The organism is Thermoactinomyces sp. DSM 45892 (assembly GCF_900107305.1).
GTDB lineage: Bacteria > Bacillota > Bacilli > Thermoactinomycetales > Thermoactinomycetaceae > Baia.
Genome location: NZ_FNPL01000001.1, coordinates 1 through 57,671 on the forward strand (window position 1 = coordinate 1; position 57,671 = coordinate 57,671).

53 protein-coding genes (1 of these 53 running past the window's edge) are annotated in these 57,671 nt (G+C 40.1%); 13 read left to right on the forward strand and 40 right to left on the reverse strand.

Features of this window, described 5'->3' with window-relative positions:
• The 8 genes from BLU58_RS17090 to BLU58_RS00040 all read right to left on the reverse strand — a co-directional run.
• On the reverse strand, window positions 1-1,619 hold a 1,619-nt coding region (locus BLU58_RS17090; protein ID WP_093290183.1), incomplete at its 3' end, for an alpha-helical endospore appendage domain-containing protein.
• 354 nt (window positions 1,620-1,973) lie between these two features.
• Window positions 1,974-2,294, reverse strand: a complete 321-nt coding sequence (locus tag BLU58_RS00010) for a class I SAM-dependent methyltransferase (protein ID WP_093290184.1) — start codon at window positions 2,292-2,294, stop codon at window positions 1,974-1,976.
• Window positions 2,295-2,416: 122 nt separating this feature from the next.
• Window positions 2,417-2,632: an NINE protein gene (locus tag BLU58_RS00015; protein ID WP_093290185.1), complete on the reverse strand. Its 216-nt coding sequence runs from the start codon at window positions 2,630-2,632 to the stop codon at window positions 2,417-2,419.
• A 28-nt stretch (window positions 2,633-2,660) separates the two neighbouring features.
• Entirely contained in the window at window positions 2,661-4,592 is a 1,932-nt protein-coding gene (locus BLU58_RS00020; RefSeq protein WP_093290186.1) for an FtsX-like permease family protein, read from the reverse strand.
• 211 nt (window positions 4,593-4,803) lie between these two features.
• Window positions 4,804-6,348: an acyl-CoA carboxylase subunit beta gene (locus BLU58_RS00025; protein WP_093290493.1), complete on the reverse strand. Its 1,545-nt coding sequence runs from the start codon at window positions 6,346-6,348 to the stop codon at window positions 4,804-4,806.
• 11 nt (window positions 6,349-6,359) lie between these two features.
• A complete protein-coding gene (gene mce / locus BLU58_RS00030; RefSeq protein WP_093290187.1) occupies window positions 6,360-6,779 on the reverse strand; it encodes a methylmalonyl-CoA epimerase in 420 nt (139 codons plus the stop codon).
• Window positions 6,776-7,219, reverse strand: a complete 444-nt coding sequence (locus tag BLU58_RS00035; protein WP_093290188.1) for a cobalamin B12-binding domain-containing protein — start codon at window positions 7,217-7,219, stop codon at window positions 6,776-6,778. Before BLU58_RS00035 ends, mce begins: the two co-directional genes overlap by 4 nt.
• A gap of 25 nt (window positions 7,220-7,244) precedes the next feature.
• On the reverse strand, window positions 7,245-8,882 hold the full coding sequence (locus tag BLU58_RS00040) for an acyl-CoA mutase large subunit family protein (protein WP_093290189.1): 1,638 nt from the start codon (window positions 8,880-8,882) through the stop codon (window positions 7,245-7,247).
• A 355-nt stretch (window positions 8,883-9,237) separates the two neighbouring features.
• Here BLU58_RS00040 and BLU58_RS00045 point away from each other — a divergent pair, with 355 nt between their 5' ends.
• Complete coding sequence (locus BLU58_RS00045) at window positions 9,238-9,423, forward strand: hypothetical protein (protein ID WP_093290190.1); 186 nt, start codon at window positions 9,238-9,240, stop codon at window positions 9,421-9,423.
• 46 nt (window positions 9,424-9,469) lie between these two features.
• Here the strand turns inward: BLU58_RS00045 and lipB are convergent, their stop codons facing one another.
• From lipB to BLU58_RS00090, 10 genes are all read right to left on the reverse strand, one after another.
• Window positions 9,470-10,201 carry a lipoyl(octanoyl) transferase LipB gene (lipB, locus tag BLU58_RS00050; RefSeq protein ID WP_093290191.1) on the reverse strand — a complete coding sequence of 244 codons (732 nt, stop codon included), beginning with the start codon at window positions 10,199-10,201 and terminating at the stop codon, window positions 9,470-9,472.
• A 126-nt stretch (window positions 10,202-10,327) separates the two neighbouring features.
• Entirely contained in the window at window positions 10,328-10,474 is a 147-nt protein-coding gene (locus BLU58_RS16215) for a hypothetical protein (RefSeq protein WP_176786409.1), read from the reverse strand.
• Window positions 10,475-10,521: 47 nt separating this feature from the next.
• Window positions 10,522-11,844 carry a dihydrolipoamide acetyltransferase family protein gene (locus BLU58_RS00055; RefSeq protein ID WP_093290192.1) on the reverse strand — a complete coding sequence of 441 codons (1,323 nt, stop codon included), beginning with the start codon at window positions 11,842-11,844 and terminating at the stop codon, window positions 10,522-10,524.
• A 41-nt stretch (window positions 11,845-11,885) separates the two neighbouring features.
• On the reverse strand, window positions 11,886-12,869 hold the full coding sequence (locus BLU58_RS00060) for an alpha-ketoacid dehydrogenase subunit beta (RefSeq protein WP_093290193.1): 984 nt from the start codon (window positions 12,867-12,869) through the stop codon (window positions 11,886-11,888).
• A gap of 14 nt (window positions 12,870-12,883) precedes the next feature.
• Entirely contained in the window at window positions 12,884-13,822 is a 939-nt protein-coding gene (locus tag BLU58_RS00065; RefSeq protein WP_093290494.1) for a thiamine pyrophosphate-dependent dehydrogenase E1 component subunit alpha, read from the reverse strand.
• Between the two features lie 62 nt (window positions 13,823-13,884).
• Window positions 13,885-15,309 (reverse strand): dihydrolipoyl dehydrogenase, encoded by a 1,425-nt coding sequence (lpdA, locus tag BLU58_RS00070; protein ID WP_093290194.1) that lies wholly within the window; start codon window positions 15,307-15,309, stop codon window positions 13,885-13,887.
• Window positions 15,310-15,326: 17 nt separating this feature from the next.
• On the reverse strand, window positions 15,327-16,409 hold the full coding sequence (gene buk / locus BLU58_RS00075) for a butyrate kinase (RefSeq protein ID WP_093290195.1): 1,083 nt from the start codon (window positions 16,407-16,409) through the stop codon (window positions 15,327-15,329).
• 29 nt (window positions 16,410-16,438) lie between these two features.
• Entirely contained in the window at window positions 16,439-17,533 is a 1,095-nt protein-coding gene (locus tag BLU58_RS00080; protein WP_093290196.1) for a Leu/Phe/Val dehydrogenase, read from the reverse strand.
• A gap of 21 nt (window positions 17,534-17,554) precedes the next feature.
• Complete coding sequence (gene yqiS / locus BLU58_RS00085; RefSeq protein ID WP_093290197.1) at window positions 17,555-18,475, reverse strand: phosphate butyryltransferase; 921 nt, start codon at window positions 18,473-18,475, stop codon at window positions 17,555-17,557.
• 193 nt (window positions 18,476-18,668) lie between these two features.
• A complete protein-coding gene (locus BLU58_RS00090) occupies window positions 18,669-20,732 on the reverse strand; it encodes a sigma-54 interaction domain-containing protein (protein WP_093290198.1) in 2,064 nt (687 codons plus the stop codon).
• Between the two features lie 132 nt (window positions 20,733-20,864).
• Between BLU58_RS00090 and BLU58_RS00095 the strand changes: the two genes are divergently transcribed.
• The 4 genes from BLU58_RS00095 (at window position 20,865) to BLU58_RS00110 (ending at window position 23,649) form a co-directional block, all read left to right on the forward strand.
• A complete protein-coding gene (locus tag BLU58_RS00095; RefSeq protein ID WP_093290199.1) occupies window positions 20,865-21,182 on the forward strand; it encodes a DUF2627 family protein in 318 nt (105 codons plus the stop codon).
• A 143-nt stretch (window positions 21,183-21,325) separates the two neighbouring features.
• Entirely contained in the window at window positions 21,326-22,084 is a 759-nt protein-coding gene (locus BLU58_RS00100) for a TylF/MycF family methyltransferase (RefSeq protein WP_093290200.1), read from the forward strand.
• 146 nt (window positions 22,085-22,230) lie between these two features.
• The gene (locus tag BLU58_RS17230; protein ID WP_093290201.1) at window positions 22,231-23,199 is read left to right on the forward strand and encodes a superoxide dismutase; all 969 of its coding nucleotides are present in this window, start codon (window positions 22,231-22,233) and stop codon (window positions 23,197-23,199) included.
• A 189-nt stretch (window positions 23,200-23,388) separates the two neighbouring features.
• Window positions 23,389-23,649, forward strand: coding sequence for a hypothetical protein (locus tag BLU58_RS00110; RefSeq protein ID WP_093290202.1), 261 nt, complete (start codon window positions 23,389-23,391; stop codon window positions 23,647-23,649).
• Window position 23,650: 1 nt separating this feature from the next.
• Here BLU58_RS00110 and BLU58_RS00115 read toward each other — a convergent pair whose 3' ends face one another.
• From BLU58_RS00115 to BLU58_RS00125, 3 genes are all read right to left on the reverse strand, one after another.
• Window positions 23,651-24,556: a YifB family Mg chelatase-like AAA ATPase gene (locus BLU58_RS00115; protein ID WP_093290203.1), complete on the reverse strand. Its 906-nt coding sequence runs from the start codon at window positions 24,554-24,556 to the stop codon at window positions 23,651-23,653.
• 196 nt (window positions 24,557-24,752) lie between these two features.
• Window positions 24,753-26,423, reverse strand: a complete 1,671-nt coding sequence (locus tag BLU58_RS00120) for a recombinase family protein (protein ID WP_176786410.1) — start codon at window positions 26,421-26,423, stop codon at window positions 24,753-24,755.
• Between the two features lie 213 nt (window positions 26,424-26,636).
• Window positions 26,637-28,070: a tetratricopeptide repeat protein gene (locus BLU58_RS00125; RefSeq protein WP_093290205.1), complete on the reverse strand. Its 1,434-nt coding sequence runs from the start codon at window positions 28,068-28,070 to the stop codon at window positions 26,637-26,639.
• Window positions 28,071-28,323: 253 nt separating this feature from the next.
• Between BLU58_RS00125 and BLU58_RS00130 the strand changes: the two genes are divergently transcribed.
• The 3 genes from BLU58_RS00130 to BLU58_RS00140 are packed head-to-tail and all read left to right on the forward strand — an operon-like array spanning window position 28,324 to window position 30,622.
• Window positions 28,324-28,599 (forward strand): hypothetical protein, encoded by a 276-nt coding sequence (locus tag BLU58_RS00130; RefSeq protein WP_093290206.1) that lies wholly within the window; start codon window positions 28,324-28,326, stop codon window positions 28,597-28,599.
• A gap of 16 nt (window positions 28,600-28,615) precedes the next feature.
• Window positions 28,616-29,047 (forward strand): NUDIX hydrolase, encoded by a 432-nt coding sequence (locus BLU58_RS00135; RefSeq protein ID WP_093290207.1) that lies wholly within the window; start codon window positions 28,616-28,618, stop codon window positions 29,045-29,047.
• Between the two features lie 6 nt (window positions 29,048-29,053).
• A complete protein-coding gene (locus BLU58_RS00140) occupies window positions 29,054-30,622 on the forward strand; it encodes a radical SAM protein (RefSeq protein WP_143123646.1) in 1,569 nt (522 codons plus the stop codon).
• A 528-nt stretch (window positions 30,623-31,150) separates the two neighbouring features.
• Here the strand turns inward: BLU58_RS00140 and BLU58_RS00145 are convergent.
• Both BLU58_RS00145 and BLU58_RS00150 read right to left on the reverse strand, forming a co-directional pair.
• A complete protein-coding gene (locus BLU58_RS00145; protein WP_093290209.1) occupies window positions 31,151-31,363 on the reverse strand; it encodes a hypothetical protein in 213 nt (70 codons plus the stop codon).
• 162 nt (window positions 31,364-31,525) lie between these two features.
• Window positions 31,526-31,738 (reverse strand): small, acid-soluble spore protein, alpha/beta type, encoded by a 213-nt coding sequence (locus tag BLU58_RS00150; protein ID WP_093290210.1) that lies wholly within the window; start codon window positions 31,736-31,738, stop codon window positions 31,526-31,528.
• A gap of 166 nt (window positions 31,739-31,904) precedes the next feature.
• Here BLU58_RS00150 and BLU58_RS00155 point away from each other — a divergent pair, with 166 nt between their 5' ends.
• Entirely contained in the window at window positions 31,905-32,480 is a 576-nt protein-coding gene (locus BLU58_RS00155; protein WP_176786411.1) for a Uma2 family endonuclease, read from the forward strand.
• A gap of 69 nt (window positions 32,481-32,549) precedes the next feature.
• On the opposite strand, the gene BLU58_RS00160 is transcribed toward BLU58_RS00155, so the two are convergent.
• The 8 genes from BLU58_RS00160 to BLU58_RS00195 all read right to left on the reverse strand — a co-directional run bounded on the left by BLU58_RS00160 (window position 32,550) and on the right by BLU58_RS00195 (window position 43,635).
• The gene (locus BLU58_RS00160) at window positions 32,550-33,281 is read right to left on the reverse strand and encodes a plasmid pRiA4b ORF-3 family protein (protein ID WP_176786412.1); all 732 of its coding nucleotides are present in this window, start codon (window positions 33,279-33,281) and stop codon (window positions 32,550-32,552) included.
• A gap of 84 nt (window positions 33,282-33,365) precedes the next feature.
• Window positions 33,366-33,734, reverse strand: coding sequence for a hypothetical protein (locus tag BLU58_RS00165; RefSeq protein WP_093290213.1), 369 nt, complete (start codon window positions 33,732-33,734; stop codon window positions 33,366-33,368).
• A gap of 566 nt (window positions 33,735-34,300) precedes the next feature.
• A complete protein-coding gene (locus tag BLU58_RS00170; protein WP_093290214.1) occupies window positions 34,301-36,724 on the reverse strand; it encodes a pPIWI_RE module domain-containing protein in 2,424 nt (807 codons plus the stop codon).
• A gap of 6 nt (window positions 36,725-36,730) precedes the next feature.
• Window positions 36,731-40,087 (reverse strand): DEAD/DEAH box helicase family protein, encoded by a 3,357-nt coding sequence (locus BLU58_RS00175; protein WP_093290215.1) that lies wholly within the window; start codon window positions 40,085-40,087, stop codon window positions 36,731-36,733.
• Entirely contained in the window at window positions 40,050-41,189 is a 1,140-nt protein-coding gene (locus tag BLU58_RS00180) for a restriction endonuclease-related protein (RefSeq protein WP_093290216.1), read from the reverse strand. Before BLU58_RS00180 ends, BLU58_RS00175 begins: the two co-directional genes overlap by 38 nt.
• A gap of 65 nt (window positions 41,190-41,254) precedes the next feature.
• A complete protein-coding gene (locus BLU58_RS00185; RefSeq protein ID WP_093290217.1) occupies window positions 41,255-42,082 on the reverse strand; it encodes a S8 family peptidase in 828 nt (275 codons plus the stop codon).
• Between the two features lie 126 nt (window positions 42,083-42,208).
• Entirely contained in the window at window positions 42,209-42,679 is a 471-nt protein-coding gene (locus tag BLU58_RS00190; RefSeq protein ID WP_093290218.1) for an SRPBCC family protein, read from the reverse strand.
• 146 nt (window positions 42,680-42,825) lie between these two features.
• Entirely contained in the window at window positions 42,826-43,635 is an 810-nt protein-coding gene (locus tag BLU58_RS00195; protein ID WP_093290219.1) for a hypothetical protein, read from the reverse strand.
• Window positions 43,636-43,959: 324 nt separating this feature from the next.
• Between BLU58_RS00195 and BLU58_RS00200 the strand changes: the two genes are divergently transcribed.
• The 4 genes from BLU58_RS00200 (at window position 43,960) to BLU58_RS00210 (ending at window position 46,941) form a co-directional block, all read left to right on the forward strand.
• Window positions 43,960-44,721, forward strand: coding sequence for a YiiX/YebB-like N1pC/P60 family cysteine hydrolase (locus BLU58_RS00200; protein ID WP_176786413.1), 762 nt, complete (start codon window positions 43,960-43,962; stop codon window positions 44,719-44,721).
• A gap of 57 nt (window positions 44,722-44,778) precedes the next feature.
• The gene (locus tag BLU58_RS00205; RefSeq protein WP_093290221.1) at window positions 44,779-45,780 is read left to right on the forward strand and encodes a YncE family protein; all 1,002 of its coding nucleotides are present in this window, start codon (window positions 44,779-44,781) and stop codon (window positions 45,778-45,780) included.
• A gap of 73 nt (window positions 45,781-45,853) precedes the next feature.
• Window positions 45,854-46,339, forward strand: coding sequence for a hypothetical protein (locus BLU58_RS15980; protein WP_176786414.1), 486 nt, complete (start codon window positions 45,854-45,856; stop codon window positions 46,337-46,339).
• An 11-nt stretch (window positions 46,340-46,350) separates the two neighbouring features.
• On the forward strand, window positions 46,351-46,941 hold the full coding sequence (locus BLU58_RS00210) for a TetR/AcrR family transcriptional regulator (RefSeq protein ID WP_176786415.1): 591 nt from the start codon (window positions 46,351-46,353) through the stop codon (window positions 46,939-46,941).
• 213 nt (window positions 46,942-47,154) lie between these two features.
• Here the strand turns inward: BLU58_RS00210 and BLU58_RS00215 are convergent, their stop codons facing one another.
• The 9 genes from BLU58_RS00215 to BLU58_RS00255 form a co-directional block, all read right to left on the reverse strand.
• A complete protein-coding gene (locus tag BLU58_RS00215; RefSeq protein WP_093290223.1) occupies window positions 47,155-47,547 on the reverse strand; it encodes a hypothetical protein in 393 nt (130 codons plus the stop codon).
• A gap of 140 nt (window positions 47,548-47,687) precedes the next feature.
• On the reverse strand, window positions 47,688-48,422 hold the full coding sequence (locus BLU58_RS00220) for a hypothetical protein (RefSeq protein WP_093290224.1): 735 nt from the start codon (window positions 48,420-48,422) through the stop codon (window positions 47,688-47,690).
• Window positions 48,423-48,451: 29 nt separating this feature from the next.
• Entirely contained in the window at window positions 48,452-48,667 is a 216-nt protein-coding gene (locus BLU58_RS00225) for a hypothetical protein (protein ID WP_093290225.1), read from the reverse strand.
• A gap of 140 nt (window positions 48,668-48,807) precedes the next feature.
• A complete protein-coding gene (gene nrdF / locus BLU58_RS00230; protein ID WP_093290226.1) occupies window positions 48,808-49,797 on the reverse strand; it encodes a class 1b ribonucleoside-diphosphate reductase subunit beta in 990 nt (329 codons plus the stop codon).
• 20 nt (window positions 49,798-49,817) lie between these two features.
• Window positions 49,818-51,905 carry a class 1b ribonucleoside-diphosphate reductase subunit alpha gene (nrdE, locus tag BLU58_RS00235; RefSeq protein ID WP_093290227.1) on the reverse strand — a complete coding sequence of 696 codons (2,088 nt, stop codon included), beginning with the start codon at window positions 51,903-51,905 and terminating at the stop codon, window positions 49,818-49,820.
• A 10-nt stretch (window positions 51,906-51,915) separates the two neighbouring features.
• Entirely contained in the window at window positions 51,916-52,281 is a 366-nt protein-coding gene (gene nrdI / locus BLU58_RS00240) for a class Ib ribonucleoside-diphosphate reductase assembly flavoprotein NrdI (protein ID WP_093290228.1), read from the reverse strand.
• 90 nt (window positions 52,282-52,371) lie between these two features.
• Window positions 52,372-54,552: a DNA gyrase/topoisomerase IV subunit A gene (locus tag BLU58_RS00245; RefSeq protein ID WP_093290229.1), complete on the reverse strand. Its 2,181-nt coding sequence runs from the start codon at window positions 54,550-54,552 to the stop codon at window positions 52,372-52,374.
• Window positions 54,553-54,564: 12 nt separating this feature from the next.
• Window positions 54,565-56,535 (reverse strand): toprim domain-containing protein, encoded by a 1,971-nt coding sequence (locus BLU58_RS00250; RefSeq protein WP_218122163.1) that lies wholly within the window; start codon window positions 56,533-56,535, stop codon window positions 54,565-54,567.
• 111 nt (window positions 56,536-56,646) lie between these two features.
• Window positions 56,647-57,671: the 3' portion of a single-stranded-DNA-specific exonuclease RecJ gene (locus BLU58_RS00255; protein ID WP_093290231.1), read on the reverse strand. It continues 595 nt past the right edge of the window; the window shows 1,025 of its 1,620 coding nt (coding positions 596-1,620); its start codon lies off the right edge, out of view; the stop codon is at window positions 56,647-56,649.

Below are 57,671 nucleotides of genomic sequence, written 5' to 3' on the forward strand. Positions count from 1 at the left end.
TCTCCTTGCGGGCCAGTTACTCCCGTGGCTCCGGTATTGGCTGCCGATCCGGGGGCTCCGGTAGGGCCTTGCGGGCCCGTTTCTCCTTGCGGACCGGTTACTCCCGTGGCTCCGGTCTCCCCTACTCCGGTAGCCCCAGCAAATCCAGTGGGACCCGACGGACCTTGGGGGCCGGTTATTCCAGTGGGACCTGGCTCCCCTTGCGGGCCGGTTTCTCCGATGGCCCCAGCAAATCCCGTAGGGCCTGTCGGACCTTGGGAGCCCGTTTCTCCGGTAGCTCCAGCAAATCCAGTGGGACCCGGCAGACCTTGGGGGCCCGTTTCTCCTTGCGGGCCAGTTACTCCCGTGGCTCCGGTATTGGCCGCCGATCCAGGGGCTCCGGTAGGGCCTTGTGGGCCCGTTTCTCCTTGCGGACCGGTTACTCCCGTGGCTCCGGTCTCCCCTACTCCGGTAGCCCCAGCAAATCCAGTGGGACCCGACGGACCTTGGGGGCCGGTTATTCCAGTGGGACCCGGCCCCCCTTGCGGGCCGGTTTCTCCGATGGCCCCAGCAAATCCCGTAGGGCCTGTCGGACCTTGGGAGCCCGTTTCTCCGGTAGCTCCAGCAAATCCAGTGGGACCCGGCAGACCTTGGGGGCCCGTTTCTCCTTGCGGGCCAGTTACTCCCGTGGCTCCGGTATTGGCCGCCGATCCAGGGGCTCCGGTAGGGCCTTGTGGGCCCGTTTCTCCTTGCGGACCGGTTACTCCCGTGGCTCCGGTATTGGCCGCCGATCCGGGGGCTCCGGTAGGGCCTTGTGGGCCCGTTTCTCCTTGCGGACCGGTTACTCCCGTGGCTCCGGTATTGGCTGCCGATCCGGGGGCTCCGGTAGGGCCTTGTGGGCCCGTTTCTCCTTGCGGACCGGTTACTCCCGTGGCTCCGGTCTCCCCTACTCCGGTAGCCCCGGTGAAACCTGGTGGGCCCGTTTCTCCCGTGCCTCCAGCAAATCCGGTGGGACCCGGTGGGCCTTGGGGACCTGTAGGTCCCTGAGGTCCCGTTCCTCCAGTAAGACCGAGTTCTTCAATGACTGCTTGAATCGCTTCTGCAAGAGGACCACTCGCTCCAGTAGCCACTTCTAAATTCACATTTGCTGATCCTTGCGTTACATTGACATTTAGTGTACTAGATATAATGTTTAGATCTTCATCCACAGCCACCATAGCGATTCCATTTGCACCTGAATTACCTAGAACTCGGAATAAATTCGTCCCAGTTGGAATAGTACCTGTTGGCACTGTACCAGTGGCTCCTGCAGGACCTTGAGGTCCTTGTGGTCCTATGCTAGTAGTCGAATCTAAAACAGTCTCCAATTTCTGCTGCAAAACCCACTCTTTCTTCGTAATTTCACGGATTGTATCCCTGACACTACTATTTATTAAGAGTACATCACTAATCGTAGCAACTTGAGGAGCACTGATTCCTGGTAAGGTTCCTAAAATATACTGTAACTTTTCTCCTTCTGCGTTAATAATATGACTTAATCCTAACTCCTCGAGAGCAATAGAAGATAGTAAAAGGTTAACTGCATCATCCCGTGTAATCGAAATAGTGGGAGTAATATTAGGTATATTAGATTGGGACATCTTAACACCTCCCCAACACTTCTATCTGAATTGCCCACACCCTCTTCAAAGTACGAGGTAAATTGGGCGTTGTTCGGTATCCCCTTCTAAAGGATTCTAGGGACTCACCGAAGTTGCGAAAACCAAGCCAAAGTAGGAAGCACTTTGTTTCCACCTCAGGGACTGCATAGAGCCTGCTAAGATAACGAGTCTTTAGACAGGTGTTCGCAAGAATCTACCACCTCTACAGGAGGCAGTAGCTCCATTTTTCTAAAATGAAAGATAATTGTTACGCCTCTTTGTGTAACAATTATCTTTCCATGTATAAAAAGCCAAGAAATATTCTTTATATCTTGGCTTCCTTATCAAGTCGTACTACACGCCTTTGCACGTTTGTTCAAAGCGGTTTTTAGCCTCCAGTTCAGTAAGACCTTGTCGATTAAGGTTCTCCTTGAGAAATGGAGAGTGCAAGGATGCATAGAAAGTTGGTTTTTCTGCTTCTAAAAATTCCTTCAAACAAGGAATTAAGGCATATTCACCACCTTCGATATCCATTTTCACAAAGTTCACATCTCTAATATTATATTGGTTAATTAAGTCCGGATGCATGCCATGCCATAACCATGCATTCCGTCGACTGATTAATACATCAAAATGGGCATTTCGTTTCGAAATAGATAGTACACTCTGTTCCAAAAGGTACACTCCCTTAGATTTATTTGCACATACACCATTTCTATTCGGGAATATAACTCTAATGCATGCCTATATAAAAAACGATGTGATCGCTATGATCACACCATTTTTTAACTAATTCTCTATGCAATTCGATTTCGATATGCAAATCGAACATTATAATCATCCACTTGCCTTCCAAGGGTAAATAGGTCGTAAATCCAACCGATCCCAAGCAATCCACCCGTCAGCAGATAGAGAATCCCAGTTGCTACTTTTCCCAAATAAAAGCGATGCAATCCGAGGAACCCACCAAGGAAGATTAATAAAATATAAGCAATTGATTTATCTTTTTTCATCACGTAACCTCCACCTGGCCATGTTATATTATTTTCCAGATGTGATCATAACTTTGCTTAATTGTTTTAGATAAATTGCACGTACAACAAAGAAATAGATAATCTGGACCGCGAAGAAACCAGAAATCCCGACTAAGGTTGGGGTTATCATATTTAGTACAGATAAGCCACCCAAATGTCTATTTAAAATCTGTAAGCCAATTCCTGATTCCAGTCCAGCAACGACAAGCGGTATAAAGAACAACATGGCAATTTGAATGGTACTAGTTCGTCTCATATCCCTTGTACTTAATCCCACTTTTGAAAGCATATGATACATTCGTTGATCCTGATTTAGATCTGTATACAGCTTAAAGTAGAGGAAACTAGCCGAAGCAACGGAGAACACTGCTGCCATAAAGAGCCCAATAAAGGTAAAGATGCTACGCGCTTGTTGGAAGTCAATATACTGCCCTGCTCGGGTATCAATATAGCTATCTTCCTGCTCTTGACCCATATCTTGCAACTTGGTACTGAGCCTCGCTTGAACCGAATCGGAACGAGGATAGTCTGTATTCGACCACGCTGGAACATGATAATACACAGATGTTCTTTCCTGCGAACGAATGTCTTCTTTTGCTTCATCTGCTTTTTTTATTTCATCGGCTAGAACTTGTTTATAAGTTTCATCACTTACCACCATAATCGGAGGGTAACTGATCGATTTTTCAATGTTACCGACGATTTGAAGATTATATTTCGATATTTTTTGTCCGGTTTGTACTTTTTCAGGTTCCTCTACAAATTTACTGGCTAGGAAGATAGTCTCATTAGACTTCAACTTTTGTGGAGTCGTTCGCCCCAATACCTTAGCAATTTGAGCATACTCAGACTCTTTCATGACATGTACATACTTTTTATTCCCGAAATCAATACTCACCGTTTTACTAGTCACCTTATCAAATTTAAGCCCAGCACCTTGTAATTCTTGGTCAATCTTCTTCGCTTCACCTTCCCAGTTCTTATACTCTTTAAAAAGATTAAATTCAATAGCGAATGGTGTCTCTTTAAATCTTGTCTTCACATCTTGATCAAAGGAGTAAACCAGCCCGGTTCCGGCAGAAGCCATCCCGATTACAATCGTAACCATAAAAAACATCCGAGCATTATCTTTTATCTTGTAAGCCATCTCAGAAACCCATAACATTCTCGTACCCTTCCAGAAGAAGGAGCGACTTCTCTTCAATAATCTCATCAAATACACACTTAACTGAGTGAAAAAGAAGTAAGTTCCGATAATCCCAAGACCAAGAGCCCAGTAAATATTTTTAAAGTCATCATATAACAAATAGTATGCGGCTCCGATTGAAACAAGCGAAAACAGAACGAGTAAAATATGAGCTTTCGGCTCTGTTTTTGGCTTACTTGTCCCCATCAACAGCTCAAGTGCTCTTTTCTGACGAATGAAGAATAGAGTCATAAAAGAAATCACAATATATAAAGCGGCAAATGATACGGCTGTAAGCCCCATTGCTTTCAGTGGTAAATAAAGCGGAAGCTTCCTCTCTACCACGCTAGATCCGTACATAAGGAATATTTTTGAAAAAAGAAGACCTCCTACAATTCCGGTCACGATAGCCCCAAAGCCAATCAATATGTTTTCTAGGAAGACCAGTTTATTAATCTGATTTCTCTGTGCTCCTAAAATCGTTAAAACTCCAAACTCTTTATTTCTGATTTTCAAGAAAGCGCTAATCGAATAAAGGACAAATAAAAATGAGAATACAAATGTAACATAAGACGCGGCTTTCATCCCCATCTTGGTAGACTCACCGAGGTCTGATTTTGCTAATTCGGGATGATAGATAAATAAAGCGTAGGTAAAAAAGATCATGACAGCAAACGCGCTACTTAAAAAGTAAGCAGAGTATGCACGTGAGTTACGTTTGACATTATTAAATGCAAACTGGCGAAAGTTCATGCTTCGTTCCTCCTATAGTAACAATAAGTACAAATGCTACTGTTTTTCTGTTATTTAGTTGATGAAATTAGTGTAACAGTGCAGAAAAACAGGGAGAATGAAATTACCTTACATGAACCTTAAACATTTGTAAGGATTGACGAGACTAATCACGATATCGACGTAGAACTCAAAAAAGTAGGTACCTCTCAGGCACCTACTTTTTTGAGTTCTACAAAGGAATATTCCCATGCTTTTTATACGGTCTTGTATCTTTTTTATCACGTAATAGCTCTAGTGCACTCATTAACTTGATGCGCGTCTCCCGTGGATCGATCACATCATCAACCATACCATAAGCCGCGGCAACATAAGGATTAGCAAACTTCTCTTTGTATTCGGCAATCTTTGCTTGACGAACCGCTTCCGGATTCTCACTTTCCTTAATCTCTCTACTAAAGATGATATTAGCTGCTCCCTCTGGCCCCATAACCGCTATCTCAGCAGAGGGCCAAGCGTAAACGATGTCTGCGCCGATCCCTTTGCTATTTAATGCGACATACGCACCACCAAATGCTTTTCGCAATATTACTGAGATGCGTGGCACGGTAGCTTCAGAGTACGCATATAAAATCTTGGCTCCGTGGCGAATAATCCCACGATGCTCTTGATTCACACCTGGAAAAAAACCTGTCACATCAATCAATGTGATCACTGGGATGTTAAAGCAGTCGCAGAAACGAACAAAGCGACTTAGTTTATCAGAAGAGTCGATATCGAGCCCACCAGCCATCACTTTGGGTTGATTGGCTACGATCCCCACACTCTCTCCGCCGATTCTGGAAAAGCCAATGACGATGTTGCGAGCGAATTTCTCTTGCACTTCCATAAATGAATGATCATCTACCAACTGATCGATTACCTTACGGACATCGTAAACCTTCGTGCCTTCGACGGGCACAACCTCTGCTAATTCCTCGATCCATTCATCTGAAGTATTCTCAACCCCTTTCCTAGCAGGCTTTTCTTGATTATTAGATGGAAGATAAGATAATAATTTCCGAACTTGCTCTAACACTTCTGGCTCGCTTGTAGCTGTGAAGTGCGCATTTCCACTAATGCTACTATGAACCGAAGCGCCCCCTAATTCTTCGGAGCTGATCGTCTCCCGAGTAACCGTTTCGATCACTTTAGGACCTGTAATAAACATTTGGGATGTCTTTTCCACCATAAACACGAAATCAGTAATCGCTGGAGAATAAACTGCCCCACCTGCACACGGCCCCATGATCACCGATATCTGAGGCACCACACCCGAATAGATCGAATTACGATAAAAGACATGCCCATAGCCATCCAAGGACATTACACCTTCTTGAATACGGGCTCCACCTGAATCATTCAGCCCGATAATCGGACATCCATTTTGGGCAGCCAAGTCCATCATACGGGAGATTTTCAGGGCATGCATCTCTCCTAAAGCGCCACCAAACACCGTAAAATCTTGTGCAAATACGTATACGGTTCTGCCGTGCACTTTCCCGTATCCTGTTACGACACCTTCTCCAGGTGCATCCATCTGATCCATATCAAAGTGGCTAGAACGGTGTTCAATAAATGGATTTAACTCTACAAACGTGTTTTCATCGAGTAAAAGATCGATTCTCTCTCTCGCCGTCAGCTTCCCACGTTTATGCTGAGCCTTGATTCGCCTTTCTCCCCCACCCATTTCAATCTTACGACGTCGCTCATACATTTCGTTAATTTTCGTATGCATGTCCACAAAGTTCACTCCGTTTCAGTATGGATCTGTTGACAAAGCTCCATGAGTGTTCCATGGGTTGATTTGGGATGTAAAAAAGCAATTTGCATCTGATGTGCTCCAGCCTTTGGCTCCTCATTTATTAATTTGATTCCCTGTTCTCGTAGGTTTCGTAGGCATGTGCGAATATCAGCTACTTCCAACGCGAGATGATGAAGTCCTTCTCCTCGTTTCTCGATGAATTTGGCAATCGCACTTGAAGGAGCAGTCGGCTCCAGTAATTCGATACGACTATCGCCGATATCGAAAAAGGCAACTTTTACTTGCTCGCTCTCTATCATCTCAATCGAAGTAAGGGGAAGCCCCAGCTGTTGTTCATAAAAAGGAATACTCTCTTCTAAACTTCGAACTGCGATCCCAACATGACTAATCTTTTTAGGTCTCACAACTGGACACCTCCAGAATTGGTTACAGAACCTCCCCAGCCTTTTTCTTCTTTCATCAGTTGGCGGATAAACTGTGCCGTTTGTTGGATTGTTGTCCCTGGGGTAAAGATTTCCCGGATCCCCTGTTTCTTTAATAAAGGAATATCTTCTTGTGGGATCACACCTCCCCCGAAAACCAAAATATCATCCGCTTTTTGTTTTTTTAGTAATGTTACAACTACTGGAAATAGCTCCATGTGGGCTCCTGATAAACAAGATAATCCAATAAGATCTACATCTTCTTGAATCGCCATCGCCACGATTTGTGCCGGAGATTGTCGCAATCCCGTATAAATTACTTCCATTCCCTCATCCCGTAAACCTTGTGCAATAATAAGTGCCCCTCGATCATGTCCATCTAAGCCCGGTTTTCCGATTAATATCCGTATTGGACGCAACATAGTAGGTAGTCCCCCTTCAAACGAATCAATATGGTTGATACTCCCCAAAGACCTTTCGCATCGTATGGCAAATTTCGCCCACAGTCGCGTAATTCCGTACCGCATCGATAATAAACGGCATTAGATTCTCCGTTCCTGAAGCAGCTCGTTCTAAGGCCGCTAAGCACGTTTCGACTGCCTGATTATCGCGCCGTAAACGTAAGTCTTGTAAATGAGCGATTTGCTTCTTTCCAAGCTCTGGATCGACTCGTAGTAGTTCAGGCTGGACTTCATTTTCAATCTGATATTGGTTCATGCCCACTACAATTTCTGTTCCATTTTCAATATTCCGCTGGGTCTCCAGTGCAACGCGGTGAATTTCACGTTGCATAAACCCTTGTTCTACAGCAGAAACCGCTCCGCCTAGCTGTTCGATCTTCTCTAGATAGCGATTCGTCTCTTCTTCCATCGCATCGGTAAGCGCTTCCACATAGTAAGAGCCTCCGAGTGGATCTACGGTATCCGCTACCCCACTTTCTAACGCAAGAATTTGCTGTGTTCGAAGGGCAATGCGCGCTGACTCTTCCGTAGGCAATGCAAGTGCTTCATCTCGTGAATTTGTGTGTAAGCTTTGGGTCCCGCCTAACACAGCGGCCAATGCCTGTACTGTCACACGAACGATATTGTTATCCGGCTGTTGCGCTGTTAATGTGGAACCTCCTGTTTGCGTATGAAAACGTAGCTGCAAAGAACGTTCATTTTTAGCACCAAAGCGATCTTTCATAATCCTCGCCCAGATTCGGCGTGCGGCGCGGAACTTAGCAATTTCTTCAAAGAAATTATTATGGGCATTAAAGAAAAATGACAATCGCGGAGCAAATTGATCTATCTCGAGTCCAGCATCAAGTGCTGCTTGAACGTAAGCCATCCCATTAGCTAGAGTAAACGCTACCTCTTGCACAGCGGTAGATCCTGCTTCCCGGATGTGGTATCCGCTGATACTAATCGTGTTCCATCTTGGCACATGCTCCGTACAGTAAGCAAATATATCAGTAATGAGACGCATAGATGGCTTCGGTGGGTAGATATACGTACCACGTGCAATATATTCCTTTAAAATGTCGTTTTGGATCGTTCCTGTTATCTGGTTAGCCGGAACCCCTTGTTTCTCGCCCACCACGATATACATCGCAAGTAACACGGCCGCCGAAGCATTAATCGTCATCGATGTACTGACCCGATCAAGTGGGATCTCGGCTAATAACCGCTCCATATCTTCTAAGCTATCAATCGCTACCCCGACTTTTCCCACCTCTCCAATCGACATCGGATCATCGGAGTCGTAACCGATTTGCGTTGGCAAGTCAAAGGCAACACTTAATCCAGTCTGCCCCTGCTCTAATAAGTAACGAAAACGCTTATTCGTCTCTGTTGCAGAACCGAATCCTGCGTACTGACGCATCGTCCATAGACGGCTTCGGTACATGTTGGGATGGATGCCTCTTGTATAGGGATATTCCCCGGGAAAACTTACTTTTTCATCTATGTTATCTACATGTTGATAGTAGAGGGGCTGTACTTCAATCTCAGAATGTGTCGAAAAAAAAGGCTTACGCTCAGGCGTCTTTGCACGTACCTTCTCTACTTTTTGTTGCCATGATTTGTGTCGGTCATGATGTGTCATGGTGTAACCCCCTCCTATACGCTTCTACCTTACAAGTTTTTCAAGATTGGCTAAGATGTTACTTCATTTATAATCCTACATTTATTGTTATCCTTCTTATAATACCATCCATTCTGATATTTCATTAAAAAAGCATTCTAACTTTAAATACGATTAGATTTGATTCATTTAGGCTATCCTTTTTACTATATCAGAAAGAGAATCATAACAGGAGTACTCATCAAAGTTTGTGAAGCCATAGACATCTCCTGATCCATTGGGTACAATAATACGTGTATTTTCAACTGGACCTACTAAATAGGTTTTCCTTCACATGGATAATGGCTTTGTGATAAATAGAAGGCAGGTGTTATGTATGTCCGTATTCTGGCAATATTTTATGGTACCTATTATGGTAGTCATCAGTGTGCTCGCTGTACGTGGATTCCTCTTTAACAAGAGAACCGGCAATAAAGGTGGAATTCTCTTAGGTGGTGGATTTGCAGCTGCAACTTTATTTGTAACTGCATTGTCCGTATATGACTTGCTTGTTGGTTTATAAATCTATTACATAACCTCCACTCGAATATTCAAGTGGAGGTTTTGCATTACTGGTACTCTTTGCGAATCCAACTAAGTACGTCCTCTTCATCCTCTACTACATAGGAGGACAAACGCCTTTCATCCTTCGCCTTCCAACCAAACACTTCTTCCACCGCTTCGATTACATAATCCATGACGGGAGCAAGGTCCACTTCCCTCCCTAACAACTTTTCAAGCGAGGTAACCCCATATTCCTGAATACCACATGGAATAATGGTTTGAAAAAACTGAAGGTCACTGTTTACATTTAGCGCAAATCCGTGGCTAGTAATATATCCTTTTCGCGTACGAGCACGATTAAATTTTACCCCTATGGCCGCTACTTTCTCTTCTCCAACCCAGACCCCTGTGTACGGCTCTTTTCGGCTTGGCTGTAGGCCAAAGCGTCGCAGTGCAATGATGAGAACTTCCTCTAACTGACGCAGATACGCATGCGCATCATTTCCCTGGGTTGCTAGGTCAAAAATAGGATAACCCACTAACTGACCCGGTCCGTGATACGTAACATCTCCACCGCGATCAATCTCGACGAGATCCATACCCATCTCGGCATACTGCTCTTTGGAGAATAGTAGGTTCTCTGTATGGCTTCCTCTTCCCAACGTGAGGGTATGAGGGTGCTCTAATAGTAATAGTTGACTCGGAAGACCTTCGTGGTCGACCTTGTGTACGAGTTTTTTTTGTAGATCCCAGGCTTCTTGATATGGAATGAGACCTAGTCGCTGGACTTCAAACATGTTGCTCACATCCTAGGTGATTCGTTTAGTGTGATATGTATCGTATTGTATCATAAGAGATCCGTGGAACAGATTCCGATTGTTCTTCTAAAGGATTTAAGTAATAGGCTTGTTGATGAATCAGAGTTACCGGGGCAATGTATCTGCCCACAGCTCTAGTAAGCCTGCGAAGATGTAAAAAGCAAATCCGCTCCGTCCATCGAAGCTACGGGCAAGTGACAAAACTCGCAAGAATACGCGGGACATTTCCGTACTTTGAGTGTTGACATACACGAACAGGCACCCTACACACAGAGCACCTGTTCATCATCATAAACGAGTTAAAAAGTCGAATCAGCCGTATATTCCTCTAACAACTCTTTCACACGTGCTAAGAACCGCCCTGCCACTAAACCATCTAATACCCGATGATCCAATGACATACAGATGTTCATCATATCACGGACAGCAAACATATGATTCACCACAACAGGGCGCTTCACAATCGCTTCAAAAGAGAGAATCGCAGCTTGTGGTTGGTTAATAATCGGTTGAGACATAACAGAGCCAAAGGAACCTGTATTATTAACGGTAAATGTTCCACCTTGTAGATCACTTAGATCCAGTTTCCCAGCACGGGTCTTCTGGGCTAAGGTGTTCACCTTCTTAGCAAGTCCTAAAATGGAAAGCTCATCCACATCCGGAATCACTGGCACATAAAGCGCATCATCGGTTGCCACTGCGATCGAGATGTTAATACGCTTCTTCTGAATGATCTTATCTCCATCCCACATGGAGTTGATAATCGGGAATTCCTTTAACGCATCGCTAACGGCTTTGATGAAAAACGGCATAAAGGTCAACGATACTCCTTCACGTACTTTGAAATCATTCTTCATCTTATTACGAAGTTCAACGAGACCCGTTACATCCACTTCCATCATCGTCCATGCATGTGGTGCCTCGTGTTTACTTTGCACCATACGGCTGGCGATGGTTTTACGCACACTAGTAAGAGGAATCTCGATATCTCCTTCTTCTGTGACAACCCCCACTGGCTTGCTTGCAGGTGGAGTGGTAGAGAGTGCTGTATCTACATCGACAGTAGGCACATGCTCTACAACTGACTCATCCACTGAAACAGCCTGAGGAGTTGGAGCACTTCCCACTTTTCCAATTCCCTGTTCAATAGCGGCCAATATATCTTTTCGAGTAATTCGACCACCTGTACCCGTTCCAGTAAGAAGAGTAAGATCGATGTCATGCTCTTGCGATAAGCGCAAAACCGCTGGGGAGAAACGGCCACTACTTGAACCACGCTTACCAGCTAGATCTACCTTTACCGGAGCTGAGGTATTCGTTGCCTCTGGTTTCGATTCTTCTCCAGCAGGGGTAGATGGAGCCGATGTACTTACCTCTTCTATGCCTTCCACTGCCATTTTACAAATAATCTCTCCAACTGCTACCGTTTCTCCTTCCCCTGCCACGATTTCAACCATCGTTCCCTCAAACGTAGCAGGAACCTCTGCATTTACTTTATCTGTCGATACTTCACAGATTGCTTCGTACTTGGCTACAGGGTCACCCGGTTTCTTTAACCACTTGGCAATCGTACCTTCTGTAACACTCTCACCAAGCTGAGGCATTTTAATTTCAGTTGCCATCGCTGGATCCTCCTTTAATTCGTCTGCTTACATGATGAAGATTAGAATTCTGCTAGTTCACGAATTGCTTTGGCAATTTTATCTGGGTTTAAGATAAATTCCTTTTCCAATGTCGGGCTATATGGCATAGCGGGGACATCTGGACCAGCGAGACGGCGTACAGGCGCATCCAATTCAAAGAATGCCTCTTCTGCGATAATCGCTGATACTTCGCCACCAAAGCCACCGGTCAAATTATCCTCATGAACGATGAGTACTTTACCCGTCTTGGCAACCGCTTCTAAAACGGCTTCCTTATCTAATGGAACAAGCGTGCGCAAATCAAGAACATGTACACTAATTCCGTCTTTTTCTAGCTGTTCTGCCGCTTGCAAAGCAAAGTGAACCATCATTCCGTATGTAATGACAGTTACATCCGTCCCTTCGCGCTTCACGTCAGCCTTGCCGATTGGAATCGTATAGTCGTCAGCAGGTACCTCGCCCTTAATCAGACGATAGCAACGTTTATGCTCAAAGAATAGAACGGGATCATCATCACGGATTGCAGATTTCAATAGACCTTTTACATCATATGGGGTAGATGGCGTTACAATCTTCAAACCCGGTACCCCTGTAAAAATCTTCTCTACACTTTGGGAGTGATAGAGCGCACCGTGGATTCCTCCACCGTATGGAGCACGTACCACCATAGGGCATGACCACTTATTATTAGAGCGATAACGAATTTTAGACGCTTCACTTATGATCTGGTTGATAGCTGGCATAATAAAGTCAGCAAATTGCATCTCGGCAATCGGGCGCTTTCCATAAGCGGCCGCCCCAATCGCTACACCCGCAATCGCAGATTCTGTCAGAGGGGTATCCAGTACACGATCCTCTCCAAACTCACTATATAAACCGTCCGTAGCGCGGAATACTCCACCACGCACACCTACGTCTTCTCCTAATACGAATACCTGAGAGTCCCGTTTCATCTCTTCACGCATCGCCAGCGTTACTGCTTCGATATAAGACATTACTGCCATGTTGATGGTTCCCCCTATTCCGCAAATACGTATTTATCTATTTCTGATGGATCCGGGTAGGCTGCCTTTTCTGCATAATCGGTAGCAGCATCTACTTCCTTCTTGATCTCCGCTTGAATCTGCTCATCCGACTCTTCTGTTAAGAGGCCATGATCCAGCAAGTACCCGCGGTATTGGAACAACGAGTCTTTTTTCTTCGCCTCATCCACTTCTTCACGAGAACGATAGGTACGATCATCGTCATCACTTGAGTGCGGAACCAAACGATAGGAAACCGTTTCCACCAAGGTTGGCCCTTCTCCACGACGTCCGCGTTCAACAGCCTCTTTTACAGCACGATATACTTCTAGTGGATCGTTTCCATCTACTGAAATGCCCGGCATACCATAACCAGCACCACGAGCCGCGATACTTCCACCCGCAACTTGCTTCTCTAGCGGAACGGAAATTGCGTACTGGTTGTTCTGTACCATAAAGATAACAGGCAGCTTGTGAACACCGGCAAAGTTCATCGCTTCATGCAAGTCTCCTTGGTTTGCAGAACCTTCTCCACACGTCGTTAGAACGACAAAATCTTTTTTATCCAGTTTTCCCGCATACGCAATTCCCGTAGCATGTACCATCTGAGTGGTTACAGGAGAAGAGCCTGTGAGAATTCGATAACGATGATCACCAAAGTGGCCCGGCATCTGACGTCCACCACTGTTTGGGTCTTCTGCTTTTGCAAAGGAAGAGAGCAGATAATCTTGAGCCGTTTGTCCCATTACCATCACAAGCCCCATATCACGATAGTACGGACAAAGCCAATCCTTTTCCGTATCAAGTGCAAATCCAGCACCTACTTGTGCCGCTTCATGCCCTTGACAAGAAATCACAAATGGAATCTTCCCTGCACGGTTTAGTAACCAAGTACGCTCATCTGTTTTACGTGCTAGTGACATATATCGATACATACCAACTGCTTGCTCATCTGTTAACCCTAACTCCCTATGTTTCAAGGAAATCCCCCCTCAAATTAACCATGAATCGCCTTTCCATCTACAGCAAGTGCTACCTCTCCAAATACCTCTGATAACGTAGGATGTGGATGGATTGCTTGCGAGATCTCCCATGCAGTCGCATCGAGAACCTTCGCCAGTCCAGCCTCTCCGATTAGATCCGTTGCATGTGCACCAATGATATGTACGCCTAGCAAATCATCTGTTTTCGCATCCGATATCATCTTAATAAATCCGTCTGTCTCACCAAATACAAGCGACTTCCCTACTCCGCGGAATGGGAATTTTCCAACCTTTACTTCATGCCCGCGATCTTTTGCCTCTTGCTCCGTAAGACCGATGCTTCCTACCTCTGGTCGGCTATAGGTACAGCGCGGAACCATTGTACCATCAATAGCATGTACGTCTTTTCTAGCCATATGTTCAACCGCTAAAATCCCTTCATGAGAAGCCACGTGAGCTAGTTGATAGCCACCGTTTACATCGCCAATCGCGTAAATATGAGATTCTGCTGTTTGCATAAAGTCGTTTACTTGAATAACACCTTTATCCACTTTGATGGAAGTATTTTGTAAACCGATATCTTCGATGTTAGCCTGACGACCCACTGAAACAAATACCTTCTCTGCTTCAAATGTCTCCGTCTTACCATCTTTTTCAGCCACAACAGTTACAGAGCCATCTGCGACCTTCATTTCTTCGGCAAGAACCTTCGCATTTGTAATTACTTTTACTTTCCGTTTTTTGAAAATACGAGTCATCTCTTTACTAACATCTGCATCTTCAAATGGTAAAATGCGATCCGCATATTCGATGACGGTTACCTCTACACCAAAGTCACTAAGCATCGAAGCCCACTCAATCCCAATCACACCGCCTCCAATAATAATCATCGATTTCGGAAGCGTTTCCATTTGCAGTGCATGATCTGAGTTTAATATATGAATCCCATCGATCTCGAGTCCCGGAAGAGTACGTGGACGAGAGCCTGTTGCAATCATCACAAATTGAGGGATGAGCATATCAGATTCTTCCCCATCTGCTCTTTCTACCGAAATGGTACCTGGCATAGGAGAAAAGATAGAAGGCCCTAAAATGCGACCAAATCCCTTGTAAACGTCTACTTTATTTTTTTTAAGAAGCCCTTCGACTCCTTTATGGAGCTGGGAAACGATTTCATTTTTTCGTTTTTGCACTAAGTTCATGGAGAGCTGAACATCATCCGCAGTGATTCCATAACTCTCACTATTTTTCATTTCATGATATACTTCAGCACTTCGCAGGAGAGACTTACTCGGGACACAACCTTTATGTAAGCACACTCCACCCACATGTTCCTTTTCAACTACAGCCACTTTCATTCCTAGTTGCGCAGCCCGGACAGCAGCTACATAGCCGCCCGGCCCCGCACCAAGGACTACGAGATCATAATTTTCTGCCATGCTCTTCTCGTCTCCTTTTACTGTGGTGGATATTGTTTTGCTTCTTCTTCTCGACGTAACACACGAAGAGCACCTTCTGCAAGAGCTTGTAGTTCGTCTTCACCTGGTACAACGCAGACTGGAGCAATCCATTCTACTCGTTCCTGAATCATCGACGTAAAGAGTTGTCCATAAGCCAAGCCGCCCGTCAAAATAATCTGATCTACTTCCCCTTTTAATACAGCGGCATACGCACCAATCTCTTTCGCTACTTGATAGGCCATAGCTTCATATACGAGTTTGGCTCTTGTATCTCCTTCTTGAATCCGCTCTTCTACTTCTCGTGCATCCGTCGTTCCTAGATACCCCATGAGTCCACCTTTACCCACGATCATCTTCATAATCTCGCTTGCAAAGTATTTCCCAGAATAACTAAGAGCTACTAAGTCACCTACAGGTAACGTGCCCGCACGCTCTGGTGAAAAAGGGCCTTCTCCTGCAAGTCCATTATTTACATCAATCACTCGTCCTTTTTGATGGGCTCCTACCGTAATCCCACCACCCATGTGCACAATTAGATAATTTACTTCTTCATAACGCTTGTTTTGCTCTTTTGCTACACGACGCGCAACTGCTTTTTGGTTTAACGCATGGAAAATACTACGGCGTTCAATCTCTGGGACACCTGAGATTCTCGCCACTGGTTGCAGTTCATCTACCACCACGGGGTCGACGATAAATGCCGGAATTTGTAGTTGATTAGCAATATCACTGGCTATCAATCCCGCTAGGTTGGAAGCATGCATTCCGTAACGACCGGATCGCAGATCGGCTAACATCGTGTCATTAATAGCATACGTGCCACCAGGGATAGGGCGCAATAAGCCCCCCCTAGCGACAATGGCATGAAATCGGGTTATATTCATACCCTCTCGATCCAATGTATCTAAAATCACTTGTTTGCGAAAGGGATATTGACTCACTAACTCCGGAAATCGAGCCAACTCTTTTGCATGATGGCGTAAGGTAATATCTAAGATCGGCTTCTCATTATCAAACACCCCTATTTTGGTCGAGGTAGATCCAGGGTTTATCGTAAGAACCCGTAAGACTTCATGCACTTCTAACACTCCTAACAATCCCGAACATATTATCGTTGATTGAGCGAATGACGCTCTGTTTGTAAAAAGGTACTACGAGATTGGCGCAACGAAGCAATCCGCTCTTCTGCCATACGGTCAGCCGCTTGATAGCTTGGAATCCCATCACGTTTCGCAATCTCAAATACACGTAGAATATTGTCATAGATGCCTTCTACTTTTTTCATCGCCCGCTCTGGATTATACCCTACTAGTTCATCCGCAACGTTAATTAATCCACCTGCGTTAATCACATAGTCTGGAGCATAAACCATTCCACGCGCCTCTAGCATGTCACCGTGGCGATCTTCACGTAATTGGTTATTGGCAGAACCCGCAACTACTTTACATTTCAAGCGCTCAATCGTCTCATCATTAATAATTCCACCTAAAGCACATGGAGCAAAGATATCACATTCCACATCGTAAATTTCCTCTGGGGATACACGAATCGCACCGAAGTCATTTACTGCCCGTTGTACGTTTTCTTCATTAATATCCGCAACGATTAATTTTACATTTTCTTTATGGAGGTATTCACACATGCTGTAAGCTACATTTCCAACCCCTTGAACCGCTACCACAAGCCCATCTAGAGCATCGGATCCGAAAGCTTCTTTCGCTGCTGCTTTCATCCCTTTATAAACTCCAAACGCTGTTACAGGAGATGGGTTGCCTGAAGAACCGAATGCTGGAGAAATCCCGGTAACAAACTTTGTTTCCAAGTGAATGAGATCCATATCTTCTACGCTGGTTCCAACATCCTCAGCCGTAATATAACGTCCGTTTAATCCTTCGATATAACGACCTAGAGAACGGAATAACTCTTCACTCTTATCTTTTTTAGGGTCTCCGATCAAAACTGTTTTCCCACCGCCGAGGTTAAGGCCCGCTGCTGCCGCTTTATACGTCATTCCTCGTGCTAGACGAAGTGCATCCTCCATCGCCTCTTCTTCCGTAGCATATGTCCACATGCGTAAACCACCAAGTGCAGGCCCAAGTGTTGTATCATGAATCGCAATAATCGCTTTTAATCCAGAGTTCTTATCTTGACAAATGACGACTTGCTCATAATCATATTTCTCCATGTAGTCAAACAGTTCCATTAGACTATCCCCTTTCAACTATTACCGTTTTTTGAAATGGTCGGCTTGTAATACAGCCATAGCAATCGAATATAGCTTTGCTTCAGCGGAATCAGCTCGTGATGTTAACACAATCGGAGCCTTAGCACCCAGTACAAGTGCGCCAATCTTCGCTTTTGCAAAATAAACCATTGATTTATAAAGAATATTTCCTGCTTCAATGTCAGGAACGAATAAAACATCTGCTTTACCAGCTACAGGACTATGAATGCCTTTATGCTCAGCAGATTCAACAGATACCGCATTATCCAGAGCAAAAGGTCCATCCACAATCGCGCCTTTAATTTGTCCACGACGGTTCATCTGGGACAAGGCCGCCGCATCTAAAGTAGGTTGCATAGAAGGATTTACGACTTCTACTGCGCCGAGCACCGCTACTTTCGGTTCTGAAAGACCTAATGAATGGCAGAAATCAATCACATTTTCAAGAATTTGTACCTTATCCTTTAATTCAGGAGCCACATTTAACGCTGGATCCGTCACATGGATCAGATGGTCAAAACCAGGAACCTCAAACGAAGCAACATGGCTTAGTATTTTGCCAGCACGTAAACCCTTTTCTTTATTTAATACGGCACGAAGAAAGTCAGCCGTTTGCACCATACCTTTCATCAATACATCTGCACGCTTTTCACTAACAGCCGTCACTGCCAATAAGCACGCCTGAGCAATCGAAGTAGCATGTATCACTTCCCCTGACGCCAGATCTAGGCCAATCTCTTTGCCGATCGAGCGAATCTTCTCTTCATCTCCAAACAATAAAAAGTCGGCAATTCGATGCTTCTTCGCATCTAGCACAGCTTCTAACACTTCTTGATCAGCTGCTGCCGCGACTGCTACGGTTACAGAAGGAAGAGATTCTGCATACTTCACTACTTGCTCAAACGTTGTTAACATTTTCATGATGACCTACACCTCTTTGACCAACTAAGTGGCTAATGTAATGTAATAAAACAAATCGGAAGCCGCTAGTCATCCTTTATTATGCAAGAACAATGCCAACACCATAAAACAAGGAAATGACATAAATAGCGCTACACACATTGCATTATTTTGCAAAAACGCAAGCTTTTACATGCAATAAATTGCAGATAGCTTATGTAATACCGGCGCGCTCCAATTTATAATATAAACTTCGTATGGAGATGCCTAACTGTTTTGCTGTTTGGGTCTTATTTTGTCCACAAGCCTGATAAATTTGTGTAACATAGCGATTTTCCGCATCTGCTAAATAATCCTTTAAGGGCCGTTTCAAGTCGCCAGCCTGTTCCTCCTCTTCGATAACATCATGAACTTGATTTCGTTGAAATTCAAATTTCGGCAGATGTTCCGGAGCTAACGTCTGCTCTTGTACCGTCATATGAATCATAGCTCGTCCTAAGAAATTTTCTAATTCCCTTATATTACCAGGAAACGAGTACTGAGACAGAAGTTGAGTGGCTTCAGGAGAAATCGTGCGCACATTCCGTCCATATTCTTGATTAAACTTTCGTATGAGGTGGATCGCCACAAGCTCTAAATCCCCATCACGTTGGCGGAGAGGCGGAATCATAATGGGGAATACGTTTAGACGGAAGAAAAGATCCTCTCGAAACTTCTTCTCTTCCATCGCCCGCTCGAGAAAAACATTCGTAGCTGCGATTACTCGAACATCGATAGGAATTGACTTCGTTCCACCCACTCGAATCACTTCTCGCTCCTGCAGAACACGTAGTAATTTAGCTTGGATACTAGGTTGAAGCTCCCCGATTTCGTCTAGAAAGATAGTACCCCCACTCGCTTCCTCGAATAAACCTTTTTTCCCACCTCGTTTTGCCCCAGTAAAAGCCCCCTCCTCATAACCAAATAACTCACTTTCCAATAACGACTCGGACAAAGCAGCACAGTTTACTCGAATAAACTGGTTATATTTCCGATTACTAGCATTGTGAATCGCATGCGCGAACAACTCTTTCCCCGTTCCCGATTCTCCGCGTAAAAGCACAGTAGCGCGAGTGTCCGCCGCTTGCTTAGCAAGTTGCATCGCGATTTGCATCTGCTCACTCTCACCAATGATATCATCAAATGTATACTTTGCTTCTAACTTTCGAATAATGCTTCGAGCTCGCTCTAAGTCTTGCGTTAATTGTTTTAATTCCGAGGTATCGTGGACAATGGCCACACTTCCCTTTAATTCACCCTGTAAGATAATCGGCGCTACGTTCACGATCACATCCCGATGATGGGGCCCTACTTCCATCTGTACACCCCTAACCACCTGTCTGGTTCGAAGCACTTTCATATGCATGCTCTCCGCACCTTCCGAAATATCTACCTCTGCAGGCTTTCCAATCACTTCCTCTGGCTTAAGTCCGGTTAACCTTGTATAAGCTGGATTAATTAACAGACCGATCCCATTTACATCCACAACAGAAATCGCATCATCTGATGAGTCTATGATCGCCTGCAAATAGCTTTTCATATCCTCTAAATCCATGATTTTTTGGATAAAGTGTTGTAGCTCACTCACCTCGCGGAAAACAGCCACTGCTCCCATAACTTTACCTTCATGATTTTTCACTGGGACCCGATTGGTCACAATCTCCGTTCCACTTGGTAGTTGAAACGTTTGATTTAGTTCTGATTCCCCCGTCCGTAACACTTCTTCCAAACGAGTATGCCCAACCACCTCGCGAATGGGCTTCCCAATTAATTCAGTTCTATGTACTTTTAACATTTTTTCCGCTGAAGCATTTAAAATCGTAATCTGTCCTCGAGCATTTACCGCAATCATTCCATCATGGGTAGAATCGATAATCGCCTCTAGCTCTTTTTGTCGCTGAATCCATGCTTGAAACCAACTCTCCTTCTCTTCAACCAAGCGCACCATCAAGTTGGCTGTATCTCCTGAGACCAGAAGCGTTTTCTCCGATTTCAATGAGTGAATCTGATCGTACACAGCCGCATCACCTGTTACCTCAATCACCACATCAGGTGTAAGCTCTAAAAATGAATTCATATCGGTTCCAGTTGCGATTCCTCTACGCCTCGCTTCTACAATAGCTGGTGTATGAGGTAGTAAGTCAACAATCCCAATTACTTCGATAAATTCAACATCCGATAATGTACGAAGAAGAGCTGCCCCACCCTTTCCTCCACCCACAATCAACACTTTCTGCATAGATTCGCCCCTTTCCCATAGCGTAAGACCTTCTTTCAGCCTATCTTATCACACAGAACGACACATACAGACTAGCAATCGCTTGGCATTTAAGGTAACATAACACTTGGAAAAACGAAAGGCGGTTTTTTTATGAAACCCATCTACCAACGTATCATCGCCATTCTCCTCCTCTGTCTCCCTGGCATCGCAGGCATTTACGGCTGGACAGAAATTCGAGAGGTAATCTTTTATTCCGCTGCTGGCGAAGGCTTCGGATGGCTTCGCTTTCTCTGGGGTTTGCTTTTATTAATAGGTAGTTTATATATTATCGGTGGCTTTATCTTTTACCGTGATAAAAAAAATAATCGGATTTCTCCCAAATTCTTAACTCCTGAAGAACGCGCCGAACGAGAGCGCCAAAAACAAGACCCTAACTATAAAAAACCAGAATTTCTCGATAAAGTATAAGAACATAAGCATGCTATATGGAAATGCGACCCATTTCCATATAGCATGCTTTTCTAGTTTCTACATAACGGATAACATGATATACATTTCATTTCACCTTTTTCATTCATATTCATAGATTAAAAAAGAATGGAGGAGATGGAATGAAAAAAAAGAAGGCTGAAGAGCTATATTTAGATCTACTCAAAAAAGCAATCTTATTTGAAATATGGATTGAGCATGAAAAAAATTATCATCATCCAAGTAACCTTATGTTTAATCCAACAACGGAAACCAGGCAATCTGGACTCGATTGGCCTCCGATTGCCCACAGTATGATTGGTATAGAACGTATGAATAACCTACATCAATGTATGGAGTCAGTCATGACGGAGAACGTGGAGGGAGATTTTATCGAAACAGGAGTTTGGCGAGGTGGTGCATGTATTTTTATGCAAGGCTTTTTAAAAGCTTATGGGATTACAGATCGGAAAGTTTGGGTTGCTGATTCATTCGAAGGCTTACCATCTCCTGACCCGAGCTACCCAGCTGATACACATTCATCCTTTCATACGATGGACTACTTAAAAGTCTCCTTAGAAGAAGTGGTAGATAATTTTAAAAAATACAATCTATTTGATGATAATGTAAAATTCTTAAAAGGTTGGTTCAAAGACACGCTTCCTACCGCACCGATCGAAAAAATAGCGATAGCGAGACTAGATGGGGACATGTATTCTTCCACATGGGATAGTTTAGCAAATCTTTATCCTAGAGTTTCGATAGGTGGCTATATCATTATTGATGATTACAATATTAATCAATGTAAAGCCGCCGTACACGATTATCGAAACCGCGCAGTGATCCATGATGAGATAAAACCCATTGATCAAAATGGTGTTTATTGGAGAAAAACAAGATAATACCTAAAACAAAACAAACAGAAACGAAGAAGATTTTTTGTTCTTCTTGTTTTTGTTTGTTTTTCTGTATTCGTACTCCACTTCCCACACATGCCACCTTTCTTCCAAACATACACATAAGAACAGATATGAAAAGGAGCGTCCCTATGAACAACCCTTACTATGTATACGTGTTTGATTGGATCAAAACGTGGATTATCAATACTTGTCGAATCCACCAACATTGGCTAAAACATCAAAGAGATCTTACCGAGCACGATGATGTCTCAATCAAGCATTTAACAGCGATCGAAACTGCTTATCGTCAAATTGAACAAATGGCAAGTAACCCTCACTCATCAATTGGAGAAATTGATGCTTATTTCTATAAGGTACTAAACGCCCAAAATAAATACGAAAAGTACCTTCAAGCCCGTCACACAACAGGAAACCATAATCAAACCCATATATACACAAATCATAACCTCCATACATCCAGAGTAAGCAGCATCCCCACAGTCCAAAGGGTTCCAATCGGTCAGCATCAACTCCCCTCACTCCCTTATCCCTACCATGCACTAGAGCCCCACATCGATGAAGTAACCATGCGCATTCATCATAGTGAGCACCACAAAAAATACGTAGAAGACTTGAATATGGCAGAAATCGAAATCGAAAAAGCTCGCCAAACTCAAAACTTTGATCAAATGAAACACTGGGAGCGAGAAGCCGCCTATAACGGTATGGAACACTATCTACATACGATTTTTTGGGACTGCATCAAACCAAACAGTGGCGGAATCCCTACAGGATCCCTCATAAAACAGATTCAGGCTGATTTCGGGAAATTCTCTGCTTTTAAGAGCCACTTCTCTACCATAGCTGAAAAAATAGCAGGAGGATGGGTCATCCTTGTATGGAACCCTCGTACTGTAAGGCTCGAAATCCTACAAATGGAAAAACAGCAAATTCTATCCCAATGGGACGGTGTTCCCCTCCTCTGTCTAGATGTCTGGGAGCACGCTTACTACCTTAAATATCCAAATCGAAAAAAGGAATATATTAAGCATTGGTGGAACGTTGTCCATTGGGATGCAGTAAAGAGCCGCTTTCATCAAGCACGTACAAGCACATAAGTCATTGTGATCCAAATACTTGCTTTAAACGACTCATTTCTTTCAACTATAGCCGCAAAATAGCTAAAGACTGAACTGCACCTTTTTTATATTTGTCATCTTAAACCACCTAAAAAATAACAATATTTATGATTTCAACACATAAATATAGGATAGATCACTCGTTTACATGAGTAGGAGGAGTTAAGTATGGCAAAAAAAGGTTCAAAGTCCAAAAACACCCCAGCAAGTGAACAGCAGGTCACTCGCCAAAAAAAATCTCATTTTACAAATCGAGCCAACTATTATTTTCAGGAGGTAGTAGCTCCTATCGAGAGATCCTATCGACAAGCGATGGGTATTGGAAACTATGCAGAAGGAGTAAAACTCTTTGAAACACTCCAGTCTGCTAGAAAAGAGTATCGTCATCTGCTATACCGGAACGAATGGGTAAAAGTCAAAGCCAGATAGCTTAGCCCCAGAACTTCCGATCCAGTGCCCGATACTGAATCGCTTCTGCCACATGGGCTACCTGAATTTTCTCTTCACCCGCAAGATCAGCAATCGTGCGTGCCACCTTTAAAATTCGATCATGTGCCCGTGCACTTAATCCAAGTCGATCAAATGATTGATGTAAGAGTCCTTTTCCATCTTGATCTAATTCGCAATGTTTCCGAATCTGTGCTGGTACCATGCCACTGTTACAAAGAGTTGCCGATTCTTTAAATCGCTCTTGTTGAATTTGTCTCGCTTGATTCACTCTTGATCGAATCTCTTCTGACGACTCAGGTACAGACTTAGAAGATATCGTCTCAAAGTTTACTCGGGGTACCTCCACATGCAGATCAATCCGATCAAGCAGAGGCCCCGAGATACGAGATCGATATCTTTGTACTTGATGTGGGGTACATGTACAACTTCGATCTTCCTCGTACCCATAAAATCCACACGGGCAAGGATTCATAGATGAAATCAACATAAAATCGGACGGGAACGACAGTGTGATCTTTGATCTACTAAGAGTAACCTCTTTATCTTCTAGAGGTTGACGAAGAACCTCCAATGCCGACTTTGAAAATTCGGGTAGTTCGTCTAAAAATAAAACTCCTCGGTGGGACAAGCTAACCTCACCTGGCTTCGGGATCTGTCCACCTCCTACGATCCCAACGGAAGAGACGGTATGATGAGGGGAGCGGAAGGGACGTTCTTGGACAAGTTTTCCCCTCTCTGATAGCAAACCAGCTATACTATAGATCTTCGTTACTTCTAGAGACTCTTGTCGATTCATACAGGGTAGAATACTTGGAATTCGTCTTGCCAGCATCGTCTTCCCAGAGCCCGGAGGGCCTATTAGCATCAAATTAGGGTACATTAGCATGCCGATGTAACTTAACAAGAACAAGTTAAGTTACATTTTCTAAGTGAATGAAAGCGTTTTATACCAAACTTACTTGTACAAGCATCAGAGCCTAGATCGTACATATATTGTTTTAATGTTATAAAAATCTTAATTTAATTGAATGAACAAAAATAGCGTGTCGTTTAATATAACCTTATTAAACGACACGCTATTTTTAATCTTTAACTCTATCTTCAGTGTAATGCAACTGCAACAAATCTGTTCGTCCTTGGCTTTGATTAGAGTACTTTGTAATATATCTGTTGATTTCATCAAAAAACTTTAATTCAAAACTTATGAACGGATTCTGTGGAGCCATTTCGTCTCTTGTGACTACCATAGATTTTATGTTATCAACTATCTCTTCCTTTGAAAAGAACTTCTTGATCCCTAATGTTCGTATCTTGGCAATTATTGAATTTATATCATCAATATCTGCTAAATATGTAGGTCTTTCCTTTGAAAGCTCTGCAATTTCATTTTTGACTCTTTCAATGTCTCTCTCCAATAGCTGATTTTTTTCAACTAGCCTTTCCTTATCAAAACTATCATTTAAAAACAAATCAAGAAGCTTTGCCTTCTTATTTTCCAGCACTGTCAATTCTTTTTGTTTGGCTAGTACATCGTCTAGATTATCTTTCTCAAGATTCGTTACAATTCGTTCTCGTACCTCAAGCAAAAGGTCAGTCTGTATAGCCTTATTATTCTGGAAGGTCTCATATAATCCTCCACCTTGGAGAGCTTCCAGTGAATCATATACATAATCCGCTGTAACATTTATGTTGTCGCACACCTTAATTCCACGCGTTTTTTTTGTACTACATTTATAAAACGATTTCCCTCCATTGAAATCACTGTGATAGGTTGCTCCACATTTTCCACACTTGATCAATCCAGCAAAATCACTGTGACCTAGATAAATACCTCTTGTCTTATCAGATCTAGAACTTCGTATTTCCTGTGCTTTTTCAAACAGCAATCTTTCAATAATTGCTGGGACCCTATCTTCATGAATTATCCATTCTTTTCTGGGTCTTAATTTTGGTCTCGTTTTATTCAAAACAACACCTGTATCATACTTATTACGAACAAGATCTCCACAATACTTTTCATTTGATAGAATTTTGAAAATGCTAGTTTTACCAAAACGCTTTCCCTCTCTTGTTTTATAGCCATTTTCATCTAACCAGTTGATTATCTTCCTGCAACCAAATCCTTTTGTTACATATAAATCGTAAATATGTCTTATAACAATTGCTTCCTCTTCAATTATCTTGAGCACTTGTTTTTTTGGAGTATACTCATATCCATAGATCCTAGTATTTGTAAATATCGCCCCTTTTCTTGCACTCTCATAGTGCCCGAATTTGACTTTCTTGCTTTTATCAATAGAATCTTGCTGATCGAAATTTAAAAACAAATTCAAGACAAACTCATAATCATCTTTCTGAGTCGTCAAGTCGATATCAAGAAACTGGATATAGACTCCATTACTCCTCAACTTTCTAATTATAGTGATAACTTCTACATTTCTAGCAAATCGACTTGTGTTTTTAACTAATATTAAATTAAATAAAGGCTTTCTTTCTTTGCTTACAATGTAAACTTGCTCTTTTCCAACTTTTACGACATCCAAGCCAGCATCTCTCAAAAGCTCATTGAAACCTTCTCGTCTGCTTAAAGATGTACCCGAGATTCCCCTGTCAGTATATATCTTAATAAGAGAGTAATTTGGGTTTTTATTGATTTCTCGTTCAAAATATGTTTTCTGATTCTCAAAACTGTTCTCCTGATCTTTTGTATCTGTCGAGACTCTACAATATGCGCATACGTTGGTTATATCCACTGGATTACTTCCTTTCCACACTCAGTTAGACTTCCAATCATTACTAAGTTAATTAATATTATATGATTTATTTTATTTATTGTAAATAAAAAAATACAAATTAGGAGCTCTGACTATTTTATCAGAGCTCCTAATTACTTGAATCATTGGATAAGTTCCTAATCCACACATAGCGAATAAATACTTCATATCAGACAAACCTTAAACACGTTTCTACGTATCTATCGGGTCTCCATGACCATGAGTTACTTTGTTCATTTCTATTCCCCCCCTCCCTTCAACAACGCTTTTCAAGGACTTCTTTACATGTGAACGGTAAAAAGCGAGAGCATACTGCCCAAAACTAGAGTTCCCACTTTCCTCTAAAGCGTATCCTACTAGCAGTGTCAGATACTCTTCTTGATCAGAAAAGTTATGCTTTTGAGCTAAAGAAAGGGCATCTTGCAACAGATCGACAGCCCGATCAAGTTTTTGATGCTCAAGGTGGCTTTTTCCTAATAGCGTGAGAGCCTCTGTTTCCCAATAAGCATCATTGTTTTTTCGGCTATAATTTATTGCTTTAAAAAAATAGGATTCTGCTAAATCTAATTGATCACGCTTATCATACAACATTCCTAATTGAGTGTAAATATATGCAAATAAGTAACTCTTCTTGATATGAACTTCCAACTTCAAAGCGGTTTCAAAGCAAATTTCAGCAAGATTTAACTTATCCAACTCCATATAAATACTCCCCAAAGTAGTAAATAGCTCAAATGAACGTTCATGCATCTTGTCCAAACGAGCCATTTCTATTCCCTTCAGAGCATACTTGATAGCTTGAGTCTTCTTATTCCCCTTCGCAAGAATGGAAGCATTCAGTTCATATACATTCAAGTTGATTTCATTGCTCTCACTTGGTTGAAACAACAACTCCCTCTCTGTGCTTTGGATGTTAGCAATCTCCTCTAATTTAAGCTGAGCTTCTTCCCAGTTCATCAATTTCTGGTGATAAATGACTTGTGCCACCAAGATAACGTGCTCTAGATATGTCCGCTCCCCATGAGGCTGAAAACAATTTAAGGCATCACTCGCATACTTAAATGCTTGATGTAGATTATTCTGATGGTATTCAGTATGACTCAACTCTTGATAACAAGCCGTTTTAATGTTGCTTGCCAATTTCTGAGGGTATTTCTGATCGATTAACTGGATTGCATCAAACAAATTCTTATGCGCTTTTTTCCAGTTCTCCTTTTTTTTATAAGCCTTGCCACGGAGATAGCGAATATCAACTTGTATCGGATCATCATTTGCTACTGGTAATTCCAGCAATTTTTTTAACCCTTCGGTAGGATCAACCATTGCAATGATATTCTCGATTGAGATCAACCTCAGTTGAATTTCTTCTTTGTCATCGATTCTACGATTTTCTGGCTGTATAGACTTTATTTGCCGAAACTTCTTTACATCCTCTTCTGCTAAATCAAGTTGTTTGAGTATAAGAAGCAAATGACGTTCATTGATACTAAGATTCCCTTTTTCATAACCGCACACTGTTGATTTTGACAATTCTCCCTCAATCGCCAAGTCAATTTGGCGTTTTTTCTTCTTTTTACGTGCTACTGCTAAGAATTTCCCCAGCTCTACCCGATCCCATTGGCTCAATCTATTCACATCCTAAAATTTTTTTGTGCTAAATTTTTCTCATAAACTAATAATTCAACATTAATCATTGAACACCTTTATTATTTTTCCATTATTCATTAAATAAAATCGTTTTTGCCATTTTATTTGCTGGACTTTGGATTTTCAAATATAAAATCCAGTGATTTGACACATATATCTAAAGATTATAAATTTAATCCAAGGAAATATTCTAAATATACACCAAAAAATTATGTATGGGATGTGATTACTAATGAAGATTTGGTCAATTGGTGATTTGAAACAACTTAAAACGCTCCAATCAAATCTTAAAAACAGCAAATGCTTCACATTTATGGGGGAATCAAAACGAAACAAGAACTCTACGAAATCTCCAACCGATGGAAAGTATTTCAACACGCAAGTAATCTTGCATACCGAGAACGGAGAAATACTCCTTCCTCTCATGTCACATGCCGATGTCATCAAAAGTAGTAATAGTCCACTAACACAAGTACACGGTTGGGACTATGACATTTTCGTTTTTTAATCTAAGGAGGATCAGTATGAACAATGTAATTACCTTTGATTCAAGCATACCAGACCAGCTAATCTCATTTGCCGTAATTATTTGTAAGTACAATGACAAATGGTTGTTCTGTAAACACAAGAATCGGGATACCTACGAAACAGTCGGTGGCAGACGGGAACAGGGAGAATCCATCTTTCAAACAGCTCGTCGAGAATTATTCGAAGAGTCAGGAGCAATCACATACGAACTAGATTTGGTAAGCAGATATCGGATGAATGATCTGAATACCTGCGGAGCTCTGTTTTATGCAGACATTCAAACGTTATCCACTTTACCAGAATCCGAAATTGAATCAATCCATTTCTTTGATGAAATTCCTCAAAATCTCACATATCCGCATGTACAACAACTTCTAACAGCCCGAGTCTTAGACCATCTTTATACATCAATGATAGGGAAAGGTTGAATGCTAATGCTTACAAACATCTTTGATACACCTCAGAAATATTTAGACATCATCAGGAGTTCTACTTGTATAAAGGAAGAGAATCAGAAAAGGCACAATGGAAAGTCAATGGTCGTAGTACACCCCACTCGTCATTGCAAGGTGGGATGTACCCACTGTATCTTCTACTCCCAGCCAAAACGAGGAGTGAGCGCAGACATTAAAGACGAAATGTCTTGGACTGGCTGTAATCACACTATCCAGTTCATCAATGCCGCAAATGTTGAATATTTACTAATCGCAGGCGGAGGAGAACCCTTTGAAAAAGAAGAGGTTGTTTGTCACATGGTGGAACATTGCTTCGCCAATCGCATCGTAATAGCGACCAATGGTTTTTGGGGAAAGACAAAAGCAGTTAAAGTTTTAATTAGATTGCAAGAGATTCTCGAGCGTAGGAATGATGATGTAACACTTGTTCTCCGATTGAGCTTAGACGAATGGCACACAGACCGAATTGGGAATGGGGCAATTGTAAATATCATAAAAGCGTTTGATGAGTTCGGTAAGCATCCACACTTAAAGTTAGAGTTGCACACAATCGAAAACGATAAATCAATTGATGTATTGCAAAAAGTTTTCCCCAACAGTCAAAAGCAAGATGATTTCATCCAAGTTGTCTCTGATAACAATACGGTTTTGAAGAACAGTAAAAAACGAGGAGTTTTAACTTTAGCAAGCGGGCTGGAAATTCCAATTGGATACGCCAAGCTGTTCTATCCAAACCTGTTGATCGATTTAAATCGTTCCGATGAAGATTTACGACACATCATGAAACCTTTCTATGAAGATGTCCTAGTCAACCAGAAAGGTAATTATTGTACTATTCACAACAGCGATGGGACGGTGGGTTTAGATTATCTCATTAACTTTAACGGCAACATTACCACTTGGGGCAACTATCAGTTGGACTCAGTAAGCAACATCTACATTGACTCATATGATGCTGTACAGAGAAATCTCTACAATGACATAGTTAGCTATGCTTTCATTGATAAGGATCATGAGTTCCGTGAAAGCATAGTCGAAGAAGTAAACCTCCATGCCGTGCGTAGGGCCAGTGGTGTCAATATCCGAGACTATAGTGGTGCGCTTCTTCTACAAGAACACCACACTTGTCTATACTTTGCCGTGCGAATGATACAACACTATCTATCAGAAGGCATACTTGATCAATCCATATTGGACAAGCTCCCTTTTGAACTATCTGCTGTCATTTGTGCTGATCAGAATAATGTTTTGAATATTTACCAAAAATCCAACTACTCCATTATTCAACAGTATATGGAATCAAACTGTACTGAAAACGATTGGAGGGATTTATACAGGCTCATCAATCTAAACCATTACCGTGTAACTGAGGAGCAAAAGAAACAAGGTCTCAAATTTTTCAATGATAAATTCGGAACTACGTACACTCATCCTCATGAGTTAATTTCAGACATGGATGCCAAAGGAATTATCTCTCGATTAATGGATCGTATGAATTTGCAACAATCCAAAGTCGAGGAATTGTATCAAAATCCTGTAATAACCTAATGAACTCATACAAAGGAGGTGGCAAATATGTAAGAAATACATTTAAGTAATGGAGAATGCCCTGTCTGATATATCTATATAAAAAATCAAATACGATGGATGTAGATGAAATTGAGACTCGTTCTTCGTATTTTGTCTAGTTTTGATCACTTACAGAATGCAAATGAACGACAATTGGAAATGACGATCTCTGTTGTTACGCTCTTTCTTTTCTTTGCACCTATTATACAAAGACCAACATCATATGTTCGGGTCCACACTCCGTAGGAAATCCTCTTGAAAAGCGGTCTAAATAAAGGGAGTGAGGCATTTGTTACTGATCTATTTTGTGATTTTTGGCTTTTATTATGATCCATATGCATAACTCCAAATTCGTGAAATTGAAATAGCTAAGAGGGTCATTCTATTATCAAGAACGACCCTCTATATTGTTTGGCATTACAAATAGTTCACATCATGTCTTAGTCTTTCCATGTTCTATAATAGATAGCTTCATCTACTAGCCAAGCCTGTAAAATACGCAAGAAGTCAGCTTTCATTAGGATCGTTTGAACGATAGATCATTTGAAAAACTTTTTTAAAGTCAATCATTAATGGGATGATAATCATACTACCCACCATCCCAATCAAACAGCCACCTAATGCAAAATTCCAGTTTTCACTCGACCACGGGCCCGTTAGAAAAAACGCTCCAGTTATAACAACTAGTACTACACTTAATGCCATTATCTTTACATTCATCTTCATAACTCCTTTGTATCTAAATAAAAAACCCCCAACCTATGCATTGAGGGCTTAACGTAAATCAAATATTATTGGAGAGAAACCTTATCCAATATTGTTACCCATAGCCCGACAGAATAGACACGCTAATCGCACTATGGCTACTGGCTCCACTTGACACTAAGCTCTAATACTTGTAGCTCCTAACTGAACTAATCGTCTAGTTATTTCTCCACCAACATATCCATTCTCACGAGAGGCAGTGTCTGCACCAAGCTGAACTCCGAATTCAGATGCAATCTCGTTCTTCATTTGATCCAAGCTATTCTGGACTTGATTGTTATGTGTGTGTTTCACTTTGACATTCCTCCTTTGAAAATTATTATTGTCCATAAAAAACGGAATATACCAATATACAGTTCCTTATATTCCCATAAAGTTAGTTGAACGATTATCCTTTTGTTTCCTTTGAAGGTTTGTAGTCCACCATCAGAATTGATAAAATGGATGTAAAATGACTAACAATGTGGAAAAGATATGCAGAAAGGAGCGAATACAAGTGGGAAAACAAATCATCCAAGATAAACGATATACCTACTCTGAGTTTTTAGAAATGGAGTCCGAAGAAGGCGAACGCTGGGAGCTAATCGATGGCAAGCCTGTCTTATTGGCTAGACCTTCTCAACGCCATCAAGACATTCTCCTTAACATTGCCAGCGCTTTAAAGAATCACTTAAAAGGGAAAACATGTAAAGTGCGAATGGATAGTGATGTAAATCTTTTTGGCAAGGAAGACGATGAAATTCGTTATATAGTGGCTCCTGATCTATATGTATCCTGCGACCTTAGAAAGGACGATGGTCAAAAACATAACGGTGCACCTGATCTCGTGATTGAAATCCTCTCCACCAATTACATGAAAGACCGTTGGAGAAATTATCAGCTCTATGAACAGGCAGGTGTTCGAGAGTTCTGGGTAGTTGATCAATACCGCAATACGGTAGATATCTTTGTGTTGAAAGATGGGGAATTCAAGCTTCAAGGAGTATATGGTAGAGAAGACGAAGACACTGCCATCATACCAAGTTCAGCCCTAGAAGACTTTGAAATCCATGTAAATGATATCTTTGAATAAGTACAGATACAAAAAAGTTCCTCTCTATTTTTCTGAGAAGAACTTTTTTATTTGTTCCATATACTCCATTCAATTAGCTTTTGTGTCAGTACCTATCTGGTATTTTCGAGAAATAAGATCAATGGAGCGTTGGGTCGGTTCATAGCCATACTCATAGCATTCTTTATAAATACGAGGCAATTTCTTTAGGCGAAAGTTGAGATCATCCTTATCGAAAAAATGTATATCAAAACTCTCATGTCCAAGCCATTCTTTATACATTTCATAAGCTTGTCCTCTTCTCTTGCTGTAAGCAGTTACTAGTTCATGAAGCCCCATAACTCCACCCACATCTTCAACGATACCATACCCGCTTCCTTCCAATACTCTAGGCAACTCACTTGCATGTATCTCCTGTTTTTCGCAGGATTCAAAGGATACATTGACTTCCCATCTGTCTCCATAATCATCTTCAAAAGTTAGGTTCCACGGAGCTTCCCTATTAATTCGGGAAAGGCGGATCTGATCCGCTTCATAAAAGATTTCATCCTCCCTTACATAGGTCTCATCTATGGGAAGCTCATAACGCACAAATTTTTTCACATTAGGAATGAGATCAACCTTTTGTGGATCATCGAGAAATAAATAGTCGATCTGCTCTCTAAACCCAAACAGGTGACTCGCTTCCATCTCAAACAAAACCATCAAGGAGTATCCTAACTCTGCCATGGTTTTATTTCCATTGATCTCAAATCGTCTCCAGATTTTTGGTTCAAAATCAGACAGTTCCGCATAAAACCGATAGACAAGGTGTTGTGCCATGATTCGCCTCCATTTGTTTATCATCTATACACAAGCGTAACCAAAAAAGGATCCTCTATAACTCTTGTATAGCCTGTCTTATCCTTAAACCAAACGAATAAATTCATTATTATCCTCTTCAAATTTTGTATACATATTACTATGAACATCAAGAAATTGACAGCCATCTGTAGTAAAAAATTCTTTCGGAATAACACCTTCAAACCAAACCCTATGCTCGCTCGCTTTATGCCACAGTTTAAATGTTTGCTTGCCCACTTTTCCTTCGTAACGAAAAGTAGCATCTAATCCATTAAAATCTTCTTCTAAGTCTTCTAACCAATCCTCATCCTCCAACTCTTCTTTGGTTAACTTTTTCTCCCTTATCGCAATCTCTAAGTCTTCATTAGCTATAGGGAAGTCATCAAGAAAATACCAATTGATATGATTAGTAGAAAATACGATCTTAGTCATTATCTCATCTCCTCATTCTATTTAAATCCCACATCGGCTCCACTTATAAACTTCAAACCTACTAAATCTACACTCTAAAAAACACAAAAGATAGCAATTTCACCTATTAAATTTTCCAAAAATATCAACAAGTTCGCTCATTTCAAGCCTCTTACCATCAGGATTTTCACAATACGCTTCGATATCGAGGTTACGATATCTGCCCTTAGCAAACCCTTACTCCCTATATACTCCTGAGTAGATCGACAGACACTTGAACTTTTATCAAAATCATATGTAACTGGTGGGAACATTGTAAACTCCTCCATTCTAGTACGAATCACTTTAAATGAAAATATATCATATATACATGCAAAAACCAGTATAAATGCCTCTCTAGGATTTCCTAAAAAAGAAATGCCCTTAGTTCTTTTTATATCAGAAGAGACTAAGAGCATTTCTTTTTTCAATGTCGTTTTTGTTTATTGCTGATTGCTTCTAGTTCACTTACCAGCAAATAGATAGATTCCTCATACCGACAAGCACTTTTGTGCCTAGTGTATTATAGCGAATCTAGATCCCTATAATTAAATTTTCTCCATATATTCTTTCAACTCGCCTAACAATCTCAAACTAAAATCATATTTCCCATGAAAGTTGGTAGTAATATGAATATCACGACTGTTGTTGACTACATTCGCAATTTCTAACAGATTATCGGTATCATTACTCACTATTAACAGCTCCGCCAGTTGCCGATCTTTAAAATTAGCCGACTTTCTTGAGAATCTCGTGTCCCATTTACCTACGGTATCCGTATCAGGTTTTTGACCTATCGCAAAGAATAAATGCTCATGTAATTGAATCATTCCCTTGGTTTTTGCTGTCTCTTCCTTGCTATGATCATAAGTATAAAAACCAGGGACATCCCAACCTACATTATAACGACATAGGGATAGAGTAGGGACATAATCCAACAGATGATGTTTCAACTCGAAATGATCATTTCTTAGATGTTCAAAATACCTACGCACTCCTGCAGATATAGTCAAAATTTTATGTTCATCTTTATACAAGTTAAAGAACCCAATGAGGTTTCTTTCGATTTCATGCCAATTTAGATCCGTTACAATTTCCTTTTTTATGGAATCAATATGAGCCAACCAATCATCTTGATAGATGAACTTCTTACTTTTTAATAAATAGTAACCGACCTTCCCTGATGTACAGCAAGACAAAATAGGCAAATATGAAACCTTGTCGTCTTCCCTTTTATCATTGATTCTTAATAGATCAAATCCATAAAGGTTATATTTAAAGCACGTCATAGAACCCATAAATCCAGATTTAGAAAAAATATCTAGCAAAGACTTCTCGATCCTGATGTAATTGTCATTAACTATCTCGCCTTTTTTCTTTTCTGTTAAAGCTTCATTAGGTATTTTGATTGGATGTATGAATTGGGTCTTCATTTCTTTCAATGCAAATGCCTTTCTTATAACATCTTTAGGATCGCCTGTTTTGTCCTTATCATCTTCATATGCAGGTATTTGAATTAAATGATACGCGCCTTTCGACTGCTTCTTCTGGTCCAATATATCGAGTATTTCGTTCACTCTTTCTGTTTTTACAACATCCGAATCATTGTCCATCTTCCGATCCATGTTCTCAAGCGATTCTTGCTTGACAGTCAAAAACACTTCTTTCCCATTCGCAGTCTGAATCATATATCTATCCGATCCAAGCTTTCGAAATCCGAGAAAGCTGTTATTGATTACATCCAACACCCAATCAAATAAGACCTGATCATCGGACCATACATGGAGTGACATAAACTCATTTTTCCCCTTAGAGTCAACTTCATGAAAATCAACCGTTCTTCTACCATCTTTTTTCCCAAAGATTTTGTTAGGCTTTTGAATCCCTTCATCTTTTTGAAGAGGAAACGATTTCGTCAAGTCAATGGGATCGAATGAATCCATGAAATAATTGTACAGAGCTTTTTTTAGCTGTGGCTCTATCCCAGAACCAACTCTATGAGAACTACCAAAACTGCTATTTCCATATGGCACAGCTATAAAGAAATCATCCATCTCTAAAAATGAACGGGGATTTGCTACTAGCTCATCTAAGTTGTATCTTTTCCTCGTTAACTTTTGAAAACTGTATTCATGATTAAAGCAAAAAGCAGGCCTATATCTACCTCCTTCACCTCTCACAGACTTAATCTGAAAGCGAAAAAACGGCGACCCCTGACGTTCTTTATCTAGAACATACAACGAATGATTCTTCTTACGATCTAACACCAATGACTCGGACTTTTGATAGGTGTCTCTTTGCCATCGACGAATGGATGGATTAATTGTAATTCTTTTCTCCTTTGTCCAAGGATCCACAGTTGAATTAAAAGTAATGACAAATGAAAAATAGTCTTCCTTTAACAAGATTGGCATGGATATTGCTTGGTGCCTGCGACCAGAGAATGCGGTCCGAAAATCACAGATCATTTCTCTTTCTTTTCTATCCTGTGTTTCTAAAAACTCGAATCTCCGAACGCCTTGACAGAAATATCGGGTTAACAATCCTTCAATGACCTTATCATTATCCTTGATCTCATCCACACTTAACTTTGAATCATAAATTAAGTGAAAGTCCAGTAATCTTGCCAAATCACTGATCCCCGTCTGCTTATCAACCCACAAAAACCAATCTTTAATTAATTCTTGTAGTTCCTCTAGATACTTAAGCTTGTCCACTACATACAGCCAAGGTTTCTTTCCATTCAATGCGTCTTCTGTAAGAGAGTAAGAAATGACCCCTGGATGCAAGCTCTGGATATGTCTCCCCAGTGGATCAAGCTTTAACCTTTTTACGTATTGTTTCGTTTCATTTTCATCATAAAACAACACACTCCAAGCTTGTGGCATATATACTGGATACACATTCATCGAATTTAACCATTCTTCATTTAAACTTCCCATTAAGAGTTGAGCGGTATATTTATTCCCCATAGAACACTACTCCTCATAAATATATTGGATGTCCAAGTTTATTAATGCCTTTCTCCAAGCTTTATTCACCCGAGCAGTCAGTTCATCGGCATTATCAATCAGAGCCTTTCTCCAATGAAGCACCATGCTACCTTCATCATCTTCCAATAATACTTCACTATTTCGAGCTGATGTTAGTGGGATCATTTTTTTATCTAAAAAATAAAGGTAGCTAGAGGTCCCTCCCCGTTGCCCTCTCCCTGAAACTTGAATGGCAGTAACTAATTCATTGGTGCTAATCACATTTTGCCGAGCTTCATCCATATTGGAAAAAGAATCATCAGATGAAAACAACTTGTGCAATTCTCCATATGCTTTTCTTTGGATTTTTCTCTGTGCATCGTAAAAACGTTGGTTAGATTGAACAATCTCTTTTTCATAGGTCGAAAGGCTCGAGTGAATGGACATGACTACATCATTAAAATCTCCTGGAATCGGATGAGGTCTTTCATAAAATACGATGGTCCGCAATAATGAACGGGAAGTATTGTCACCTGCTAGTATATTAAAACCTCTTGCTAATGAGGTTCGAACGAATATAAATACTTCGGGCTCTTCATTGAACAATTGCTCAACTTCTATCTTACTAACATGGTAATCTTCCTTAGGGATTGTTTTCCCATCATATCTTGCATCGCTTGTATACAAGACTTTGTACTTGCATTTAAATTTCTGTTGACGAAACACTTCAGCGACCCATTCGGCTTTTTGGTATGAATTGACAACCAGTCCTATGCAAGGTGAAACCTCTCCAGATATCCTTTCAAATGCTAATGAAACATCCTCTGCCTCTGGATCTTCATACAGTTTCCTCTTTAGTGCTTGAATCTCATTTTGATGCATTTGCTTCAGGTTTTTCAACTGCTCATCAAAGAATCCTGATCGAATCAATTTAGAAGTCGACTCTTGAATCGCCTTTTTGGGATCCTTTGCCCCTGAAATCTCGGCAACTGGACAAAGAGTGATTTTCAATTCTAGATCTTCCTGTTTTTTATTCTCCAATAACCAATCTGGCGATATCTTAGTACCATAATAGGATGAATCACCAAAATCACTAGTTGCAGACAGTATGAGTAGCGCAGGAAATGGACAATCCTCAACTCCTTCAAGTAATCGAGGCAAATTTCGAATTAGTGATCTTCCCACACCCTTATATTCATGTGCTACTAATGAGTAGCTCTTTTTAGATTCACCTGTTTTTTTCAATCGATATGCCATAAACGAGTCCGTTAATGCATCAGGAACAAATTTACTGATATCTAGATTATTAAAATGAAAGTTGTTAGCAAAGTTTTTATCCTTAGTACTAAACTGCGCCCTTTGTAAAAAGCTGGAGTAATTAGAACGTAGGAATTTAAATAAGTGCTCCATTAAAAACAGAAATATGATGAGTTCAAAATCCACATATAACCTTTCCAGATCAGTCTCATCAACATCCAATTTCGGATTTAAATCTAATTTTTTAAAACACTCATTCATAATCTTACGTTTCTCTTTGATCAGATTAACCTCTGAAATGATATTCCCAGACACATTCTGTAACTTCTTAGCAATTTTCCATAAATCTGAATGATTCATAAGCTCCACAGCACTTTGCATTTGGAATTTCTCATATACAGACTGAAAGCGTTTTTCTTTACTATCTTTGCTGATATGCTTTTTATACCAATCTTGTAGTAAGGAGTGTGGAGTAAAAAGCTTGTTATATACGTATTTAATAACTACTTGTTTCGTAAATAGTTGCCCGAACAAGTAGTTTAATATTTGCTGAAGTGTGGTTGTTTTTTCAATATAGTTCACCACAAATACATCAACCGTACTGCTTTTTACTACTTTAGGGATTAGATTAAATAGATACTCAGAGAAAATTTTATCAATCTCTCTTGTTTCTGGTCTATCTGCAGAGATGTTTAGATCATTTAAAAATGCTTGATCCATTCTCTGCTGGATTTGATCTACCTCATCCATAATTATCAAGTCAGACCATAATAACCCCAGTTCCAAATAATTCCTTTCATATCTATCCCATGGATAAGGAGCCCTCGAAAAAAGAAAAGCTTCTGGCGTTCCAATCCATACATCAGCATCTGTTAGCTGTTTAAAACGATGATGGGGACCACAAACAGTATACGCAGGACAAACATACCTACTTTTTCTTCTATCAAGATACAGATTTTGGCATGGATTCTTGGTATCCTTGTCTATGCCAAGAGTCGGTTTTATCGGACACTGCGAACTCAAGGTCTCCACAGAATCGAAATGCTTGTGAAACACTTCAAATGGATGATTCATCATGGAGGCTTTATTCAAAATGTAATCATTTTGATATCTGTCTATATTTCCGTCTCCTACTATCACACCAACTTTTAATCCCCATTGTTCAAATTTCTCCTTTTCTTGCATTGACTGCTTTGTGTCCGCCGTAATATATAGTATCTTTTTCTTGCCATATTTACATTGACCATAAAGCAAACCGTGAGTAAGGGTTCCCTTTCCTGCACCAGTCGGAGCAATAACATGACTTACTTCTTTTTTAAAAAAGAAATCAGTATGTGTATCTTCTATTATACGGTTATTAATTTTGTAAACCTGCAAATCCTCATATCGATCTAGGTACTCTTTTCCCATTTGTTTATACAAATTGCGGTCAGGATTAAAGTTATTTAGATCTTCGAATCCTTTTTTGTCCCGTTTCCGTTCATAAATAAGTTGTGTAAGAGGGAAATCATGCTCTTGTTCTAAAAAACGCTTATCAAATAATTTTTTAGCCTTTATATATTTACTCTTCTCTCCATTTTCCAAAGGAACATGCACACTTTTGTCCTCATCTTTTTGAACAACAAACCTTTTTTTGCTTTTTTCTTTGTGTGCAACTAGATGAATATTACTAAGAATTTCATTATAAATGTGAGCTCGACTAGATTCATATTTAGGAACTAGTTGCACAATCAAATCATGTTCGTCTTTTCCATACAAACGCCATTCGGATGGGATCTCAAAGTAAATTTTTTCAACCAATATTTTTATCGCTTTACGAGGATATAACCCTTTGGTTAACATCCTTACTCGTTTTAATAATACGCTGTCAAAAGTAATATCTTTAAATACAATTTCATCGTGACCAAACAACATACTAAATATGCTTTTATATTCAAATGGAGAGTCCCCAAATATCTTTCTAAAACTAAAAAACATGAATTCTAGAAAGATTATATCCTCCACATATGAATGAAACCGTTTATTTTGTTTTTTGAAGTCATCACCAAAAATGTTTCGCAAATCACCATTATTTTTCAGTGTATCCGAAAAGTTCGATCTGCTCATATTTTTTCACCTCCAATAATCTACTAATACACTTTTCAGTCGCAAATCTATATTTCCCTTTCTTCTTAATCCTTTTATTCTTAATCCCTTTTTCCATATTCAAATTATCTAGCCTATTCTTATATTCGTTTTTATACAAAAAGCTTGGGATAACAAAGTAATTCATATCTATCGACTTTGGGTCCCCCTCCAACTTTTTCATAAGCTTAAAAGCGTTTTGGTGTGTCTTACAATCTAGATACACTGAACGATCTGGTAGTAATACTTCAATATCTCCATTTGCCTCCAAATTAGGATGCCGTTTTGTCTGATATCCTTTTTTATTCAACATTTTTTCTACTTGCAACTCAAACATGCTTGGTAATGTAGTGAAGATATAGAATCCCTTCTTCAAAATTTTATACTCAGTATTCCTTGTGTTTACAATTAGATTCGGCGAACTATATTCGTTGTAATGTTGACACATGAAATGACCTACACACTGATATCTTTCAAAAGGGAGTTTTTCCATTGGATATTTACATCGAGGACAAAGAATTGCTGTATCCCCTAAGTAATCTGTATATGCGTCTTCTATAAAAGACATCAACCTAGGACTATGAGCGAAATTTTTTGTTACCTCTTTGAGAAACTTTGTACTCTGAATAAAAGGTTGTTTAGTCATTAATCCAATTCTAATTCTATCGTAATCATTTTGTCTCTCTTGTAAGTCTCGTTGATCTTCCCTACGAAGATAATTTAATATAGGCACCCACTCTTTTTGATATACATCCTCTTCTGAAGAATAGTCAGTGAGATAATGAATAAGATCTTCGTTTATTTCTCCTTTTTCTGTAATGATTGTACTATCACGGTAAGACTTAATCTCTTCACTCTTTGTTGTGTCGAAAGGGATGAGATCTTTCAAAGGATTCACAGAGTACAGACGCATAAACTCACTAAATTTATAAATTCTTTTTTCCTTTATGCTTCTATCAAAGGATAGCTCGTTTATTTCGTAAAACACAGAAGTTAACTCATCTGTGACTTCACGTGTATTTATAAAGTGATCAAATGCTTTCAATATTCTTCTGAGTAGTGCCATATCGTCTCTATCTGACATATCTATACCTCATTTATATGAATTTACAATATATCCAATAAAATACACCATGAAAATATCTGGCGTCAACAATATAACAATTCGAATATACCAAATCCCGTGTATATATCTCTATCCTTACCATTAACAATCATAGTTTTTATATCGCTTACTGTTAGCTCCCTTCCTAATTTTCGATGATATGAAATTAGTAGTGCTGTTCCACCTGTCACAAAAGCAGAAGCCATTGATGTTCCACTAACCTTAGCATATTTTCCATCTGGGTATGTACTCAAAATATCAACAGCAGGTGCAATTATATCAGTCTCCCATCCATAACTAGAGAAATCTGCACGGTTTAGGTCTCTCCTCGCACCACCTACTGCAATGACCTCATCATATTTGGCAGGGTATTCAACGGACTGTATACCAGAGTTGCCAGTTGCACCTACTATTACAATCCCTCTATTATATGCTTCTAAGATCTTTTGCTCAAGAATTGGCGGGAGTTCCTGCGATACTCCTAAACTCATGCATAAGATATCAACTTCATGATTAATACCAAAAGATATGCCATCCATTACACTAGCTAAACTCCCATTCCCATTTTTATCAAGCGCTTTTGCAATATACAATTCAGCTTTTGGCGCAACGCCCACTACTCCCTGTTTACCTGTTCCTGCAATAATTCCTGCAACATGAGTGCCATGATATCCGTCATCGGATATGTTTTCTGTATGATCAAACATATTGATTCCTGCTTTAATATTGTCCTTTAAGTCGGGATGATCCATATCTATACCTGTGTCAATTATCGCCACCTTAACACCCTCGCCTTGAGACTTGCTCCAAAATTGATCTGCTTTGATAGCTTTTACACCCCAATCAATAGTGCCAGCTTCTATCTTTTCCATTACTTCAATCCTAATAAAAAACAACCTCCAAACGATTGTTTACAGCAGAATCTAATCTGCATCTTGATAAAATAACAGTTTTATAAATTACACTTCAGCTTAAGGACCTATCTACTCCATTCCCTTTTAAGGGGTATTGATCGAGCACATTTGTTCAGCAATCATCTTGATATGTTCATTTCTTTTCATTAGGAATTTTTTCATATAATTCTCCAAGAACAATCGATCTGCCAAGTTGCCTAAATATCCGAGTGGTGAAGTATAATCGAAATGATCCAACATAAGTGCCCCGTTTCCTTGTTCAATAAAACGATGCTCATGTCGAAATTGTTTAAATACACCGCTCACCATCTCATCTACAAAGTAAGTCGGTGGATCAAATTCAGTAATCTTAGCAGTAAGACGTTGTTTGATGCCAAAATGGACAGCTTCCCAAGTAACGGTTTGATTTAGCTCAATCAAGCCACTTGTAACGCCTGCAATCGCACGTTCGTGAGTATGAGCGGTTGATTCCATATGCACATCGATGGAGCATGCTAAGTCAAAGCAAACTTGGATAGGAGCATTGATGTGAAGCTCTGTTTTGATTATGGGCATGTTTTTTCACTCACTTTTATTGATATATGATAAAAATATAATATGGATTTTTTCAAATGAAGCATGGTGTTGAAGGAAAGTTTAACATGCGAAGCTAATGCTATATACGCCCTATCATATGTACTCAATCTCTAACATAAAAAAATCTATCTATCTCCCTCGATTCCCTTTTTTAAGCCTGATTGATATATATCCCGATTCTTTTGCAACAAAGCCCGACAGTCCTCCACCCATTCTTCAGTAGTAAATCGCAATCCCTTTTCCGTGATCGTCTTCAATTTCCCTTCTCTTGAACACCTACCAATATAACTGAACGATAGTCCTAATTTCTTTGAAGCATCGTTCAGGTCTAACCATCCCTCTTCTCTCATCTGGTTAATCAAGTTTGATTTCCACTGATGCGCCTTAGATAATCCATCGTAACGATGTGGGCGATTCCTCTCTAATAAAACTCGCCACTCCTCCACCCACTCTTCAGTAGTAAATCGTAAACTTTTTTTCATGACTGTCTGCAAGCGCCCATCAGTAGCACATTTTCGAGCATAATTATAGGCTAGTCCCAGTTTCTTAGAAGCATCATATAAATCTAGCCATCCTTCCTCTTTCATTTGCTGGACAAATTCGGGTATCCACGATTGGCCCCTTCTAGCCCTGCCCATATGCTCTCTTGCTTCTTTAGGCACGATAACTTTCTTATCTTTCGCCATTAGAAGACCAACAGGCATAACCTCTTTCTTGAACCATTCTGATCGTTTCTGCCCATGCCTCCTCATCTTTCGTCGGGTTTCATGAGATACTATCGGCAGGTTAAAAGGTATATTGTACTCAATCTTGAATTCTCGAATTCCCTCATAGCCATGTTTATAGTGAAGGTGCGATCCTGACAATGATAATAAATTTTCTTTACAGATGGGACAAGTAACGTATTGCTCAAATATATAGTCTTGGATGTTCATGATATCCTCCATCATTCGTGGCCTTATTAAATTAAAAATAGCATTTTGATTGTTTGAAAACAACCAAAGCGCTATTTATTAAATCAAATCTGAATAGATTATTTTGTTAATCCGTTATCCCGCCTTTTCAAAGGGATTTACAAAAACACCATTTTAGCTACTTTTTGATCTATTTTTAGATTATAGAATTTTCATTTTATAGTATTGACAGCGTACTTCTCTTTAAATATACTAACTAGTATTAAATATACTTATTAGTATATTTTGTGTTATCAAAAATTATCGATGCTCGAAATAAAATTTAGATGTGGGAGTGTTCAATTTATGGTTAAGAAAATAGTGGCAAGTTCTTTAGCTGTAGCCTGTTTACTGACGACTAGCAGTGTCTTTGCTACAGAATCAGAGTCTTCTATCCAGAAAAAGATAGCAGAAGCCAATCAAGATATGCAGGAGACTATTAAAAATATGCCGAAAGAAGAGCAAGGAGCGGCAGAAAAAGAGTGGGAACGTTCGCAGAAAGTTTATGAAGAATTCCTTCGTAAAGAGGTGAAAGTCGATTCAGAAAAAGTAGCAGAAGCGTTGCGATTAAAATTCAATGATCCAAACATCACGGTAGAAGATGCAAAAAATCTAGGAGTATTAGGGTTTCCACCTAGCCACCATACCCGAGGAGATGTTTTTATCACTTGGGATAACCAATCTTCTAGCTTTAGATATGGGCATGCAGGGATTGGCTCACATACCACATATCTCACTGTAGAATCTTTTCCAGAGGATGGAGTGGCGTATAAAGCTCGTAGTAGATGGCCTCGTTTGATGAATAAATGGGCGGCCTATTTGGTTGATGGTGCGAAGAGTGATGAGTACCAATCAGCCGCTAGTTTTTCAGAAAATAGTATTGGAAAGCCTTATAGTTGGTCGTTTTTAAATAAAAAGAGAACAGACAGATATTACTGTTCGTCACTTGTTTGGAGAGCATGGGTAAATCAAGGCTACGATTTAGATGCCGATGGTGGAGGAGGAGTTTTCCCGTTTGACATTGATAAGAGCAAAAAAGCAATCGCCTATTACACGGAAGGCTTTTGATGAATAAGTCGGTGGAATTTCCACCGACATCTTTTTTAAAAGGGAGTGGATGGATAGATGGTAAGAAATAATCGAATTATCAAGTTTCTATTATTGTCTATGGTTATTTCCGTTTCGATTGGATGTCAACCTGATGGATTAAAAGGTGGGTATGGAGTTATCTTTACGAACTGTGTTGGGAAAGAGAGTGAATTTGTCAGTTTTGATGAATCGGGTAAGCTAGTATCAGAAATTCCTTTCGAAGCAAGGTGTAGTAATAAAGTGCAATATCATCCCTCTGGAGGATACACCTTGCCTGCTGACAGCGATAAGAAAATTACCCGCATCTCCAAAGAAGGGAAAGTGGAAATAGAGAAGGTTCAAGCACATGTTCCATTTATTAAAGAAACACCTGAATTGACCGTAATCGGCTACAATAACGACACCAAAAAAAATACGTTAGAATTCCGAGAAGCAGGGGGGGGGAAGTTACTTGAATGGAAGGGGGTTTTAACTGATGTTCAAATGGATGAAAAGTATATTTATATCCAATCAAGCAATATGAAACCAGAGGGTCCTTTTGAGCCTGTAGTCCTCGTGATTGATCGGAAAAGTAAAGAAGTGATCAAGGAAATTAAATTAGAGGAAAAATATGGAGTAGCTTTGTCAACCGAACTGCTACCTCATAAACTGATCATTCCCTCACAGGAAGATCAATCGGTTGCTTCGATAGATTTAAATACATGGAAAGTAGAAAAACATTCCATTCCCTTTACTAAACCAGAAATCTTAGCAAAACATGGAGATCGATTGTTTGTGGTGAATGCTCAGGGAGAGTTGGCAGAACTAGATCAGCAAATGAAGGTGGTTAAACATAAGAAAATCAGTTCTGCCAATATCGTAAGCATGCGAGTTTTTCCAGATGGTCTTTACCTTCTCAGACGGGAGGACAATCAAAAGGTAACAAAATCAAGTGGTTCCATTGAAATTTACGATCTGGATAGTTGGGATCTGAAGAAAAAAATCACATTGCCAAATAAAGAGATGGTTCCATTAGATGTGATTCGATTGAAGAAATAAGCATGTTGGCGGTTTGATGGAAAAGACAGTCGTTGGAACTTTGTATGCAAATAAAAACAGGAGAGGTTTTTCCGTGACTACCCTTCTAAAGAAAATAATGTCAGCATTACTAGCTTCTTCTTGGGCTATCCTGATAGTGCCGATAGTAGAAGTTTTAAGTAGAAATAATGGCAAATTTCCCTTCGATACGCTAGATACGATGTTTTCTCTTGGTTTTTTGGTTCTTGTCGTAGTCACTCCTGCAACTTTCATATTTGGAATTCTTGCTTCGTGGATTATCGACATAACCACACGTAAATGGGCGAACCATGCTCTCTTCCGATTTATTGGTTACCTTCTATTTGGAACCTTGTCTGGTATCACCACTAATGATGATAAATTCTTATTCTTAATCTATGTTTCAGGTATCACAGTCTCTATCCTCTTTTTTATAAGCAATGAATTTCTATCGCAAAAAAAGAATTGGCCACCAAGCACTCGAATATGGGTCATACTTCTCATTCCTTATCTGTTCTTATTCTCACTATTCTTATGCCATTATTTCGGAATTTTATATTAGGGAGAGGGAAGATGACGAAACAACAAAAACGAACTACTACCACGATAAAGAGAATCAAGAATGCTGGTCTTCGCTTATTTGCTCGCAGGGGTTATCATGCTACTAGTGTGGATGAAATCGTGGAAGAGGCTGGATATACAAAGGGTGCTTTTTATGGTCATTTCAAAAGTAAGGAAGAATTGTTCTTGTCAATCATGGATGAGCGAATGATCCTGCATCAAACAGAGATTGTGAAGTCCTTTCAAGTTCATGAAGATGATGGACTGATAACGATCACACGCCAATTGGAATACGTCATACAACGGGCTCAAGATGATTCATGGGCATCCATTTACTTCGAGTTTCTAGCGAACACTCGTCGGAATCCCGAAGTACAGAAGAAACTTGCTCTGATGTATAGCAGGTGGAGAGAGTTTGTAACAGGCTTCTTTCAGAATCTACAAGAGAAAGGACTTATCAAAATCAATATAGATATACAACTACTGGCCACCACCATAATAGCCCTCTTTGATGGCTTTAATATTCAATCTTATATCGATCCACACGAAGATTCCAAAAAACAAATTCAGATCATCTCTCATCTTTTAGGAGTTGAGAGATGATCTGTTCAGCACTGAAATGACTTGAAAATCTTATAAGATTTTCAAGTCATTTTTAGTTGAATGTCTGATAAGGCTTACGTACTATTTTTATACGCACCCCTAGATGACATTGTTCTTGAATTCACAACTGATAGTTTAGCAAACAGGTTAAAGAATTCATTTAAGATATAGATAAAGTCTTCTACTGTTGATGATCAGAGGATTGATCCATTTTTATCGCTCTGTATCTATAATTCCTTTTTCTTTTTCTATCAAAATTTCACTTTCCTTCACAGAAATTACTTCCACCTCATCACAGTAAAGTCGAATATCGCCCTCTACATCGTCTAATTCATATTTCTGTTCCCAACCTTCTTCCTCGCGATCAATCAAATCAAGTGTAGGTGAATTTCCATGCCACAATCTATCAATATAAAGTCCCTCTACTCCGATAAAACGAATATGAGCCTCATATGTTTTATTTTCTTCTAAGAATAAGCCCTTCAGATCAACGATCGGGGTTGTTTCGGGATCGTGAAGTCCTTGATATGGCATTTCGGTATAAAAGTGAATATCAAATATATAATCGAGTCTACGGATTAAGCCTTTCATTTCTAAATAATCCACTATTATCCCTCTTTCAATGTTGTAGATATAATAGAACCCATTTGCATGAGAGAACTCTGCTGAAACGGCTTTGTCCCTTAAAAAATCGGCTCTAGGAAAAATATTAAGTTATACATACACTCGTAGAGTAGTTTTATCTGTTAGTCTTTATTGTAATAATAAGCTTTAACAAAAGAATACTCCCTGCCCCTAGCTTCACACCACTCTACAAATCCTCGTGACTGATCTTTTCTAAATAAATTCCAGTCATCCAACAATTTTTTATAATAGATAAGATCAAGATAGTTTGTATTCTTGGTTTGTTCGCATTCTACTCTACCATTCAGCTCCTGTATCTCTCTCATAAGATCAATATCTTTCTCGTTGCTTCCTAGATATAAGTCCTCAGAGATATGATGGAATGAATACCAAAGTGAATCAAAATGTATATCAATTAATCTCGATATGGCTCTTTGTTCATTATTACCTCCCACTTCAATTGCTTTATGTAAATAAGTCATAGATACATCTAAATCAATGCAATTATTCCTTCTCAAGAATAAGCCATACCATCTATAGGGTCTCGGGTCCTGCGGGATCAACTTCATCCACTCATTGAGAACAGGTTTTAACAAGTTTTCATCTAACTGATAAACAAGCACATCATACACATTAAACAAGCCTACAATTTTAAATTCCTCAATTAGACCAAACAGCCATATAACAAAATCTTGCTGATTCCTCTGATCCCAATTTCGTGCCTCATCAATAAATAACTCTAGTTCTTTAAAAGACTGCTTTCGCAACCCCTTGGCTTTAAGAAAACAAAACTCTTTAAATAATGGATACTCAACTAATTTATCATTTTCCAATATCTTAGCTAAAATTGTTTTCATGCTTTCTCCCCCGTACAAGATACATATCTTTATTCAAGTATCTTCATTGAGCCATTATTTCTCTTTGTTTCATCCCTTTGCTCCAGTAACTCTGCAATTATCATTCGAAAAAGCGAAACATTTTCTCTCGACATATCTATAAATGGGACTTTATCTAATTTTTCATATAAGGATTTCAGTTCAGCACTAGAGGGCTTCTTTAAATCCTCCTCGTTTACTCTCTCACTCTCAACATCTTGAGACATATTGACCTCTCATGGTTAAACTCCTTCGAAACGTTTCCGTTTTTAACAAAATATAGAGAGCATTCAGTTTGATAGCCCTCTATATTTACCACTTTTGTCTGCATAGCAAACCTGTCTATCTGTTCATATCGAAGAATATCCTACAATCGATCGAATACAAAATCTTCGTCCGTCAGAGATTCAACATTAACCGTTTTAATGTAGCCATTTCCTTTGGTAGAAAAGAAATCATGTGTCTTCGTTTGAGTACTCAAGCCGTTCAGGATAATCGGATTGATCTCTTGCTCCTTATATATCGGTTCCAAACCAAGATTCATTAGAGCTTTGTTCGCATTATAGTGCAAAAATGCTTTCACCTCGTGATCTAATCCGATGGTCGAGTACAGATCCTCTGTGTAACGATACTCATTTTCCATCAACTTGGCTAACAGGGACATTACTCCAGCGGATACCAAATCCTTCTCTATATCAGAAAGTTGATCATACGTTTCTTGAGCTAATTTCCCTACATATAATCCATGAATTGATTCATCCCGAATGATCAAGTTGATGATCTCTCCCGAAGCAATCATCCGTCCTTTACCATCCTCAGCTCCTCCCCCTCCAGCTAGATAGAGCGGATAAAAGAACCCTGAGTAAAAGAGAAACGACTCTAAAAACACGGATGCAACCATTGCCATGTACAATGATGATCGGTCAACTATGCTCTCATAATACTCCTCTATGATCTGTGCTTTGTGTTGCAAATATTGGTTCCGTTCAACCCATTCAAAGACCTCATCGATCTCTGAACCATTTAATAATGTGGTAAAAATAGTAGAGTATGATTTTGCATGAATGGCTTCCATCATCCCCATAAAAGAGAGCAATGCTTTCCTTTGCAAACCCTCTACATTTTCAGCTATTTTCGGCATTCCTATCGTACTTTGTTTAGTATCAAGCAAGGTAAGTCCTCCAAGGACTTTCTTATATACATCTCGCTCATCTTCTGTTAACGACTTCCATATAGAGTGATCCTTCGTCGGAACAAATTCAGTATCTAGCCACATCTGAGAGAAATTTTGATCTAAAAACTCCAATGTATAATCATCATCTTTTGTATTGTAGTTAATTGCTTTATGAATCTTCATATCCCGTGGATGCTCCTCTCTTATATTGTGCATGATACACAGTCCTGCGCTTCTAAGTTTCGAGTCCTTGTATAATAGAGACTTTTCAGCCCTTTCTTGTGTCCATATATATAGAGACGAGAAAGCTCTTTGGTTGAAATATCGCTATTAACAAACAATGTGCAACTAATACCTTGATCGATATGCTTTTGCCATGTAGCGATCACATCAATCATGTCGTACATATCCATATCATAAGCCGTTCTATAAAACCAAAATGTTTCTGGACTCAAAAATGGCATGGGGTAATGAGTAGTCGAGTCTGCATATACACGAGTTTCAACATGTTCGGTGATTGGCATAAGCCCAGATGTTGCATTCTGGATATACGAAATAGAACCTGTAGGTGCAATGGCGTTCAAATAAGAATGATATAAACCGTATCTCTGGATATCGGATATTAATTGCTTCCAGTCTTGAACAGTTGGTACATAAATATCCTCCATTAATGATTGAACCTTTTCCGTTGTGGGGTTAAAGTCTTGCTCGGTGTAATTCTCCAGACCTTTGCCTTGTGCATACAAACTCTGGTTGAAATGTTGAAATGCCTCCCCTTTCTGCTTTGCAATTTCCATGGATCGTTGCAAAGAGTAGAAGCGGATCATCATTCCTAATATATCTGCCAGCTCAATCGATTCTTTACTTCCATATGCCATCTGATTTTTTGCCAGTAATCCATGCCAATTCATAACTCCCAGTCCGATGGAACGCATATCATCGTTTGCGTTCTTTATGGAAGGCACTTCTGTGATGGACGTTTTTTCTGCCACCGTTGTTAACGCATCAATTCCTAACTTAACTGACTGCTCAATCGAATTATGTTCAACGATACTCACTAAATTCAGCGAACCCAAATTACAAGAGATATCATATCCAAATCTATCAATGCCCGAATATCCTTGGATATCCGAGGGGGTTTGTACTTGAAAGATTTCGGTACAAAGATTACTCATTCGAATGGGAGCCACCTCGGATAGATGGTGATTTTGATTCGCATTATCTCGGTACATGAAGTATGGATATCCACTCGCCAGTTGAGTCTTAGCTATCAACGTCAACATCTCACGAGCATCTAATTTTCGCTTCTTTACATCGGCATCGTTTATGAGTTTCTCATACCACTCGTCCATGTTCATTTCATCCAAATGGATTCCATATTTTTTATAGATTGAATATGGCTGGAAAACGAAAAACGGCTCATTCTTCTCAGCTATCTCAAAGAATTTATTAGGCACGATCACACCAATTGAGAGTGTTTTCAAACGCTTCTTTTCATCTACGTTAATGTTCTTTGTTGATAGGAAATCTTCAATATCAGAGTGGAAAATATTTAAATATACCACACCACTCCCCGATCTCTGACCTAATTGGTTGAATTTCGAGAAGGTATCCTCTAAAATCTTCGCTATCCCCACAACGGAGGTAGAAGCTCCTTCAATCCCTTTTATTGGGTCTCCAGATCCACGGAGTTTTGAAAGATTGACTCCGACTCCACCACCAAAGCGACTTAATTGAGCACAAGATTGTACAACATACATAATCCCTTCCGTCGTATCAGGACAATCCAGCAAGAAACACGAGACCATCCTTCCCCCCCTCTTTCGGCCTGAGTTTAAGAAGGTTGGTGTTGCGGGTTGATATTCTTGGTTAATAAGCACATTCACAAGTTCTTTCGCTTTTTCGAAATCCCCATCGGCTAAGAACAGAGCATTGATTGAAATTCGATCTTCATATCTCTCTAGGATCTTCTCACCATCATTGGTTTTCAAAGCATAATTGTTATAAAACTTGAATGCACTCATAAACGACGGAAATCGGAATTTCTTGGCATAGGACATGTCATATATCTCTTTTATCTGCTCATATGTATAGGGTTCAAACACGCTCGAATCATAGTAGTCATTCTCAATTAAATAGTCCAATTTCTCTTTGAGATCATGGAAGAAAACGGTGTTTTTATTTATGTAGTTAATAAAGTATGATTTCACAGCTTCTTGGTCTTTCTCAAGTTGAAAAAAGCCGTTTTTTAATACCTTCACTTCATTATTTAGCTGAATATAGTTCGACATTGCAATCTCCTTAGCTGTTATTGTCTAGCTCTATGATTCGATTCTTAATCTCTTCAATATCCTTTTTCGTACCACTCAGTTCAAATTTCCCTAGCAACGGCACTCCAAACTGAGAAGCAATCCTCTCGCCTGCCATTGCAAAAAGAGGTATCCAATTTCGATTCCCACTCGATGCAACACCTCTGAGGTTGATAAAGTTACCTCGTAATAGAAACTTCATTGTAGTGGATGGAACATCTCCTCTTCCACAGGTATATGTCACCAGTACAAATGGTTCTTCTATTATAAGCCCCTCTTCAATTTTCATAGCTCTCATACCTAACTGCTTGACAAACCTCTCCACATTTCCAGTCAAACTATCGAATAAAACTAACATTTTATCCACCCGAAATCCTATTGAATTGTCTGTCCTATATCAGTTGAACAGTTAGAGGCAACCACATTTGGCAGTGCCTCTAACCTCTCTCTATATTAAAAGTCCTTGTCCCAAACGCTTCTTTTTCATATCGACTAAATCGGTAAAATCACCCTCACGGTAGTACTTCCCAACTCCCGCACTCAAGGTTCGATAGTACTCTCGTTCCTCATATCCTTCGGTTGATAATCGATGATAATCGGATACAAGGCTTGCTTTCTTCGACTTCATGAGCTGAACCCCAATGGTAGTCTTACTTGTCTTGGGATTTATCATAGACGTGTTTACTACGATGATTTTATCAATGGTTGATAGAGCCATGAGGTCATAGTCTTCTTGTGTGGCATCCCAATAGATCGGCTGTTTATCTGCATAGGCATTCTTTAACATGGTTCGGTTGTGCTTTGTACTGTAGGCGGACAAGTCGATCTTAGCTACCTTCCCATCGTCAAAACCGATGATTAGATGTCCCTTATAGTCGTTAGTGACCGTCACATAAAGAATCTCTTCATCCTTTAGCCCTAATAGGGTTGGTAAAAACTCTCCGAGTGATGACGGTTTGTGATCATCTAACTCATACGTTTTATATTTGTAGCAATTTTGTTGATTCGTGAAGATGAGGATATCTGAGTTATTTGTTGTATCCATTTCTCTCACTACTTGATCGCCATCTTTCACCTTCAATTGATTACTACTACGCAACGAAACCAATGGAATCTTCTTTAGATACCCTTCCTTTGTTACAAATACTCGTACATTGTAGTTCTCGATAGAAATCTGCTCTTCTTTCATCGACGACAAATCATCCACATGAATAATTTGTGAGCTTCTTTCCTTACCATATTGGCTCTTCACACGTTTCAGTTGCTCGACAATCACTTTTGATCGCTTCGATGGCTCATTAATCAACCCATGTAACCCTTGAATTTCCTTTTCCAATTTTTCTATCTCTTGGATTCTGGAAAGCAAATACTCTTCATTTAAAGAACGCAATTTGATCTCTGCCACATACTCAGCCTGTAGTTCATCAATCTGGAAGGCATCCATTAAATTGCTAACTACTTGGTTGTTCAACTTCGTGCTCCGAATGATGGCAATCGCCTTATCAATATCGAGTAAGACTTGCTTCAACGCTTTTAGAAGATGCTTCTTTTTTTCCTTCTTATCTAATTCATAGATAGCTCCACGTTGAATACAATTAGATCGAAACTCAATCCACTCATGGATGATTTGTTTAATACCGAGGGTTTGAGGTCGTCCATTTACGATGATGTTGAAGTTACATGCAAAAGAATCTTCTAACGGTGTTAGCTTGTATAGCCTTGCAATCAGTCGCTCTTTATCTGTGTTGTTTTTCACTTGGATCTCGATCCCTTTGGAATCAATGCCATAAATATCATCTATATCAACGATATCTTTGATCTTGCCTTCTTTTACTAGATCCGTAATCTTATCAATGATCGCTTCAAATGTAGTTGTATAGGGTATCTGTTCAAAAATAATCGAGTTTCCTTGAATCTTATAGGTGGCTCGAATCTTAAATGAGCCCTTGCCCGTTTCATAAATTTGGTCAAAGTCCTTGGCGTTATGAACAATATGTCCACCCGTAGGAAAATCAGGAGCTAAAATATAATCGCTCACTACCGTCTCTTTGTTCTCAATATAGGTAATGGTGAAGTCAATCACTTCAATTAGATTAAAAGGAGCAACACTACTTGCCATTCCAACCGCTGTTCCAGAAGATGTATTTATTAAGATAGAGGGGTAAGTAACTGGAAGCAATCGTGGTTCTCTTAAAGTTCCATCATAGTTATCAATCATATCCACCGTATTTTGATCAATATCATGGAATAGTTCACTAGCGTTATCGGAAAGCTTAACCTCTGTATATCTTGCAGAGGCATACTTCATATCTCTTGAATATTGCTTGCCGAAGTTTCCCTTCGAATCTATATATGGAAGGAGTAATGATTCGTTATCCTTTGCCATACGCACCAATGTCTCATAGATTGCCATATCCCCATGCGGATGTAGGAACATCGTCTGACCTACAACCCCTTGAGATTTTTTGCGATTTCCTTTTAATAAACCCATCTTAAACATTGTGTACAATATTCGCCGCTGACTTGGTTTCAGCCCGTCTATTTCTGGGAGCGCCCGACTCATAATAACATGAGCGGTATAAGGCATATAATTATTCCTTAGACTATCAACAATGCTCTGTTGTGTCATGTTCAATCTCCTTTACGTCAATCCATCCTCGATATAAAAGGATAGATTCTCTTCAATATATTGCTTTCTACTCACCAAGTCATCACCTAAAAACATCTCGAAATACCCCTGAGTTTGCTCCACATCATCTTTCATTACTTGGACTAGTTTTCTTGTTTCTGGATTCATGGTGGTTTCCCACATCATTTCAGCCGTATTTTCTCCCAAACCTTTGGATCGCTGGATCAAGACATTTCCTTTTAATGTAGAGACGATCTCCTCTTTTTCTCGATCGGAATAAGCGAAGTAGGATTTATTTTGGTTGGTAATCTCATATAACGGAGACTCCGCAATAAAGACTCGCCCTTCATCAAGGAGAGTAGGCATAAGCCGATAGATCGTGGTTAGTAACAAGGTTCGAATATGAAAACCATCCACATCTGCATCGGTACAGATAATGAGCTTAGACCAACGCAGGTTGTTGAGGTCAAAGGTGTTTAGATTTTTGGCATGCTTACTCTTTACTTCAATCCCGCAACCTAAGATTTTCAACAAGTCTACTATGATCTCATTCCGAAAGATCTTATCGTAGTCCGCTTTCAAACAGTTGAGGATCTTCCCTCGGAGTGCATAGATCGCTTGAAACTCTGCATCTCTCCCTTGTTTGGTCGATCCTAACGCCGACTTTCCTTCTACTATATAAAGCTCCGTTTTAGAAGCATCTTTTGATTTACAGTTGATAAATCCATCGATACGTGCTGTCAGGTTATTAACCGTACCTGCTAACTTCTTTCTAACATCAAGTCGTGTTTTCTCTGCCTTTTCACGACTCCGTTTATTGACGAGCACTTGTGATAGGATAAGCTTTGCTTCTTGGGGATTCTCCACCAAATATACTTCTAACTGTTCACGTAACCATGTGGTGATGACTCGCTTCATAAAGTCAGAGCCAATCTTCTTTTTGGTTTGATCCGTAAAAAGTGAAATAGTGGAATAGGTACTCGTAACAATCATTAAGCTGTCTTCCACATCATCAAAGGAGATCTTCTTCTCTCCCTTGGTATATAAGTTCTGGTCTTTTAGGAACTTATCAAGGACAAAGGTAAAGGAGTTTTTTACGAAATCCTCTGGTGTACCACCATTCTCTAGCCATGAAGAATTGTGATAATAACGGCTAAATGAGGTCTCACGATTGAAGCTGAAATAGATATCTGCTTTAATCTTGTAATCCTTATCATTCTCGTTGTCTCTTCCTTTTTGTTCCGTAGTCCATTTCACAACATCAGTAAGAGAGTGTTCCTCTGAAGAAATGGATCGAATATAGTCCTTCACACCATCTTGAAAGTAAAAAACTTGCTCTTCCTCTAGTTGTTCATTCTTAAAGAGAAACTTTAAACCTCCATTCACGATCGCTTGATCTTGAAGGGTGGTAATAATGAAATCATCATCAATCTCACTTTTCCCACGAAACACTTCTGCACTCGGTCTCCAAGTGATCGTTGTACCGATCGCTATTTTTCCCTCATTTTTGCAAATCTGTATTCCATCCGATGTTTCTACGCCTTTTTCATACTCAACCTGATAGACCTTCCCACTTGAAGCATGCACTGTTACTTGAAAGAAATCGGAAGTATAATTCGTTCCCGTGGCTCCAACGCCATTCGTGCCCAAACTATACTGATAACTTCCACCGTCTTCTTCATTGTTCTGATACTTTCCACCTGCCCACAGCTCATCAAATACTTTCTTATATGACCAGTCTCCCACTCTATTTTGATCCATGGGAACTCCACGTCCAAAGTCACGCACAGTTACTGAGCCATCTACATGCTTTGTAACGATAATCTCTTTACCCCATCCCGCTCGATGCTCATCAATGGAGTTTCCTAAAATCTCTAAGAAGGTATGGTTATGAGATTCCAACCCAATCGAAGCTGGCTTGGCTCGCACTCCGCCCAGTATACCCAGCGATTGAATGGAATCTGAAGTATATGTATGACTCAAAGAAGAGACCTCCCTCATTCATTTATGCTACTAGATTACACTGCTTGTCCGAACGTCTAAAGGAACATACTATGACAAACGATGGGTACGGTCAATGTGATTTTTTCTTTTTCAAGCTAAGGAATAGTCATCGATCATGATTTGTGGGACGACGATCTTTTTCCTTAAACCAAAGTGGAACCACTCATTCCATCTCAGTTCGCCCACTACCGCTACTTCATCGAAACAACTCAATTCAGAACCATATTCTCCATCCGTTCTGAATTTGATTAGTTCACAATCATCCAAAGTATCAATCTTTATTGTATCCTTCATTTTACCGATGACAACTCTTTTATCTACCACAATCCCATTGACTTTTACAGATATCTTTGGGAATCCATTCCCTGTTATCCGATTGATTCTCTCAATTTCGTCGATATAATTCGGGATCTCCGTTATATTGATTTCTAGATCGTACATAAGAGATGGCTCGTTTATTTGTGGGATATGCCAATCAATATACCGTCCAAAGTCTTGTAGCCGCTCTTCCTTGAGAAACAATCCCCCAGCACTCTCATGTCCTACTGCCTCAATATTCCCAAACCCTTGGAGGAAAGTCTTAAAAGGAAAGCCATTATAGGTTCGAAAACTACCTGAGATTACTCCATCTATGGCACTCCCTACAATAGCAGGGCGTTGAAAAGTTTGAGCTATTTGCTGTGCAATCAAACCATTGAACCCCTTACTGGCTTGTTCATCAATGACGATCATTACTTTTTGTTTATCATCCAAATGCTTCATATAGCGGTTTGCAATCTCTTTCTGACGCTTTTTTCTTTTCTCATTTATGCTCTTCATTTCTTGCAAGATCTTATGGCAAACTCTATCATCATCTTCCAAGAGTAAATCAATCGCCAACTTGATCTTATCCATTCTCGCAACACCATTTAATAGTGGAGCAATGGTAAATCCAATCACACTTGCGTTCATCTTATCGATGTTGATGTTAGCACCCTTTAACAGTTGTTTGATACCTGTATTTTGTATGTTCTGGAGCCCATATTGGATTATAAAGCGATTCTCCAGTACATCTACTTTCATTACATCGGCGTACATCCCAATTGCCACCAGATCTAAAAACTGATAGGGATCAA

Coding starts and splice junctions, on each gene's coding strand:
- BLU58_RS00170 (WP_093290214.1), bottom strand. CDS start 36,724: ATGGGGAATAAATATACCGCTCAACTCTTAATGGGAAGTTTAAATGAA.
- BLU58_RS00150 (WP_093290210.1), bottom strand. CDS start 31,738: ATGGACAATAATAATTTTCAAAGGAGGAATGTCAAAGTGAAACACACA.
- BLU58_RS00205 (WP_093290221.1), top strand. CDS start 44,779: ATGGTAAGAAATAATCGAATTATCAAGTTTCTATTATTGTCTATGGTT.
- nrdE (WP_093290227.1), bottom strand. CDS start 51,905: ATGTCGAACTATATTCAGCTAAATAATGAAGTGAAGGTATTAAAAAAC.
- BLU58_RS00115 (WP_093290203.1), bottom strand. CDS start 24,556: ATGCTAATGTACCCTAATTTGATGCTAATAGGCCCTCCGGGCTCTGGG.
- nrdI (WP_093290228.1), bottom strand. CDS start 52,281: ATGTTAGTTTTATTCGATAGTTTGACTGGAAATGTGGAGAGGTTTGTC.
- lipB (WP_093290191.1), bottom strand. CDS start 10,201: ATGTTTGAAGTCCAGCGACTAGGTCTCATTCCATATCAAGAAGCCTGG.
- BLU58_RS00045 (WP_093290190.1), top strand. CDS start 9,238: ATGTCCGTATTCTGGCAATATTTTATGGTACCTATTATGGTAGTCATC.
- BLU58_RS00245 (WP_093290229.1), bottom strand. CDS start 54,552: ATGACACAACAGAGCATTGTTGATAGTCTAAGGAATAATTATATGCCT.
- BLU58_RS00220 (WP_093290224.1), bottom strand. CDS start 48,422: ATGAAAACAATTTTAGCTAAGATATTGGAAAATGATAAATTAGTTGAG.
- BLU58_RS00190 (WP_093290218.1), bottom strand. CDS start 42,679: ATGCCCATAATCAAAACAGAGCTTCACATCAATGCTCCTATCCAAGTT.
- yqiS (WP_093290197.1), bottom strand. CDS start 18,475: ATGAAAATGTTAACAACGTTTGAGCAAGTAGTGAAGTATGCAGAATCT.
- BLU58_RS00065 (WP_093290494.1), bottom strand. CDS start 13,822: ATGTATCGATATATGTCACTAGCACGTAAAACAGATGAGCGTACTTGG.
- BLU58_RS00180 (WP_093290216.1), bottom strand. CDS start 41,189: ATGTCAGATAGAGACGATATGGCACTACTCAGAAGAATATTGAAAGCA.
- BLU58_RS17230 (WP_093290201.1), top strand. CDS start 22,231: ATGAACAACCCTTACTATGTATACGTGTTTGATTGGATCAAAACGTGG.
- BLU58_RS00160 (WP_176786412.1), bottom strand. CDS start 33,281: ATGGCACAACACCTTGTCTATCGGTTTTATGCGGAACTGTCTGATTTT.
- BLU58_RS00015 (WP_093290185.1), bottom strand. CDS start 2,632: ATGAAAAAAGATAAATCAATTGCTTATATTTTATTAATCTTCCTTGGT.
- BLU58_RS00110 (WP_093290202.1), top strand. CDS start 23,389: ATGGCAAAAAAAGGTTCAAAGTCCAAAAACACCCCAGCAAGTGAACAG.
- nrdF (WP_093290226.1), bottom strand. CDS start 49,797: ATGAAGATTCATAAAGCAATTAACTACAATACAAAAGATGATGATTAT.
- BLU58_RS00185 (WP_093290217.1), bottom strand. CDS start 42,082: ATGGAAAAGATAGAAGCTGGCACTATTGATTGGGGTGTAAAAGCTATC.
- BLU58_RS00025 (WP_093290493.1), bottom strand. CDS start 6,348: ATGCATACGAAAATTAACGAAATGTATGAGCGACGTCGTAAGATTGAA.
- BLU58_RS00100 (WP_093290200.1), top strand. CDS start 21,326: ATGAAAAAAAAGAAGGCTGAAGAGCTATATTTAGATCTACTCAAAAAA.
- BLU58_RS00060 (WP_093290193.1), bottom strand. CDS start 12,869: ATGGCAGTAATGTCTTATATCGAAGCAGTAACGCTGGCGATGCGTGAA.
- BLU58_RS00225 (WP_093290225.1), bottom strand. CDS start 48,667: ATGTCTCAAGATGTTGAGAGTGAGAGAGTAAACGAGGAGGATTTAAAG.
- BLU58_RS00080 (WP_093290196.1), bottom strand. CDS start 17,533: ATGGAACTGTTTGACTACATGGAGAAATATGATTATGAGCAAGTCGTC.
- BLU58_RS00055 (WP_093290192.1), bottom strand. CDS start 11,844: ATGGCAACTGAAATTAAAATGCCTCAGCTTGGTGAGAGTGTTACAGAA.
- BLU58_RS00165 (WP_093290213.1), bottom strand. CDS start 33,734: ATGACTAAGATCGTATTTTCTACTAATCATATCAATTGGTATTTTCTT.
- BLU58_RS00145 (WP_093290209.1), bottom strand. CDS start 31,363: ATGAATGTAAAGATAATGGCATTAAGTGTAGTACTAGTTGTTATAACT.
- BLU58_RS00135 (WP_093290207.1), top strand. CDS start 28,616: ATGAACAATGTAATTACCTTTGATTCAAGCATACCAGACCAGCTAATC.
- BLU58_RS00210 (WP_176786415.1), top strand. CDS start 46,351: ATGACGAAACAACAAAAACGAACTACTACCACGATAAAGAGAATCAAG.
- BLU58_RS00020 (WP_093290186.1), bottom strand. CDS start 4,592: ATGAACTTTCGCCAGTTTGCATTTAATAATGTCAAACGTAACTCACGT.
- BLU58_RS00130 (WP_093290206.1), top strand. CDS start 28,324: ATGAAGATTTGGTCAATTGGTGATTTGAAACAACTTAAAACGCTCCAA.
- BLU58_RS00095 (WP_093290199.1), top strand. CDS start 20,865: ATGAAACCCATCTACCAACGTATCATCGCCATTCTCCTCCTCTGTCTC.
- BLU58_RS00140 (WP_143123646.1), top strand. CDS start 29,054: ATGCTTACAAACATCTTTGATACACCTCAGAAATATTTAGACATCATC.
- BLU58_RS00175 (WP_093290215.1), bottom strand. CDS start 40,087: ATGAGCAGATCGAACTTTTCGGATACACTGAAAAATAATGGTGATTTG.
- BLU58_RS00035 (WP_093290188.1), bottom strand. CDS start 7,219: ATGTTGCGTCCAATACGGATATTAATCGGAAAACCGGGCTTAGATGGA.
- BLU58_RS00090 (WP_093290198.1), bottom strand. CDS start 20,732: ATGCAGAAAGTGTTGATTGTGGGTGGAGGAAAGGGTGGGGCAGCTCTT.
- BLU58_RS00200 (WP_176786413.1), top strand. CDS start 43,960: ATGGTTAAGAAAATAGTGGCAAGTTCTTTAGCTGTAGCCTGTTTACTG.
- BLU58_RS00040 (WP_093290189.1), bottom strand. CDS start 8,882: ATGACACATCATGACCGACACAAATCATGGCAACAAAAAGTAGAGAAG.
- lpdA (WP_093290194.1), bottom strand. CDS start 15,309: ATGGCAGAAAATTATGATCTCGTAGTCCTTGGTGCGGGGCCGGGCGGC.
- BLU58_RS00195 (WP_093290219.1), bottom strand. CDS start 43,635: ATGAACATCCAAGACTATATATTTGAGCAATACGTTACTTGTCCCATC.